This is a genomic window from Paraburkholderia sp. RL17-383-BIF-A (genome assembly GCF_046028015.1).
Lineage (GTDB): Bacteria > Pseudomonadota > Gammaproteobacteria > Burkholderiales > Burkholderiaceae > Paraburkholderia.
In genome coordinates, this window is the sequence record NZ_JARESR010000013.1 from 114,403 (window position 1) to 172,073 (window position 57,671).

49 protein-coding genes (2 of these 49 only partly in view) are annotated in these 57,671 nt (G+C 63.0%); 18 read left to right on the forward strand and 31 right to left on the reverse strand.

Features of this window, described 5'->3' with window-relative positions:
* The 4 genes from P0D71_RS17295 to P0D71_RS17310 form a co-directional block, all read left to right on the forward strand.
* Nucleotides 1-892, forward strand: the 3' portion of a protein-coding gene (locus tag P0D71_RS17295) for an ABC transporter ATP-binding protein (RefSeq protein WP_091808410.1). The gene continues 23 nt to the left of window position 1, outside the view; only the last 892 of its 915 coding nucleotides appear in the window; the start codon falls outside the window, past its left edge; its stop codon occupies nt 890-892.
* Nucleotides 893-1,124: 232 nt separating this feature from the next.
* Nucleotides 1,125-2,375, forward strand: a complete 1,251-nt coding sequence (locus tag P0D71_RS17300) for a GNAT family N-acetyltransferase (protein ID WP_408481199.1) — start codon at nt 1,125-1,127, stop codon at nt 2,373-2,375.
* A gap of 83 nt (nt 2,376-2,458) precedes the next feature.
* On the forward strand, nt 2,459-3,136 hold the full coding sequence (locus P0D71_RS17305) for a heavy metal response regulator transcription factor (RefSeq protein ID WP_095420861.1): 678 nt from the start codon (nt 2,459-2,461) through the stop codon (nt 3,134-3,136).
* Nucleotides 3,136-4,596: a heavy metal sensor histidine kinase gene (locus P0D71_RS17310; RefSeq protein WP_408481201.1), complete on the forward strand. Its 1,461-nt coding sequence runs from the start codon at nt 3,136-3,138 to the stop codon at nt 4,594-4,596. Before P0D71_RS17305 ends, P0D71_RS17310 begins: the two co-directional genes overlap by 1 nt.
* A 15-nt stretch (nt 4,597-4,611) precedes the next feature.
* Here the strand turns inward: P0D71_RS17310 and P0D71_RS17315 are convergent, their stop codons facing one another.
* From P0D71_RS17315 to P0D71_RS17345, 7 genes are all read right to left on the reverse strand, one after another.
* Nucleotides 4,612-6,069, reverse strand: a complete 1,458-nt coding sequence (locus P0D71_RS17315) for an efflux transporter outer membrane subunit (RefSeq protein WP_408481202.1) — start codon at nt 6,067-6,069, stop codon at nt 4,612-4,614.
* 27 nt (nt 6,070-6,096) lie between these two features.
* Nucleotides 6,097-7,425 carry an efflux RND transporter periplasmic adaptor subunit gene (locus P0D71_RS17320; protein ID WP_408481204.1) on the reverse strand — a complete coding sequence of 443 codons (1,329 nt, stop codon included), beginning with the start codon at nt 7,423-7,425 and terminating at the stop codon, nt 6,097-6,099.
* A gap of 19 nt (nt 7,426-7,444) precedes the next feature.
* Nucleotides 7,445-10,708 (reverse strand): efflux RND transporter permease subunit, encoded by a 3,264-nt coding sequence (locus P0D71_RS17325; RefSeq protein WP_408481205.1) that lies wholly within the window; start codon nt 10,706-10,708, stop codon nt 7,445-7,447.
* A 388-nt stretch (nt 10,709-11,096) separates the two neighbouring features.
* Entirely contained in the window at nt 11,097-11,267 is a 171-nt protein-coding gene (locus P0D71_RS17330) for a hypothetical protein (protein WP_177205174.1), read from the reverse strand.
* 130 nt (nt 11,268-11,397) lie between these two features.
* Complete coding sequence (locus P0D71_RS17335) at nt 11,398-12,543, reverse strand: substrate-binding domain-containing protein (RefSeq protein WP_408183884.1); 1,146 nt, start codon at nt 12,541-12,543, stop codon at nt 11,398-11,400.
* A gap of 82 nt (nt 12,544-12,625) precedes the next feature.
* Nucleotides 12,626-13,627: an ABC transporter permease gene (locus P0D71_RS17340; protein ID WP_091808418.1), complete on the reverse strand. Its 1,002-nt coding sequence runs from the start codon at nt 13,625-13,627 to the stop codon at nt 12,626-12,628.
* Entirely contained in the window at nt 13,624-15,243 is a 1,620-nt protein-coding gene (locus tag P0D71_RS17345; protein WP_408481207.1) for a sugar ABC transporter ATP-binding protein, read from the reverse strand. The genes P0D71_RS17340 and P0D71_RS17345 overlap by 4 nt, the downstream gene beginning before the upstream one ends.
* Before the next feature lie 252 nt (nt 15,244-15,495).
* Here P0D71_RS17345 and deoC point away from each other — a divergent pair, with 252 nt between their 5' ends.
* From deoC to P0D71_RS17380, 7 genes are all read left to right on the forward strand, one after another.
* The gene (gene deoC, locus P0D71_RS17350) at nt 15,496-16,506 is read left to right on the forward strand and encodes a deoxyribose-phosphate aldolase (RefSeq protein WP_408481209.1); all 1,011 of its coding nucleotides are present in this window, start codon (nt 15,496-15,498) and stop codon (nt 16,504-16,506) included.
* Between the two features lie 16 nt (nt 16,507-16,522).
* The gene (locus tag P0D71_RS17355) at nt 16,523-18,913 is read left to right on the forward strand and encodes an aldehyde dehydrogenase family protein (protein ID WP_408481210.1); all 2,391 of its coding nucleotides are present in this window, start codon (nt 16,523-16,525) and stop codon (nt 18,911-18,913) included.
* A 168-nt stretch (nt 18,914-19,081) separates the two neighbouring features.
* Entirely contained in the window at nt 19,082-20,062 is a 981-nt protein-coding gene (gene rbsK / locus P0D71_RS17360; RefSeq protein WP_408481211.1) for a ribokinase, read from the forward strand.
* Nucleotides 20,063-20,096: 34 nt separating this feature from the next.
* Nucleotides 20,097-21,146, forward strand: coding sequence for an ABC transporter permease (locus tag P0D71_RS17365; protein ID WP_408481213.1), 1,050 nt, complete (start codon nt 20,097-20,099; stop codon nt 21,144-21,146).
* A 97-nt stretch (nt 21,147-21,243) separates the two neighbouring features.
* The gene (locus P0D71_RS17370) at nt 21,244-22,248 is read left to right on the forward strand and encodes an autoinducer 2 ABC transporter substrate-binding protein (protein ID WP_091808430.1); all 1,005 of its coding nucleotides are present in this window, start codon (nt 21,244-21,246) and stop codon (nt 22,246-22,248) included.
* A gap of 66 nt (nt 22,249-22,314) precedes the next feature.
* Entirely contained in the window at nt 22,315-23,874 is a 1,560-nt protein-coding gene (locus tag P0D71_RS17375; RefSeq protein WP_408481215.1) for a sugar ABC transporter ATP-binding protein, read from the forward strand.
* Nucleotides 23,875-23,889: 15 nt separating this feature from the next.
* Nucleotides 23,890-24,948, forward strand: a complete 1,059-nt coding sequence (locus P0D71_RS17380; protein WP_091808433.1) for an ABC transporter permease — start codon at nt 23,890-23,892, stop codon at nt 24,946-24,948.
* Between the two features lie 63 nt (nt 24,949-25,011).
* On the opposite strand, the gene P0D71_RS17385 is transcribed toward P0D71_RS17380, so the two are convergent.
* The 5 genes from P0D71_RS17385 to P0D71_RS17405 form a co-directional block, all read right to left on the reverse strand.
* Nucleotides 25,012-25,737, reverse strand: coding sequence for a DeoR/GlpR family DNA-binding transcription regulator (locus P0D71_RS17385; RefSeq protein WP_408183878.1), 726 nt, complete (start codon nt 25,735-25,737; stop codon nt 25,012-25,014).
* 146 nt (nt 25,738-25,883) lie between these two features.
* On the reverse strand, nt 25,884-26,213 hold the full coding sequence (locus P0D71_RS17390; RefSeq protein WP_408481217.1) for an antibiotic biosynthesis monooxygenase family protein: 330 nt from the start codon (nt 26,211-26,213) through the stop codon (nt 25,884-25,886).
* Between the two features lie 196 nt (nt 26,214-26,409).
* A complete protein-coding gene (locus P0D71_RS17395; protein ID WP_408481219.1) occupies nt 26,410-27,849 on the reverse strand; it encodes an MFS transporter in 1,440 nt (479 codons plus the stop codon).
* 31 nt (nt 27,850-27,880) lie between these two features.
* The gene (locus tag P0D71_RS17400; RefSeq protein WP_408481262.1) at nt 27,881-29,029 is read right to left on the reverse strand and encodes a CaiB/BaiF CoA transferase family protein; all 1,149 of its coding nucleotides are present in this window, start codon (nt 29,027-29,029) and stop codon (nt 27,881-27,883) included.
* 7 nt (nt 29,030-29,036) lie between these two features.
* Nucleotides 29,037-29,984: a hydroxymethylglutaryl-CoA lyase gene (locus P0D71_RS17405; protein WP_408481221.1), complete on the reverse strand. Its 948-nt coding sequence runs from the start codon at nt 29,982-29,984 to the stop codon at nt 29,037-29,039.
* Between the two features lie 137 nt (nt 29,985-30,121).
* Between P0D71_RS17405 and P0D71_RS17410 the strand changes: the two genes are divergently transcribed.
* Nucleotides 30,122-31,033, forward strand: a complete 912-nt coding sequence (locus tag P0D71_RS17410) for a LysR family transcriptional regulator (RefSeq protein WP_408481222.1) — start codon at nt 30,122-30,124, stop codon at nt 31,031-31,033.
* A gap of 179 nt (nt 31,034-31,212) precedes the next feature.
* Here P0D71_RS17410 and P0D71_RS17415 read toward each other — a convergent pair whose 3' ends face one another.
* The 3 genes from P0D71_RS17415 to P0D71_RS17425 all read right to left on the reverse strand — a co-directional run bounded on the left by P0D71_RS17415 (nt 31,213) and on the right by P0D71_RS17425 (nt 32,955).
* Nucleotides 31,213-31,644, reverse strand: a complete 432-nt coding sequence (locus tag P0D71_RS17415) for a cupin domain-containing protein (protein ID WP_408481224.1) — start codon at nt 31,642-31,644, stop codon at nt 31,213-31,215.
* A gap of 135 nt (nt 31,645-31,779) precedes the next feature.
* The gene (locus P0D71_RS17420) at nt 31,780-32,457 is read right to left on the reverse strand and encodes an FMN-dependent NADH-azoreductase (protein ID WP_408481264.1); all 678 of its coding nucleotides are present in this window, start codon (nt 32,455-32,457) and stop codon (nt 31,780-31,782) included.
* Nucleotides 32,458-32,517: 60 nt separating this feature from the next.
* The gene (locus P0D71_RS17425) at nt 32,518-32,955 is read right to left on the reverse strand and encodes a carboxymuconolactone decarboxylase family protein (RefSeq protein ID WP_091808452.1); all 438 of its coding nucleotides are present in this window, start codon (nt 32,953-32,955) and stop codon (nt 32,518-32,520) included.
* A 415-nt stretch (nt 32,956-33,370) separates the two neighbouring features.
* On the opposite strand from P0D71_RS17425, the gene P0D71_RS17430 reads away from it, so the two are divergent.
* Nucleotides 33,371-33,817: a YeeE/YedE family protein gene (locus P0D71_RS17430; protein ID WP_408481225.1), complete on the forward strand. Its 447-nt coding sequence runs from the start codon at nt 33,371-33,373 to the stop codon at nt 33,815-33,817.
* A gap of 284 nt (nt 33,818-34,101) precedes the next feature.
* Here P0D71_RS17430 and P0D71_RS17435 read toward each other — a convergent pair whose 3' ends face one another.
* The 7 genes from P0D71_RS17435 to P0D71_RS17465 form a co-directional block, all read right to left on the reverse strand.
* Nucleotides 34,102-34,395 carry a hypothetical protein gene (locus P0D71_RS17435; RefSeq protein ID WP_408183872.1) on the reverse strand — a complete coding sequence of 98 codons (294 nt, stop codon included), beginning with the start codon at nt 34,393-34,395 and terminating at the stop codon, nt 34,102-34,104.
* Between the two features lie 123 nt (nt 34,396-34,518).
* Nucleotides 34,519-34,707 (reverse strand): hypothetical protein, encoded by a 189-nt coding sequence (locus P0D71_RS17440; protein ID WP_091808456.1) that lies wholly within the window; start codon nt 34,705-34,707, stop codon nt 34,519-34,521.
* 903 nt (nt 34,708-35,610) lie between these two features.
* The gene (locus tag P0D71_RS17445) at nt 35,611-36,336 is read right to left on the reverse strand and encodes an aspartate/glutamate racemase family protein (protein WP_091808458.1); all 726 of its coding nucleotides are present in this window, start codon (nt 36,334-36,336) and stop codon (nt 35,611-35,613) included.
* Complete coding sequence (locus P0D71_RS17450; protein WP_408481227.1) at nt 36,333-37,550, reverse strand: S-methyl thiohydantoin desulfurase domain-containing protein; 1,218 nt, start codon at nt 37,548-37,550, stop codon at nt 36,333-36,335. Before P0D71_RS17450 ends, P0D71_RS17445 begins: the two co-directional genes overlap by 4 nt.
* On the reverse strand, nt 37,540-39,858 hold the full coding sequence (locus tag P0D71_RS17455) for a sigma 54-interacting transcriptional regulator (RefSeq protein ID WP_091808462.1): 2,319 nt from the start codon (nt 39,856-39,858) through the stop codon (nt 37,540-37,542). Before P0D71_RS17455 ends, P0D71_RS17450 begins: the two co-directional genes overlap by 11 nt.
* Nucleotides 39,859-40,428: 570 nt before the next feature.
* Nucleotides 40,429-40,599 (reverse strand): recombinase family protein, encoded by a 171-nt coding sequence (locus P0D71_RS17460; RefSeq protein WP_408481229.1) that lies wholly within the window; start codon nt 40,597-40,599, stop codon nt 40,429-40,431.
* Nucleotides 40,571-41,446, reverse strand: a complete 876-nt coding sequence (locus P0D71_RS17465; RefSeq protein WP_408481230.1) for an SDR family oxidoreductase — start codon at nt 41,444-41,446, stop codon at nt 40,571-40,573. The genes P0D71_RS17460 and P0D71_RS17465 overlap by 29 nt, the downstream gene beginning before the upstream one ends.
* Nucleotides 41,447-41,528: 82 nt before the next feature.
* Here P0D71_RS17465 and P0D71_RS17470 point away from each other — a divergent pair, with 82 nt between their 5' ends.
* Complete coding sequence (locus tag P0D71_RS17470; protein ID WP_408183859.1) at nt 41,529-42,095, forward strand: TetR family transcriptional regulator; 567 nt, start codon at nt 41,529-41,531, stop codon at nt 42,093-42,095.
* Nucleotides 42,096-42,187: 92 nt separating this feature from the next.
* On the opposite strand, the gene P0D71_RS17475 is transcribed toward P0D71_RS17470, so the two are convergent.
* The 3 genes from P0D71_RS17475 to P0D71_RS17485 all read right to left on the reverse strand — a co-directional run bounded on the left by P0D71_RS17475 (nt 42,188) and on the right by P0D71_RS17485 (nt 44,433).
* Nucleotides 42,188-42,781 (reverse strand): SOS response-associated peptidase family protein, encoded by a 594-nt coding sequence (locus P0D71_RS17475; protein ID WP_408481266.1) that lies wholly within the window; start codon nt 42,779-42,781, stop codon nt 42,188-42,190.
* A gap of 480 nt (nt 42,782-43,261) precedes the next feature.
* Complete coding sequence (locus P0D71_RS17480; RefSeq protein ID WP_408481231.1) at nt 43,262-43,972, reverse strand: YoaK family protein; 711 nt, start codon at nt 43,970-43,972, stop codon at nt 43,262-43,264.
* A 53-nt stretch (nt 43,973-44,025) separates the two neighbouring features.
* The gene (locus tag P0D71_RS17485; RefSeq protein WP_408481232.1) at nt 44,026-44,433 is read right to left on the reverse strand and encodes a DoxX family protein; all 408 of its coding nucleotides are present in this window, start codon (nt 44,431-44,433) and stop codon (nt 44,026-44,028) included.
* A gap of 1,366 nt (nt 44,434-45,799) precedes the next feature.
* Between P0D71_RS17485 and P0D71_RS17490 the strand changes: the two genes are divergently transcribed.
* The 3 genes from P0D71_RS17490 to P0D71_RS17500 all read left to right on the forward strand — a co-directional run bounded on the left by P0D71_RS17490 (nt 45,800) and on the right by P0D71_RS17500 (nt 47,486).
* Nucleotides 45,800-46,084 (forward strand): hypothetical protein, encoded by a 285-nt coding sequence (locus P0D71_RS17490; protein ID WP_408297858.1) that lies wholly within the window; start codon nt 45,800-45,802, stop codon nt 46,082-46,084.
* Between the two features lie 550 nt (nt 46,085-46,634).
* On the forward strand, nt 46,635-46,979 hold the full coding sequence (locus P0D71_RS17495; protein WP_408481233.1) for a hypothetical protein: 345 nt from the start codon (nt 46,635-46,637) through the stop codon (nt 46,977-46,979).
* A 42-nt stretch (nt 46,980-47,021) separates the two neighbouring features.
* A complete protein-coding gene (locus P0D71_RS17500; protein WP_408481235.1) occupies nt 47,022-47,486 on the forward strand; it encodes a transporter in 465 nt (154 codons plus the stop codon).
* A gap of 1,510 nt (nt 47,487-48,996) precedes the next feature.
* On the opposite strand, the gene P0D71_RS17505 is transcribed toward P0D71_RS17500, so the two are convergent.
* From P0D71_RS17505 to P0D71_RS17530, 6 genes are all read right to left on the reverse strand, one after another.
* Nucleotides 48,997-49,857, reverse strand: a complete 861-nt coding sequence (locus P0D71_RS17505; protein ID WP_408183845.1) for a DUF2092 domain-containing protein — start codon at nt 49,855-49,857, stop codon at nt 48,997-48,999.
* Between the two features lie 111 nt (nt 49,858-49,968).
* Complete coding sequence (locus tag P0D71_RS17510) at nt 49,969-51,438, reverse strand: patatin-like phospholipase family protein (RefSeq protein ID WP_408297862.1); 1,470 nt, start codon at nt 51,436-51,438, stop codon at nt 49,969-49,971.
* Between the two features lie 140 nt (nt 51,439-51,578).
* On the reverse strand, nt 51,579-53,528 hold the full coding sequence (locus P0D71_RS17515) for a DUF3604 domain-containing protein (RefSeq protein ID WP_408481237.1): 1,950 nt from the start codon (nt 53,526-53,528) through the stop codon (nt 51,579-51,581).
* A gap of 42 nt (nt 53,529-53,570) precedes the next feature.
* Nucleotides 53,571-54,599, reverse strand: coding sequence for a HupE/UreJ family protein (locus P0D71_RS17520; protein WP_408468616.1), 1,029 nt, complete (start codon nt 54,597-54,599; stop codon nt 53,571-53,573).
* Complete coding sequence (locus P0D71_RS17525) at nt 54,596-55,501, reverse strand: peptidylprolyl isomerase (protein ID WP_408481238.1); 906 nt, start codon at nt 55,499-55,501, stop codon at nt 54,596-54,598. Before P0D71_RS17525 ends, P0D71_RS17520 begins: the two co-directional genes overlap by 4 nt.
* A gap of 542 nt (nt 55,502-56,043) precedes the next feature.
* Nucleotides 56,044-56,559, reverse strand: coding sequence for a hypothetical protein (locus P0D71_RS17530; protein ID WP_408481240.1), 516 nt, complete (start codon nt 56,557-56,559; stop codon nt 56,044-56,046).
* A gap of 732 nt (nt 56,560-57,291) precedes the next feature.
* On the opposite strand from P0D71_RS17530, the gene P0D71_RS17535 reads away from it, so the two are divergent.
* Nucleotides 57,292-57,671: the 5' portion of a PliI family lysozyme inhibitor of I-type lysozyme gene (locus tag P0D71_RS17535; protein ID WP_408297872.1), read on the forward strand. The gene runs 109 nt beyond the window's last position; only the first 380 of its 489 coding nucleotides appear in the window; it begins with the start codon at nt 57,292-57,294; its stop codon lies off the right edge, out of view.

Genomic DNA, 57,671 nt, shown 5'->3' on the forward strand with positions numbered 1-57,671 from the left:
GTCGTACCTGATTCAGTCCGAGGCGGTACGCGAGCGTTTCGACCGTCTGAAATCGCGCGAAGTGATTCTGGAGGTGCGCGACCTCGGCAAGCGCTTCGAGACGCCGCAAGGCGAGTGCACGGCGCTCGACGGCATCAACTTCAAGACGCACCGGCGCGAGTTCGTCTGCGTGATCGGGCCGTCGGGCTGCGGCAAGTCCACGCTGATCCGCATTCTCGCCGGTCTGGAGCGGCAGACCAGCGGCAGCGTGCTGCTCGACGGCAAACCCGTGCAGGGGCCGGGCGCCGACCGCGGCATGGTGTTTCAGGGCTACACGCTGTTTCCGTGGCTGACGGTCAAGAAGAACGTCATGTTCGGCCTGAAGATGAACGGCCGCGGCAACCTGCATGCGGAACGCGAGGCGTTGCAATGGCTCGATCTGGTGGGCCTGACGAAGTTCGCCAATGCGTATCCGCATCAGTTGTCGGGCGGCATGAAACAGCGCGTGGCGATTGCCCGCGCGCTCGCGAACCGGCCGCGCATTCTGCTCATGGACGAGCCTTTCGGCGCGCTGGATGCGCAAACGCGCGCGAAGATGCAAACGCACCTGCTCGACATCTGGCGCAACGTCGACGTGACCGTGCTATTCATCACGCACGATCTGGACGAGGCGATCTTTCTGGCCGACCGTATTCTGGTCCTGAAGGCGAATCCCGGCGAGGTGCAGGAGTTGATCGAAGTGCCGGTGCCGCGGCCGCGCGATTACTCGCAGGTGACGTCGCCCGAGTTTCTGGCAACCAAGGCGCGGCTCGAGGCGCTGATTCATCCGCCATCGGAAAAGAGCGACGACGAGGACGACGTGGTCAAACCGCACATGATTCGTATGACCGATGTGTCGGACAACGTCGAATAGCCCACGCCGCGGGTAGCGCCGGCACGCGCGCGGGCCGACGCTGCAACGTCGGAAGCGCCGTTGCGCCGCACTGCAGCGTGCGGCGTCGCACACACCTGCGGAACGCCTCGGCGCATGCTCATGTCACCCGTTCCAGTCGACGCCGGTGGGGTCCGGCGTCCGCGCCTGTCCGGATGGAGCGGCGCGGGGACAGCGCGGGACAAAAACACGACAAGGCATGGTGTGAGGCGACATGGACGAGACAACCCGGACCACGCGGCGCTACGAAGTTATCAGCGACGAAGCTGAATTTCGTGCGTTGCAGCCCGAATGGGACGCGCTCTGGGCGAGGGCGCAAGGCTACTGCTATCAGTCGTTCGGGTTTTGCTGGCTGGCATGGAAGCACGTGTCGCAGCCGCATGGACGCAAGCTCAAATGCATCGTATGCCGCGAAGACGGCAAGCTCGTGATGGTCTGGCCGCTCGAAGCTGTCAAACGTTCGCTCTGGACGTATCTGGTGCCGCTCGGCCCCGAAGGCGGCGACTTCACGAGCGTGCTCGTCGAAGCCAACGAAACAACCCCGGCGCTCGTAGCCGGCGCGTGGGACATGGCCCGCCGGCGTTGCGGCGCCGACTTCATCCATCTGCCCTACGTGCGCGAGCGGCTCGATCTGTACAGGCTCGTGACGCAGGAGCGCAGGATCCTGTTTACCGAGGCGCACAACGCATCCGCCGCGACATTGCGCGGGCAGGGCAATTGGGACGAGTATTGCCAGACGCTCGGCACGTTGTTTCGCAAGCGGCCGGGCGGCTTCGCGAAGAAGTTAGCAAAGGAAGGCACGGTCGCCGTGCGCATGCTCGATCCGGTGGACGAAAGCGAAACGGCGTCGATCATCAAGTGGATGTTCCAATGCAAGCGCGCCTGGAGCGATCGCGTCGGCAAGCGTAGCGTGTGGCTCGATTCGCCCGAGTTCGAGCGCTTCCTCTGCAAGCTGATCTATTCGGGCGACGTGCCCTCGATGGGGCGCCTGATCGTCGTCACCTTGGACGAAGCGCCGGTTGCCGCGCTCGTCGTGAGCACGGGCAACCCGTGGGCGAGCGCGATCATTTCCGGTTTCGACCCGCACTACGGCAAGTTCTGTCCGGGCCTGATCGCGATCGAACATTGCGTGAAGTGGGCCTTCGACAAGGGCTACGACCTCGATTTCGGCGTGGGCACGGAAGACTTCAAGGCCTACTGGTCGCGCGGCGCGGCGACCACGGCATGGACCGTGCAAACCATCAATTCGAATTGGGGCCTCGCGGCGATCCGCGCGCGGCACATGGCCCGCGAGGTGATCGGCAGGGTGAAGAAGCTGCGGCACGCCGGTGCTGCGGCGCCGTATGCGGGGGAAATTGGACATGCGGGACAAGCGGGACAAGTGGGACAAGTGGGACAAGTGGGGGCGGCCTTGACGCCTGCCATGCAGGCTGCTTCCGGGAACGGCGGCGCGCACCCCGATTAAGCGCACGGAGATTACGGCATCGTCATCACGCGTCCGGGAGCTTGACGGTATGATTTCACCGTCAACGCAAAGCGGAGCAATCGATGCGAATCCTGGTGATCGAGGACGAGCTGAAAACAGCGGCCTATCTGAAGAAAGGCCTGGAAGAGTCCGGCTACGCGGTCGACGTGGCAAACGACGGCCCGCAAGGGCTGATCCTCGCTCTCGAAGAAGAGTACGACGTGATCGTGCTCGACGTGATGTTGCCCGGCATGGACGGCTGGACCATCGTCAAGACCTTGCGCACCACGCGCACCACCCCCGTGCTGTTCCTCACCGCGCGCGACGACGTGGACGACCGCGTGCGCGGCCTCGAACTCGGCGCGGACGACTATCTCGTCAAGCCCTTCGCCTTCGTCGAATTGCTGGCCCGCGTGCGCACGCTGGCCCGCCGTGGCCCGCCGCGCGAGAGTGAACTGATCAAGGTGGGCGACCTGGAAATGGACGTGAACCGCCGGCGCGTGAAGCGCGGCGGCACGCGCATCGACCTCACGCCGCGTGAGTTCTCGCTGCTGCAACTGCTCGCGCGGCGCCAGGGTGAAGTGTTGAGCCGCACGCAGATCGCGTCCTATGTGTGGGATATGAATTTCGACAGCGACACCAACGTGGTCGAAGTGGCGATTCGCCGCTTGCGCACCAAGATCGACGACAACTTTCCCGTCAAGCTGATTCATACCGTGCGCGGCGTGGGCTATGTGCTCGAACTGAAGGACGCCGCCTGATGCGCGGCCGCTCGCTTGCCGCGACGCTAGCATTGGCCTTCGGCGCCACGACACTGACAGTGTTCGTGCTGGTCGGCAGTTTTCTGTATGTGGCGCTCGAAAGGCAGATCAAGGCGCAGGACGATCTCGACATCGTGCTCGCCGCGCGTCACGCACGGCGGCTGGCTGAGGAACTGGATTCGGCGGCGGCCATACGCGAGCACAGCGAGCGGCTGACCAGCATCGTGCTGGGCAATCAGGCCATGTCGATGGAAGTGTTCGATCCCGACGGCAAGCGCGCGATCGAACACAACATCGCCGGCGCGTTCGCGGCACCCGAGGCGGCAAGCGGCGCGGCGACCATTGCCGCGTTGCCGCCGCTCGCGCGCGTGGCGGCAACGGTGCGCATCACGGAAGACGATATTGGCGACTGGACCGGCCGTGACGGCGCGCCGATCCGCGGCATTCTCACCGACGCGCGGCTGCGCGACGGTGACACCGCGAGCCTGCTGGTGGCGCGCAACATGAGCGACCGCTGGCTGCTGCTCGACCGTTACCGCGACAAGCTCGGCATAGCCGGCGTGGCCGGCGTGCTGCTGGCGGTGTTGCTCGGCTATCTGCTGATTCGCGCCGCGCTGCGGCCGTTGCGCAATATTGCAACGAGCGCGAGCCTCGTCACGGTGAATCGACTCAATACGCGGATCGCGGTCGCGCGTGTGCCGAGCGAGCTGGAGACGCTGGTCGCCGCGCTGAACGCGATGCTCGAGCGAGTCGACCACGGTTTTCAGCGTCTGTCCCGTTTCACCGCCGACCTCGCTCACGACATGCGCACGCCGCTTAGCAACATGCGTGGAGCCGCCGAAGTCGCGCTTGCCCGGCCGCGCTCCGTCGATGAATACGAGTCGGTGCTCGCCTCGAATCTGGAAGAGTGCGACCGGCTCTCGAAAATGATCGAGAACGTGCTGTTTCTGGCGCGCGCCGAGCATCCGCAGTTCGTCAAGCACATGCGTGAGTTCGATGCCGGGCAGGAATTGGCCCACATCGCCGACTATTTCGAAGGGATTGCCGAAGATGCGAAGGTGCGCGTGCGTGTCAGCGGCACGGCCAGCCTGACGGCGGATCTCGAACTGTTTCGTCGCGCCGTGAGCAATCTGCTCGCCAATGCCATTCGCTACACGCCGCCCGGCAGCGAGATCGTGCTCGATGCGAGCGCGTCGGCGGAGGCCGTGCGCATCACCGTCGAGAACGAGGGGCAGCCGATTCCCGCCGAGCACATCGAACGGATATTCGACCGCTTCTACCGGGTCGATCCGTCGCGCAGCGCGCTGCCGACGGCGGGGCTGTCGCAAGGGTCGTCCGGGTCCACGGGGCTCGGGCTCGCCATCGTGCGCACGATCATGGAACTGCACGGCGGGTCCGTGCACGCGCAGAGCGACGCGCGGAGTACCTCCTTCGTGCTGACGTTCCCGCGCAGCGTCTGAAAGCGGATAGCGGTCCTACACCGAACCCGCCGCGCTTTTGCTTGCGTTACCCCACGTCCCGCCCAACGCCTTCAACAACAGCACGCTCGACTCCAACTGCCGCGCGGCGATCTGATCGGCCACCCGCTGGTTGGTGAGCGCGATCGTCTGAGCCGTCACCACGTCGAGATAGCTGACCGCGCCCGCGTTGAAACGGTTCGTCGTGAGCCGCAACGACAGATCCGCGGCGGTGGTGGCGCGCTGCTGGCTGGTCGCTTCGTCGGCGAGGGCATGCAGGGCGGAGAGGTTGTCCTCGACCTGCTGAAACGCCACCAGCACCGACTGACGATAGTCCGCGACCGCGCCGTCGTATTGCGCCGTGGCGCCGTGCAGGGCGGCTTTGCGTTTGCCGCCGTCGAACAGCGTGCCGGCCAGTTGCGGCCCGAGCGACCAGAAGAGACTCGGCGCGCTCAGCCACGGCGCGAAAAACGAGCTTTCGAGCCCGACGCTCGCGGACAACACCAGGTCCGGGAAAAACGTTGCATGCGCCTCGCCGATCCGCGCATTCGCCGACGCCACACGCCGTTCGGCGGCGGCGATATCCGGGCGCCGCTCCAGCAGTTGCGACGGCACACCGGGCGGAATCGCCAGCGGCGTCGCAGCCGACCCGTTCGGCGGCAGCGTGAAGGTCGATGCCGGTTCGCCGATCAGCGTGGCGATCGCGTGCTGCATCTGCGAGCGTGACACGTCGATATCGGTATCTTGCGTGCGCGTCGCCTCGAGTTGCGTCGTGGCTTGAGCGACCGCGGAGGCATCGATCGCGCCGTCCTTCAGTTGTTGCTGCAGCAGCTTCAACGCGGCGTCGTAGGCGCTCACGCTGTCGTCGAGCAGCTTCTTCTGCGTGTCGAGCGAGCGCAGCGAGAAATAGTCGACGGCCAGATCCGCGCTCATCGACAGTCGCACGCCTTCGAGGTCCGCTTCGCTCGCCTGGGCGTCGGCCTGCGCGCCGTTCACGCTGTCGCGCACCCGGCCGAACAGATCCGGCTCCCAGCTCGCCGCCACGCCCGCCGAATAGTCCGGCACGGTCTTGCCCGCGAGCGATTTCCCTTCGACGTTCTGCGAGGTCCGATAGCGGTCCTGCGCCACTCCGGCGGTGATCGTCGGAAAGAAACCGGCGCGCTGGTAGTCCACCATCGAGCGCGCTTGCTGAACCTGCGCGACCGCCTTGCGCACGGTCTGGTTCGAAACGTCGATGCGCGCTTCGAGCTGGTTCAGCACCGGATCGTTGAAGATCGTCCACCAGGGGCCGCGCGGCGTGGCGTCGGCCGGAGCGGCTTGCGCCCAGCCGGGCGCGGCGCCCGCATACTGCGCGGGAATCTCGGCGCTCGGGCGCTGATAGGGCGGCAAGGTCGAGCACGCGCTGAGCAGCGCGCCGATCAGCGTGGCCGCCAGCGCGCGGCGCGGCAGCGGTCGTGAATCAGATAGGGAGAACATCGGCGAATCCTTTCCGTGATGAGGCACTCAGCCGTGCATGGCCGGCATGATCTGAACCATCTGGCCGGTGCTCAGCGAATCGCTGGGGTTGTCGATCACGCGGTCGGTGGCGGCGAGGCCCGTGGTGATTTCCACGTGCGTGCCGAAATCGCGGCCGATATGCACGGTCTTCAGCACCGCGCGGCCATGGCTGTCGACCACCGCGACCGTCACGCCGTCCGGCCGGAACAGCAGGGCGCTGACGGGCAGATCGAGTGCCGGCGTGGTCGATTGCAATTGCAGATGCACCTGCGTGTAAGCGCCGGGCATCAGTGCGCCGTCCTTGTTGTCGACGTCTACCTCGACGCGCAGCGTGCGGCTCGACGGATCGATCGAGCCGGTGCTGCGCGCCACCTTGGCGGGAATGCGGCGGCCCGGATACTGCTGGGCGCTCAGATAGACGCCGGTGTCGGGGGTGACGTAAGGCGCGTCGTTCTGCGGCACGTCCACGAACACCCGCAACACGCCGTTCTGCTGGATATGGAACAGCTCGCCCGACATGCCCGCGGTGCCGGGCGTACCGCCCGCCGTCACCAGCGCGCCGACATCGACGTTGCGCGCGGTGATCACGCCGTCGAACGGCGCGGTGATCTTTTCGTACGAGACCAGTTCGGCGAGATGCGCGACATTGGCCTGCGCCGAGGCGAGCATCGCACCGCGCGCCTGCATGTCGCTGACCTTGGTGTCGGCGTCCTGCTGCGCGACCGATTGGGTTTTCAGCATCTCCTGCCAGCGCTGCGCGGTGGTCTTCGCGTAGTCGAAATTGGCTTGCGCGGTGGCTTCGTCGGCGCGGGCCTGGCGCAGTTGCGCGTCGAGATCCGGGGCTTCGATCGTCGCGAGCACCTGGCCGCTTTTCACTTGCGCGCCGATGTCGGTGTTCCAGTGCGCGAGGTAGCCGCTCGTGCGCGCGTAGATCGATGCTTCCGCGAACGGCGTGACGGAGCCGGGCAGCAGCAGTTCGTTCACGCTCGGCGCGGGGCGCGGCTTGACCACCGACACGGTCAGCATGCTTTGCGCCTGCGTCTGCTCGGTCAGGTCGGCGCTGGCATGGAGGCGCGGCACGATGCCGACGATCAGCAGCGCTACCGCGACACCGCCGAGTGCGAACGGCCAGAGAGCGCGGCGCGGTTTCGCGCTGGTTGCGTCGGACCCTTTAGTCGCGCTTGTTGCGTTCGTCGCATTGGTCGCATCGGTCGAATCGCTCGCGTTGGTCGCGCGATCGGTCGCGCAACCTGCGTCAGCGTGAGCGGCATGGCTGCTGTCAACGGCCTTGGCGGCCTGCTCACCAAGCCCCGGCGGAAGTGAGGAATTATTCATGGGATAGGTCTCGTCGAAATCAAAGGGTGCGTTCGGGGACGGCGGGTTCGAGTTTTGCGGTGCGCGCCGCGCGGCGTTTGTCGAGCCACGCATGCACCATTCCGTAGACGACCGGCACGAACAGCAAGGTCGACATCGTGCCGAGCGCGAGGCCGCCGATTACGGCGCGGCCGAGCGGCGCGTTCTGTTCGCCGCCGTCGCCGAGACCGAGCGCCATCGGCAGCATGCCGATCAGCATGGCGAGCGCGGTCATCAGCACCGGACGGAAGCGGCTGAAACCGGCTTCGAGTGCGGCTTCCAGCGGCGGCTTGCCGGCCTGGTGAGTTTCGCGCGCCGTATTGATGACGAGAATGCTGTTGGCCGTGGCGATGCCGATGCACAGAATCGTGCCGGTGAGCGCCGGCACGCTCAGGCGGGTGCCGGTGCTGAACAGCATCCAGGCAATGCCGGCGAGCGAGCCCGGCAAGCCGCTGATGATGATGAACGGGTCGAGCCACGACTGGAAGTTGACGACCATCAGCAGATAGACGAGGCCGATGGCGAACACGAGACCGCTCGCGAGGCCACTGAACGAATCGTGCATGGCCTGCACCTGGCCGCGTACCACGATGGACGCGCCCGGCGGCAGCTGTGGCCGGATCTGATCGACGATCCGGTTCACGTCCGCCGCCACGCCGCCGAGATCACGCCCTTGCACCGAAGCGAAGATATCGAGCACCGGCTGCACGTTGTAGTGCGAGACGACGGCTTGCTGCGTGCCGCGTGTCAGCGTGCTCAACGCGCCGAGCAGGTTCTGCGGCGCCGGGCCCGCGCCGTTCGCCGAGAACGAGGCGGTAGCGGCGGCGGTTGGCGTGCTCGACGTAGTGGCCGCGCCGCCGTTCTGCGCGACCGGAATATTGGCGAGCGCCTGCAGCGAGTTGATGTCGTACTGCGGCATCATCGCCATGAGCGGATAGCTCACGCCGTTGTGCGGATCGAGCCAGAAATTCGGCGAGGTTTGCGAGCTGCCCGAGAGCGCGATCAGCAGGTTTTGCGACACGTCGCGCTGTAACAGGCCGGCCTGAATCGCCCGGGTGCGATCGACGTTGACGTTGATCGCCGGCGCGTCGCCAGGCTGCTGAATACGCGCGTCGACGAGGCCGCGCACGCCGCGCAGTTGCGCGAGCAGACGGTTCGCCACCGTGCGGTTGGCGTCGAGCTTGTTGCCGACAATCTGGATATCGATTGGCGCGGGCAGGCCAAAGTTAAGAATCTGGCTGACGATGTCGGCGGGCAGGAAGGCGAACGTGACGCCGGGGAAATCCTTCGTCAGTGTCGTGCGCAGCGTCGCCACGTATTGCGCCGTCGGCTTGTGTTTCGGCGCGAGCGTGATCATCACGTCGGCATCTTCCGGGCCGATCGGGTCCGACGAGTCGTAGGTCAGGTTGATACCGCTCACCGGCACGCCGATGTTGTCGAGGATCGCCGCAAGCTCCGGCTTCGGAATCACGTCGCGCACCCGGGCTTCGACCTGGTCGGTGATGCTCGCGGTGTCCTCGATCCGCGTGCCGGTCGGCGCGCGCAGATGCAGGCGGATCTCGCCGGTATCCACGGCGGGGAAGAAGTCGCGGCCGGCGAACGGCACCAGCGCGAGCGAGCCGATGCACAGCAGCAGGAAGATCGCGACGAAGCGCCGCGGACTCGCGATCGCCGCGGCGAGCACGTCGCGATAGCGTACGCGCAGCAATTCGAAGCGATGCTCGAAGCCGGCCTGAAAACGGATCAGGCGCGCAACCGGGCCGTTGCCGGTAACGGGCGCGTTGCTGCGCGCGCGCATCAGGTACATCGCCAGGGTCGGCACCAGCGTGCGCGAGAAGAAGTACGACGCGATCATCGCGAACACCACCGCTTCGGCGAGCGGCACGAACAGATAGCGGGCCACGCCTGAAAGCAGGAACATCGGCACGAATACGATGCAGATCGACAGGGTCGAGACGAACGTCGGCACGGCGATTTCGCCGGAACCGTTCAGGATCGCGTCGTACAGCGATTCGCCATTCTCCAGATGATGCGTGATGTTCTCGATCGCGACGGTGGCGTCGTCGACGAGAATCCCCACGGCGAGCGCGAGGCCGCCGAGCGTCATGATGTTGATGGTCTGGCCGAGCGCGGACAACGCGATCAGCGAGGTCAGCACGGCGAGCGGAATGGAAACCGCGATGATCAGCGTGGCGCGCCAGCTGCCGAGAAAGAGCAGGATCATCACGGCGGTGAGGGCGGCGGCGATCACTGCCTCGCGCGCCACGCCCACCACGGCGGACTTCACGAACACGGACTGGTCCGACAGCGCGGTGATATGCAGCGCGCTCGGCAGGCCGGCCGCGATATGCGGCAGCATGGCCTTGACCTGCTGGATGATGGTGAGCGTCGACGTGCTGCCGGATTTTTCGATGGTCAGCAGCGCGGCGCGTTTGCCGTCGCTGCGCACAATGTTGGTTTGCGGCGCGTAGCCGTCGCGCACGTGGGCGACGTCGCGCACATAGACCACGCCGCCCGCCACCGTCTTGATCGGCAGATCGTTGAGCGCCGCCACGGTGTCGGTGCTGCCGTTCATCTGCACGTTGTATTCCTTCGTGCCGATCTTGGCCGTGCCGCCGGGCAGGATCAGGTTCTGCGCGTTCACGGCGTTGACCACGTCGAGCGGCGCAAGTCCTTTGGCCTGCAACGCGCGCGGATCGATGTCCACCATGATCTGCCGCACCTTGCCGCCGAACGGAAGCGGCACGGACGCGCCTTGCACCGTCGCCAGTTGCGTACGGATCTGACTGTTGCCGAGGTCGTAGAGTTGCTGTTCCGAGAGCGTGTTGCTGGACAGGCCGAGTTGCAGGATCGGCACGGTCGACGCGTTATACGTAATGATGTTCGGCGGCAATGTGCCCGGCGGCAGCACGCGCAGAATCGACGCCGAATTGGACGCCGCTTCGGCAATCGCGCGATTGATGTCCGCGCCCGGATGAAAAAAGATCTTCACCACGGAGACGCCGTTCAGAGATTGCGACTCGATGTGCTCGATATCGTCCACGTCCGAGGTCAGCGCGCGCTCGTAGTTGGACGTGATGCGATTGGCCATGTCCTGGGCGGAGAAGCCGTTGTACGTCCAGACAATGCTGACCACCGGGATATTGATGTTCGGAAAAATATCGGTCGGTGTGCGCAGTATCGCGAGCGGGCCGGCGATAAAGATCAGCACGGCGAGGACCACGAAGGTATAAGGGCGGCGCAGCGCGAGCCTGACGATCCACATGACGGGTTCCTGAAAAGAGGCCGATGGCGGTACGCGTCATTGCGGTGCGGCTGAGGCCGTGACGCGGGCTTCATGAGTCAGGAGTGTGGCGGGGCGGCGCTGACGGGCTGCCGTCGGTTAGATTACCGTTCTGTTATCCGCGGGCGGGTTCCCGGTGACGGCGATATGGCGCGGCCTCACGCGGGGTTCTGACGGGCAGCCGTCGACGGCGAACCGCCGACGGCTGCGGAAGTGCAGCGGAATCGGGAAATCCATGCGATTGAGCACGGCACGGATGATGGCGGCGCGATTCGCATGGCGCGCACGGAGCCGACGCGGTTCGGATGGCGGGAACGGGAATGGCGCCGGTGCGGGTCGCCCGGCGCGCACGGCAGGGAAGGCGGCGGTGCTATGAACGGTCGCGACTGCGTGCGCGTGTCGCGCCGGTAATCACCGCGACGCCGAGCAGGATCACGGCGACGATGGCAATCGTATGTTGAGCGACGTGCATGGCCATCAAGCCCCAGGCCACGCCGCCGATCAGAATGATCCAGCCAACCAGATAAATGAGCAGGGTCATCTTTTCTCCTTGTTCGAATCGACTTGGTAGGTCTATCGAGTAGCACGATTCGCGCCCGACGCCGGCCAGCCCCGCCGGCGTTCGGACGCTCAAGGAGAACAGCGCGATGATGCAGGGCGGCTCGCCCCGCTCAGCCGCAAGCCGGCTTGGCCTTCTTGCAGGCGTCGGCAAGCTGGGGCGGCGGGTCTTTCTTGAACACTGTCTTATACGACTCGAGCACGTTCGACTGAACCACCGGCAAGGACTGCACGCCGATCCACGCTGGCGGGGTCTGGCCGATGAGCGCCTTCATCATCGCCAGCGCTTCGGCTACGCCCTGGTCGTACGGACGCTGCGAGCCGGTGGCCTTGAGCGGCCCGCCCTTGGCGATCTCGATCGCGGATTGCAGGCCGAGGTCGACCGTCGTCACGGGAATCGTCACGCCTTGTGCGCGCATCGAGGTGAGCGTGTCCAGTGCCGGTTGGTCCCAGACAGCGAAGAGCCCCTTCACGTCCGGATTGCCGGTCAGGAAGTCGCCCGCGATCTGCCCGACTTTCGACGGGTCCGTGAAAGCGACCTGCTTGATCTTGATGTCCGGGCGATTCTTCTTCAGCCAGTCGTTGACGGCCTTGGTGCGCTCGGTCGTGCTGAAGTAGTCCACGCCGAAATTCACGAGCCCGACCGTCGCGCCTTGCGGCACGCACGAGGCGAGCACTTTCGCCGCGATCTGGCCGTTGCCTTCGCTGTCCGCCGAGATCATCGCGGCGTATTGCTCGGGATGCTTCAGGCCGGTCGGCACGTTGTCCATGAACACGAGTTTGATGCCGGCCGCGGACACCTTCTTGTAGGTGGCGGCCGTTGCCGTGCCGTCTACCGGAATCGAGATGATGCCGTCCGGATGGCGCTGGATCGTGTTCTCGATATCCGCGATCTGCTTGTCGACCTGATACTCAGCGGAGGCCGTACCGATCACTTCCACGCCGTATTTTTTCAGCGTATCGGTAATGCCTTGCACCTGCAGTTGCGACCAGTCGAGATTCATGGTCTGCATGGAAATGCCGACCTTGAATTTGCCGGCTTTGATCCTGGCGATGTCGGCGTCGGTCAGCTTCACGGCATCCACCGACGCGGCTTTTTCGCCGTTCGGCCCTTGCCCCACGATCGTCTTCGGTCCGATCGATCCGGTGGGCAGGCTGGTCACACACTGCGCGTAAGCGCCCGAGGAAGCCAGACATGCGACGGCCGCCGCCGCCATGACACTGGCTAACGCTTTGCTTGAACCACGATGTTGTTTCATGTCTCTCCTCCGTTGGTCTTCACGTCCGAACTACGTCTGCTCGCGAGCGGTCGCCGTGACGGCATTACTGCGCTACCGCTCGCTACTTCCTGGTAAACGCAACCGCCGCGACGATGATCACGCCCTTGATCACCAGTTGCAGCGACGAACTGACGCCGAGCAGCACCAGTCCGTTATTGAGCGTGCCGATGATCAGACTGCCAAGCAGCGTCCCCAGCACGAAGCCGCGGCCGCCGAACAGACTGCACCCGCCGAGCGTGACGGAGGCGATCACATCCAGTTCCATGCCTTGCACCACATCGGGCCGCGCCGCGTGCGAGCGGGCGGAAAGCACGAGCGCGGCGAGCCCGGCCAGCATGCCGGTGAGAATGAAGGCGAGGGTGGTCACGCGCCGCGTGTTGATGCCCGAATAGAGCGCGGCGGTCGGATTGCCGCCCGCCGCATAGATCTGCCGTCCGAACACGCTGTAGTGCAGCAGCAGAATGCCCGCGATCACGGCGAGCAGCGTCCAGATGATCGGCACCGGCACGCCGAAAATGTCGCCTTCGCCGAAGATCGCGATAAACGAGTCGTTGTCGATGATCACGGGCTTGGTGGTCGTGACCATCAGCGCGAGTCCGCGCGCGGCGCTCAATGTGCCGAGCGTGACCAGAAACGAAGGAATGTTGACGCGCGTGGTGACGATCCCATTGATCGCGCCGACAATCGCGCCGGTGCCGATCCCGGCGATCGCGCCGATCACCCAGTTGTTGCCCAGATAGGTCATGGCGAGCGCGGCGGACATGCCCGAGAGCGCCAACGTCGATCCCACCGACAGATCGATCTGCCGCGCAATGATCACGAAGGTCATGCCGATCGCGATGATGGAGACGAGCGCGGTTTGCCGGCCGATATTCAGGAAGTTGTCGATGGACAGGAACCACGGCGACGCGAAGCTGAACACCACCAGCAGAATCGCGAACGCAGCATAGAGCGCATAGGGCCGGTCGCCTTGCAGCAGGGCTCGCGCGATGCGCCGCATACGGCTTTTCTGCGGCGGCGATGCCTGCCGTTCGGACGTCAGCGGCGAGACGGATTCGTTCATGTTGCTTGCGCCTCGATGGAAGAACGGGACAGTTGGATCAGGTGATGCAACGCTTCGGCGTTGGCGAGTTCGGCGCGCTCGACCGTCTTGACGATCGAGCCGTCCGCAACAATCGAGATCCGGTCGCACAGGCGCAAGAGTTCATCCAGGTCGGAGGACACGACGAGCACGCCGGTTCCGGCCCGGGCGGCGTCGTTCACCACGCCGTAGATTTCCTCGCGCGCGCCCACGTCGACGCCGACCGTCGGTTCGTCGAGTAGAAGGACGCGCGGGCGCGGGTGGTTCCACTTCGCGAACACCACTTTCTGCTGATTGCCGCCGGATAGAAACTTGACCGCGGTGGAAGGGCCGGGCGCCTTGACGGACAGCTCCTTCATGGAGCGCTTTGCCTGCTGCACAGCCGCCTGACTGCGCAACCATCCCCAGCGGGAAAAATGCGGCAGGCGCGGCAGTGTCAGATTGCGTTCGATCGAATGATCGAGCACGAGCCCTTCGAGATGACGGTCCTCCGGCACCAGTGCCACGCCGAGTTGAATGGCTTCGGCGGGCGTGATGCGCGAACGCGCGCGACCGTCGATCTCGATGGCGCCGGTGTCGACCGTGCGAAGACCAAAGATGGTTTGCAGAATCTCGCTGCGCCCGCTGCCGATCAGCCCCGCGAGCCCGTGGATTTCGCCGCGGCGAAGCAATAGATCGACGTGACGCAGCCGGTCGTTGCTGACGTTCGATAGCTTGAGCACGGGCGCGGCGGTGGCATCGGCTGCTTCGTCGTGGACAGCCGACGCGCTGGCCGGTTCCGCGGCAATCACGCCATCGCCCACGGCGGTCTTCTGCCGTGCCTGCAACGCGGCATGACCGGAGCCGACGATCGCCGCCACCAGTTGCTTCATATCCGTTTTCGAAGTCTCGAACGTGCCGGCATTGGCGCCGTCACGGAACACCGTCACGCGCTGCGAAATCCGGAACACCTCGTTCAACCGGTGCGTCACATAGATCACACCCACGCCGCGCGCCGTGACCGCGCGAATCGCGTCGAACAGAATCTGCTCTTCGCCGCCGGTCAACGCGGAAGTGGGTTCGTCGAGAATCAGGACCCGCACTTCGCCCATCAAGGCTTTGCAGATCTCGGTCATTTGCCGGTAGGCGAAGGGCAGCGCGCCGACCTGTGTCTTCGGATCGAGCGGGATGCCATGCGAGCGCAGGAATTCGCCGACCGTGGCCATGAGCTGGCGGTTCTTCACGAAGCCAAGGCGTGTGCGGGGCTCGCGGCCCAACATGAGATTGGCGCCGACGGAAAGCGATTCGACGAGACTCAGGTCCTGATAGACCACGGCGACACCCGCATCGCGCGATTGCGCCGGCGAGTCGAACGCCACTTTCTGTCCGGCGATTTCGATCACGCCGTCGTCATACGCATGCACGCCGCTGAGGATCTTGATCAGCGTGGACTTGCCCGCGCCGTTTTCGCCGAGCAGCGCATGGACTTCGCCGGGAAACACTTCGAGGTTGACGCCGCGCAGCGCTTGCACGCCGCCAAATCGCTTGGTGACGCCCGCAACACGGATCAATGGAACCCGAGGCGATGACGCGGCCGCGACCGCAACCGGCTCACTCATCTGGCATGTCTCCTTCGTCCACGCGACGACATTCTTTTCTTTATCTAACGCTAGCCGGCCGACAACCGTGTTGTGATCTTCGCATCATGAATATGGTGCGTCAATAACATTGGCGGGCACCAAGCGCGTTTATCCGCTTGTTGATGTCATGATTGCTCGCAAAGCTTGTTATGATTCTATCAATCGTTGTAGCATAAGTGCGAACAAATTGCCGGCGGCTGTTGTGCGTCGCATCATATTTTCGGATGTCTTATGCCACAAGCTCCATTGCAGTCTTCCTCGGTCGTCGCGCTGCGCGGCACACCGCTCGTCCATCCGGTGCGCAATCCCGGCATGCCGTTCGACGCCTCGTGGCTCGACGGCCTGCGCGTCAATCAGTCGGCCGTGGAACGGCGCACCGCCACACTCGGCACGCGTCGCAGCGTCAAGAAAGATGCACAGGCGGCGTGGCTGCTGAAGGCCATCACCTGCATCGACCTCACCACGCTCAACGGTGACGACACCGAGGGGCGCGTGCGCCGCCTCTGCGCGAAAGCGCGCCAACCGGTGCGCGCCGATCTGCTCGAAGCGCTCGGCATAGCGCCGCAAGGCATCACGACGGGCGCGGTGTGTGTCTATCACCGCTTCGTTGCGGCGGCAGTCGATGCGCTGCACGGCAGCGGCATTCCGGTTGCGGCGGTCTCCACGGGTTTCCCCGCCGGGCTGATTCCGCATCCGCTGAAGCTGAAAGAGATCGAAGCCTCGGTCGCGGACGGCGCGCGGGAAATCGATATCGTCGTGACGCGTGAATATGTGCTGACCGGCAACTGGCAGGCGCTCTACGACGAAGTGCGGGACTTCCGCGCGGCCTGCGGCCCGGCGCATCTGAAGGCGATTCTCGCCACCGGCGACATTCGCACGCTCTCGAATGTGGCGCGCGCCTCGATGGTCTGCATGATGGCCGGCGCCGACTTCATCAAGACCTCCACCGGCAAGGAAGGCGTCAACGCGACGCTCGACGTGTCGCTCGTCATGGTGCGCATGATCCGCGAGTACCAGGAGCGCACCGGCGTGCTGATCGGCTTCAAGCCGGCGGGCGGCGTGTCGACGGCGAAGTCGGTGCTGTCGTATCAGATCCTGATGAAAGAAGAACTCGGCCGTGCGTGGCTCGAACCTGAACTCTTCCGGATCGGTGCATCGAGCCTGCTGGCCGATATCGAACGCCAGCTCGAACATTACGTGAGCGGCCGTTACTCCGCTTTCAACCGTCACCCCGTAGCCTGAACAGAAGACCGATCCCATGAGCGTAGCCGAGTATTTTTCATCGATGGAGTACGGTCCCGCACCCGAGGACGATCAACCCGCGCGCGCCTGGCTGGCGCAGCATGAGGGCCGTTTCGGGCATTTCATCGGCGGTGCGTGGCATGCGCCCGCAACCGATGAGCGCTTCGCCTCGCACGCACCCGCCACGGGCGAGCAGCTTGCCGATATCGCCCAAGGCGATGCGGCCGACATCGACGCCGCGGTGGCCGCCGCGCGCGCCGCGCAGCCTGGCTGGTTCGCGTTGGGCGGCGCGGGACGCGCGCGCCATCTGTATGCGCTCGCGCGCATGGTGCAGCGTCATAGCCGGCTGTTCGCCGTGCTCGAAGCGCTCGATAACGGCAAGCCGATCCGCGAAACGCGCGATATCGACGTGCCGCTCGTCGCGCGCCATTTTCTGCATCACGCGGGTTGGGCCCAGTTGCAGGAGAGCGAGTTCGCCGACCAGGCGCCGCTCGGTGTGATCGGGCAAATCGTGCCGTGGAATTTTCCGCTGCTCATGCTTGCGTGGAAAATCGCGCCGGCCATTGCCATGGGCAACTGCGTGGTCCTGAAGCCAGCCGAATACACGCCGCTCACGGCCTTGCTGTTCGCCGAACTCGCGCATCGTGCGGGTTTGCCGGCTGGCGTGCTGAATGTCGTCACCGGCGACGGGCGCACGGGCGCGGCTTTGGTCGAGCATCCTGACGTGGACAAGATCGCCTTCACCGGTTCGACCGAAGTTGGCCGGCTGATCCGTTCGGCCACGGCTGGTTCGGGCAAATCGCTGACGCTCGAACTCGGCGGCAAGTCGCCCTTCATCGTGTTCGACGACGCGGATCTGGACGGCGCGGTGGAAGGCGTCGTCGACGCGATCTGGTTCAACCAGGGGCAAGTGTGTTGCGCGGGCTCGCGGCTGCTGGTGCAGGAAGGCGTCGAAGCGCGATTCATCGCGAAGCTGAAACGGCGCATGGAGACGCTGCGCGTGGGCTCCTCGCTCGACAAGAGCATCGACCTCGGCGCGATCGTCGATCCAGTGCAGCTCGAGCGCATCCAGTCGCTGGTGGAAACCGGCCGTCGTGAAGGCTGCTCGGTCTGGCAGTCGCCCGAGACGACATTGCCGGCCGGCGGCTGCTTCTATCCGCCGACGCTCGTGACCGGCGTGGCGCCGGCGTCCACGCTGGCGCAGGAAGAGATCTTCGGACCGGTGCTGGTGACGATGAGCTTTCGCACGCCCGACGAAGCGATTGCGCTCGCCAACAACTCGCGCTACGGACTCGCCGCGAGTGTGTGGAGCGAAACCATCGGCCGCGCGCTCGATGTCGCGCCGCGTCTGGCGTGCGGCGTCGTCTGGATCAACGCGACGAATCTGTTCGACGCGGCGGTCGGCTTCGGCGGTTATCGCGAATCGGGGTATGGCCGCGAAGGCGGACGTGAGGGCATCTACGAATACCTGAAACCGCGGGCCTGGCTCAATCTTCCGGAGCGCCGGACAGCGCGCAGCGCGGGCGGCACCACCGCCTCGCTCGACCCGTTGTCCAATGTCACATCGATTGACCGCACCGCGAAGCTCTTTATCGGCGGCAAGCAGGCGCGGCCGGACAGCGGCTATTCGCTGCCGGTTCACGCGCCGGACGGCACGCCCGTCGGCGAAGTGGCCGCGGGCAATCGCAAGGACATCCGCAACGCGGTCGAAGCGGCACGCGCCGCGCAGAAGTGGTCGCAGGCGAGCACGCATAACCGCGCGCAGGTGCTGTTCTATCTGGCGGAGAATTTGGCCGTGCGCGCGGACGAATTCGTGCGCCAGCTCATGGTGCGAAACGATGCGACGGAGGGCGCGGCGCGAGCGGAAGTGGACGCTTCGGTACAGCGTCTCTTCACTTACGCCGCGTGGGCCGACAAGTTCGACGGCGCCGTGCATACGCCGCCGCTGCGTGGTGTTGCGCTGGCCATGCATGAGCCGCTCGGCGTGATCGGCATTGCCTGTCCCGACGAAGCGCCGCTGCTCGGTTTCGTCTCGTTGGCGGCGCCCGCGCTGGCCATGGGCAACCGCGTGGTGGTGGTGCCGAGCGAGGCGTCGCCGCTCACGGTCACGGATTTCTATCAGATCGCCGAAACCTCGGACGTGCCCGGTGGCGTGCTGAACATCGTCACCGGCGAACGCGGCGCGTTGCTGCCGGCGCTCGCGAAGCACGACGATGTGGATGCGTTCTGGTGCTTCGGCAGCGCGGCGGATTCGATGCTTGTGGAGCGCGAATCGATCGGCAATCTGAAGCGGACATTCGTCGATCACGGCCGCCAGTTCGACTGGTTCGACCGTTCGAGCGAAGGCCGGCCGTTCCTGCGCCAGGCCGTGCAGGTGAAGAACATCTGGATACCGTACGGCGACTGACAGGCCGCCGTACCGACACGCTGAACGACATGCACGCCAACCAGAAAATGGAGGAGACAACGTGCTGAAGAATCTGGATCTGCTGTTCAATGCCGAGGTGCCGCGCGCATCTCTGGCGCCGCAAGACATTCCCTTGAACCCGGCTGTTCAGGAGCGAGGGGAACGCGCATGAATACGTCTTCGCAACAAAACGGACGCGTCGTCATTCTCGGCATCTACGTCACCGATCTGACGTTTCGCGCCGGCCGTATGCCGCAGATCGGCGAGACCATCGCGGGCTCGGCGTTCGCGATGGGGCCAGGCGGCAAGGGCTCGAATCAGGCGGTGGCCGCCGCGCGCGCGGGCGCCGACGTGGTGTTCTGCACCCGCATCGGCGACGACGCGTTCGGCGCGATTGCGCGCGCCACGTGGACCGCGGAAGGCATTACGGCGCGCGCCTCGGTGATCGAGGGCGTCTCGACGGGCGCGGCGCATATCTTCGTCGACGACAACACCGGCATGAACGCGATCATCGTCGCATCCGGCGCGGCCGGCACGATGGAGCCCGCCGATGTCGACGCAATCGAAGCCGATATCGCTTCCGCCCGGGTTTTCGTCACGCAGCTCGAACAGCCGCTCGAGGCCGCGCGGCGCGGGCTCGAAGTGGCGCGCCGGCATGGCGTCATCACCGTGTTCAATCCGGCGCCCGCGTTGCCGCTCGACGACGGCATCTTCCCGCTGTGCGATTACATCACCCCGAATGAAACCGAAGCGACCGCGCTCACCGGCGTGCCGATCGCGAATGCCGACGACGCCCGGCGCGCCGCCGACGTGCTGCTCGCCAAGGGCGTCGGCACCGTCATCGTTACGCTGGGCGAGGGCGGCGCGCTGCTGCATTCGGCGACGCAATCGATTCTCGTGCCCGCGTACTACTGCGGTCGCGTGGTGGAAACCGCCGGCGCGGGGGATGGCTTCACAGGCGGCTTCGCGGCCGCGCTCGCGCGCGGCGACGACGCGGTTACCGCATTGCGTTTTGGTTGCGCGCTCGCCGGCATTTCCGTGACGCGTCCGGGCACAGCGCCTTCCATGCCGACGCTCGACGAAGTGAACCAGGTATTGAAGCAGCCGACGCAGCCGAACCAGCCGGCCGGCATGTCCCAGGCATCCTGATCGATTGCGAAGGTTGAAGGAGCGTATCGTCACCATGAAGTCAACGTTCACCGCTGGAAAACTGTTCGGCGACCGGCAACTGAATTTTCTGCTGATCGTCAACGTGCTCGTCGTGCTGGTCGCGACGTGGCTTTCGCACGGCCAGTTCGTCGATATCGACAATCTGCAGTCGATGGGCGGGCAGTTGCCCGAACTCGGCCTGCTGGCGCTCGGCATCATGCTCTCCATGGTGTCGGGCAACGGCGGCATCGACCTGTCCGGCGTCGGACTCGCCAATCTGTCCGGCATGGTCGCCGCACTGATCGTGCCGCGCTTCGTCAGCGGCGACGACTCGCCTGCGCTCTACACGTCGCTCTTCTGCGTGATCGTGGTGACGATGGGCCTGCTCGGCGGGCTGCTGAACGGCGTGGTGATCGCACGGCTCAGACTCACGCCGATTCTCTGCACGCTCGGCACGCAGTTGCTGTTTACCGGCTTCGCGGTGGTGCTCAGCAATGGCGCTTCCGTACATGTGGATTACGTGGACCCGTTGTCGAATATCGGTAACGGTACGGTGTTTCAGGTGCCGATCGCGTTCTGCATCTTTATCGCGGCCGTGGTCGTGCTGGGCTGGCTGCTCAAACGCAGCCCGTTCGGCCTGCGTCTTTATCTGATGGGCACCAATCCCAAAGCGGCGTTCTATGCCGGCATTCCGCGCGCGCGGATGCTGATCATGACCTATGCCATGTGCGGCGTGCTGGCGTCGCTGGCCGGGCTGATCAGCGCGACGCATACGTCCAGCGCGAAATGGGACTACGGCAACTCTTATCTGCTGATCGCGATCCTGATTGCCGTGATGGGCGGAGTGAATCCCGCCGGCGGGCACGGCCGCATCATCTGCGTGTTTTTCGCCGCGACGGTGCTGCAGTTTCTCTCCAGCCTGTTCAATCTGATGGGCGTATCGCAGTTCTTCGGCGATTGCGCGTGGGGGTTTCTGTTGCTGCTGTCGCTCGCGTTTGCGGGCGGCGAACGGGTGCGCGCGATTTTCGGCTTCGGCGGCGGCGCGGGCGCAGGTGCCTCGGCGAATGCGGCGCCCAAGCGTTAACGGGCGCCGGACAAAGGTTTCAGTACACGGCGGACAACGAGCCCTGGCTGTCCGCGACGGTGAAATGGGCGACATCGAACCAAAAAGGAGACATCGCATGAAATTGACTCGACTGGGTGCCGCGCTCGCAGCAGGCGCATTGACGATTGGCGTCATCGCCGCAGCGCAGGCTGCCACCAACGAGACCATCGTCACGGTCGTCAAGGTGACCGGCATCAACTGGTTCAACCGCATGGACGACGGCGTGAAGCAGTTCGCCAAGGACAACCCCGGTGTCAACGCGTATCAGACCGGCCCCGGCCGGGCGGATGCGGCCCAGCAACTGAAAATCATCGAAGACCTGATCGCCAAGAAGGTGACGGCGATCGCCGTGGTGCCCTACGATCCGCCGACGCTCGAACCGGCGCTCAAGAAGGCGATGGATCGCGGCATCAAGGTGGTCACGCATGAAGCCGACAACGCCAAGAACACGATGGTGGACATCGAAGCGTTCGACAACACCGCCTACGGTGCCGGCCTGAACGAACGGCTCGCCTCGTGCATGCACGACGACGGCAAATGGGCCGTGCTGGTCGGCTCGCTCGGCAGCCGCTCGCAGGTGCAGTGGGCGGACGGCGGCATCGGCAACGCCAAGGCGAAGTATCCGAAGATGAACCTGGTCGAGCCGAAGCTCGAAACCAACAACGACGGCGAACGCGCCTATGAAGTCGCGAAGGAAGTGCTGCGCAAGCATCCAGACCTGAAGGGCTTCCAGGGCTCGTCGTCGCTCGACGTGATCGGCATTGGCCGGGCGGTGGAAGAGGCGGGTATGCAGGGCAAGATCTGCGTGTACGGCACGGGCCTGCCGACTGAAGCCGGCAAGTTCCTCGAAAGCGGCGCCATTAATGGCATCGCATTCTGGGATCCGAAGCTCGCGGGCATCGCCATGAACAAGGTCGCGCAGATGCTGATCGACGGCAAGACGGTCGAGAACGGCGCCGACCTTGGCATTCCGGGCTACACGAAGGTGACGGTCGCGAAAGGACCGGGCAAGGGCATCATCGTGCGCGGTCAGGGCTGGGTGAACGTCGACAAGACGAACTACAAGCAGTATCCGTTCTGATCGGGCTTTGGCTTCATGTGTCACGGCGTCCCCCAAAGGGGACGCCACAACTTGCGACTCGTCACCATGAATCAAGACGCAACCTCACCGAAGTCACCGCAGTCCGACACGCCGCAACCGTTTCTCCAGGTGGTCGGCGTGCACAAGCGCTTCACCGGCGTGTATGCGCTGCGCGGCGTGAGCCTGTCGTTCGAGCGCGGTCAGATCTATCACCTGCTGGGTGAAAACGGCTGCGGCAAGAGCACGCTCATCAAGATCATCTCCGGCGCGCAACCGCCTGATGAAGGCGAACTCGTGATCGAAGGCGTGCGGCACGCGCGGCTCTCCGCGCTCGAATCGCTCGCTGCCGGTATCGAAACCGTGTATCAGGATCTTTCGCTGCTGCCCAATATGAACGTGGCTGAAAACGTCGCGCTCACCTCGGAGCTGGCCACGCACGCGGGCAAGCTCGCCCGCACCTTCGACCGGCGCGAACTGGCGCGCACGGCGGCACGCGCGCTCGAAGCGGTCGGGCTGCCCGGCAGCGCGGAATTTCAGGCAACGCTCATCGAGCAATTGCCGCTCGCCACCCGGCAACTCGTGGCGATTGCCCGCGCGATTGCCAGCGAGGCCAAGTTCGTCATCATGGACGAGCCCACCACCTCGCTCACGCAGAAGGAGGTCGACAATCTGATTGCCGTGCTCGCCAATCTGCGCGCGCAGGGCGTCACCGTCCTGTTCGTGAGCCACAAACTCGACGAGTGCTACGCGATCGGCGGCGAGGTGATCGTGCTGCGCGACGGGCAGAAAATGGCGCAAGGGCCGATCGCGCAATTCACCAAGGCGCAGATCAGCGAGCTGATGACAGGCAGACATCTGTCGAGCGAGCGTTATCGCGAAGGTGCATGCGAGCGCAACGTCGTGCTCGACGTGCGAGGTTATACGCGCGCCGGCCAGTTCAGCGATGTGTCGTTCTCACTGCACGGCGGCGAGATTCTCGGCATTACCGGCCTGCTCGATTCGGGGCGCAACGAACTCGCGCGTGCGCTGGCGGGCGTCGCGCCGGCTCAATCCGGGCAGGTCACGCTCGACGGCAAGGCCATTTCACTGCGCACGCCCTCGGACGCGAAAGCGCATCGCATCGGCTATGTACCGGAAGACCGCCTGAATGAAGGGCTTTTTCTCGACAAGTCGATTCGCGACAATGTGATCACCGCGATGATCTCCAGCCTGCGTGACCGCTTCGGCCAGATCGACCGCACGCGCTCACAGGCGCTCGCGGAACAGACCGTGAAGGATTTGCAGATCGCCACGCCGGGTGTCGACAAACCCGTGCAATCGCTGTCGGGCGGCAACCAGCAGCGCGTGCTGATCGGCCGCTGGCTCGCCATCGACCCGCGCGTGCTGATCCTGCATGGACCGACGGTCGGCGTCGACGTCGGCTCGAAGGACATTATTTACCGCATCATGCAGCGCCTGTCGCAACGCGGCATCGGCATCATTCTGATCAGCGACGATTTGCCCGAACTGCTGCAGAACTGCGACCGCATTCTGATGATGAAGAAAGGGCGCGTGGCAAGCGAATACCAGGCCGACACGCTGAGCGAAGCCGATCTGTATCACGCGTTGCTTTCCGAAGCCGCATAAAGGACGTTTCCACTCATGAACTCGCGCATCGATTCGCGCCTGAACCAGACCATGACCACCCCGACCGTTGTCGAAGTCGCTCCCGAGGTCAAGCCGCCGAGCTTGCGGACCAGGCTCGCGCGCAATCCCGAATGGTTCACCGTCGCGTTGATCGCGGTGACGTGCCTGGTTGTCGGCGCGATCAATCCGCGCTTCTTCCAGTTGGCCACGCTGTTCGATCTGTTGCACTCCGCCACCACGATGTCGCTGTTCGCGCTGGGGACGCTCGTGGTGCTCGCCTCCGGCGGGATCGACGTCTCGTTCACCGCGATTGCCGCGCTGACCATGTACGGCATCACCAAAGCCGTGTTCGCGTGGTGGCCGGATGCGCCGTTCGCGCTGATTCTGATCACGGGCGCGCTCGGCGGCATCGTACTCGGCGTGGTCAACGGGCTGCTGGTGCATCGGCTGAAAGCGCCTTCGCTGATCGTCACGATCGGCACGCAATATCTGTATCGCGGGCTGCTGCTGACGTTTATCGGCACGACGTTCTTCATGAACATCCCGCACAGCATGGATCATTTCGGCCGCATTCCGCTGTTTTTCTATCACACCGCCGACGGCTTACGCGCCGTGTTGCCGGTATCGGTAGTGGCGCTGGTAGCGGCCGCGGTGCTCACCTGGTGGCTGTTGAACCGCACGATGATGGGACGCGGCGTTTATGCAATGGGCGGCAGCCTCGCGATTGCCGAACGGCTCGGCTACAACCTGCGCGCGATCCATCTGTTCGTATTCGGCTATACCGGCATGCTCGCCGGCATTGCAGGGATTCTGCATGTGTCGAACAACCGGCTCGCGAATCCGTTCGATCTGGTGGGCTCGGAACTCGACGTGATCGCCGCGGTGATTCTGGGCGGCGCGCGTATTACGGGCGGCACCGGCACGGTCGCCGGCACGTTGCTCGGCGTGGTGCTCGTCACGCTGATCAACAGTGTGCTGATTCTGGTGGGTGTGCCGAGCACCTGGCAGAAGGTGATTATCGGCGCGTTTATTCTGATCGCCGGTACGCTCTTCGCCTTGCAGCGCAAGAATTGAGGACCGGGCTGCGACCTGTGCGTTGCGCGGTCGCGGCCCGCGCTGCACGGGCCGCAAGTGCGCTTATCGGCGCTTGCGATGCTCCTGGCCTTTCTCGGTGATGATGGAATCGAAGTCGTCGACTTGCGAGAAGCGCACCGCCTTGACTACGCCTAACTTGCTCTGATCCACCACCAGATGCCGTTCGACCGCGCTTGCCATGGCTGCCTGCTTGAGCGCGACCTCATGGAAATTCCAGCAGGTGACGCCGCGCGCAGTGTCCACGCCGCCGGCGGAAATGAACGCCTTGTTGATCCCCATGCGGCGCAGCATCTCCAGACTTTCTTCACCCGCGAACGAATCTGACGAGGGCACGTAGACGCCGCCCAGCAGAATCATTCGTACATTCGGTTTGCGCCGCAGAATCTCCGCGACATTCAGCGAATAGCACACCACCGTGACGTGCCGCTCGACCGGAATCAGCCGGGCCAGCGTGGTGAGTGTCGTGCCGCAATCGATGAACAGCGTTTCGTTATCGCCGATAAGTCCCGCCGCGACCGCCGACGCTTCGGCCTTTGCCTGCGCGAAGTGATCTTTTTCTTCTTCGAGTGAGTAGCCGGCGTTATTGGGTACGTCGGTCGCGCTGACGATATAGCCGCCAAGATACGTGAATCGTTCTGGACTGCCTGCGATGTCGCGACGGACAGTCATTTCCGAAACGCCCAGCAAGCCGGCGGCGTCGCGCAGGCGCATCACGTTTTGCCTTGCCAACGCATCGGCAAGGGCGCGGAGGCGGTCGGGTTTCAGCATGGGGATCCTGTCGCGCGATGTGTGGGTGGGCGTTATGTTTTGTTCGATTTGATGAAAGAATTATAACAAGAGGAGGTGCGCGCGGCGAGCGCGATGTGAGATCGGTGAGAGCGGGAATTTACGTCCGCGGCACGTGCGTGGTCGCGTTATTTCTTTGCTGACGACCAGAGAAGATGTTCGAGAGCGCCGTCTCCATAGGTCCGAATCACTTCGGAAATAATCACCTGGTATCCGTTCAGCCAGTTCGACTGAGCGGCTTTCGCCTCCCGATGCGTCGGATGCTGAATCAGAATTTGAAGCGCATCGAGCGATTGCCAGTAGTACACGTTAGACGTCAAACCGGTGGCGCTGTTTTCCCACGTTTCTTCACCCAGGTAGCCCGGTATCGTCCTCGCGACTTTCGCGATTTCCTGATCAAGACGATGAAACGTGTCGTCGAATTGCTTCGTGGCAAAAATGAACGTGGATGAATACATGCTGCTGATCCGACGGAAAAGGTTGTGACGCTACGTCTCGGGGTTCGTGCCGAACAGCTCGAAGCGGGCGGGCAACCTCCCGTCTCAGCGCACCTTGCATTGTAAGCGGGGTCACCTCTCCGGCGGTGTGACTAAACAGGGTGCCGTGGCGATTGACGACGACCACCGCAATGCCATGAATCGCGCCTTTCAATGCTCAATGGTTGATTTCTTCGAGCCGCAGTCCGTTGGTCCTGGGGCCGAACGCACCGATCGAAATCATCACAGCCGCCATGCACACGGTGATGCCGGTAAACACGCCTGCCACGCCAAAGTCACGCAACAGGAAGGCGATGATGAAACCCGACATCATGGCGCCAATACGGCTGGCCGAATACACAATGCCATTCGCCCGGCAGCGCACCGCGGTCGGGAACAACTCGGACTGGTAAGCGTGATAGCACACCGAGATCGTCTGCCCGGCGAGGCTGATCAACACACCCAGCACAATCAGAGGTCCGACCGATTTCATCTGGCCGAACATCAATCCGAACACGATAACCGCGAGCGCTCCGCCGACAATCAGCCATTTGCGCTGCACCTTGTCCGCGTACAGCATGGCGAGCATGGGACCGACAGGCAGGGCAATCGCGATCACGAACGAATACAGCAGGCTTTTGGTCACGGTGATGCCTTGCCCGATAAGCAGCGTCGGTACCCAGTTGGCAAAGCCGTAGTAGCCGATCGCCTGGCAGAAGTTGAAGACGATCAGCATGATCAGACGCGAACGGTAAGGCGGTTGAAGCAGCTCGGCAAGCGAAGCACGGCGATGCGCGGGCTGTTCAACGGCAGATGCGGGAGGCGGCAACGCACGACCCAACTGCTTCACGGCCTTCGCCTCCATCGTCGCGACAATGCGTTCGGCTTGCTCCTCACGAGCATGTGACGCGAGCCAGCGCGGGCTTTCCGGCACGATGCGGCGAATGAACCACACGAATATTGCGCCGATCGACCCGACGAGCACGACACAACGCCAGCCGTCGATGCCGAACACGGTGGTCGGCACGAGCCAGTAGGAGAGGATCGCGGCCACCGGCGCGGCGGCGAACATGACCATCTGGTTGAAGGCCATCGCGCGGCCACGCATATGCTGGGGGACGAGTTCGGTGACGTAACTGTCGATCGTCACGATCTCGATTCCCACGCCGATGCCGGTGATGAAACGCCACAGAATGACGCCTTCGGGCGTGGTCTGGAATGCCATGATCGCCGAGCCCACGGAGTACCACAGCAGCGAGAACGTGAACACGGCGCGGCGGCCGTAACGGTCGGGGAGCCAGCCAAATCCGAACGTACCGACGAAGAGGCCCGCGAACGTGGCCGCGATAAAGCCCGCAATCCCCTGAAAACCGAAGAACGCAGCCGTGGTGGTTTTCAACAGGCCGCTCTTCGCCATACCCGGCGCGATATAACCCGTGAAGATCAGGTCATACACTTCGAAAAACCCGCCGAGCGAGATGAGGAACACCATCAGCCAGATATAGCGGGTGGCGGGCAAGCGGTCCATCCGCGCGGAAAGTACTGCGGCGGTACGTGATTGCGCTGGGGTATCGGTTGATACGATGGGCGGAATATCCGTAGTGATGACGCGTTGCATGACTGTCTCCTTGATATGTCCCGCGGTTGTCTCAAGCCGCTGCCCGGCCGGTCAGGCGGGCGAGGATTTCCTGCGTATGCTCGCCGACACGGGCCAGCGCCTGACGCACGCCCGGGCGGCGTCCACCCATCAGCAGGGGCAGGAGCACGACCTCCGTCATGCCGTCCTCGGTTTCCATCGGCACCAGACCGCCGCTTGCCTTCAGATGCGGATCGTCGAGCAACTGGTCGGGCCGCATGATCGGCGCGTAAGGAATGCCGGCGGCTTCGAGCTTCAGCGAGAGTTCGTCGGCGCGGTGATGCTTGAGGATTTCGCCAAGGCGAATCAGCAGTTCAGGTCGCACCGCGACACGTAGCGCGTTGTTGGCGAACTGCGGTTCGGCAGCGAGATCGGGCCGTTCCAGTACGTCACACAACGTGACGAACTGCTTGTCGCTCACGGCGCCGATAAAGAGCTGTTCGTTCTCGGCAAGTGTGAAAACGTCGTAGACGCTCCATGCCGAAACGCGCGAAGGCATGGGCGGCGGCGGCTCCTTCGTCATCGCGTACTGCTGCATGTGCTGACCGCTCAGGAACACGCAGTTCTCGAACAGCGCACTCTGGATTTCCTGACCGCGTCCCGTCGTATCGCGCTCGCGCAGCGCGGCCAGTACACCGATCGCGCCGAACATGCCGCCCATGATGTCGTTGACGGACGTGCCCGCGCGCAGCGGTCGGCCCACAGGTCCTGTCATATAAGAGAGGCCGCCCATCATCTGCACGACTTCGTCGAGCGCGAGGCGCTTTTCGTACGGCCCTGGCAGAAAGCCTTTGTGCGAGACGTAGATCAGCTTTGGATAGATCTTCGAGAGCGTTTCGTAGTCGAGTCCGAGTTTCGCCATCAGGCCCGGCCGGAAGTTTTCCAGCATCACATCGCACTGGCCGATCAGTTCAACCGCGGCGGCGTGCCCATCAGGCGTATTGATGTCGAGCACCACGCTCTTCTTGTTGCGGTTGAACGAGCGGAAGAAGCCGATGCCGAGTCCCGGCAGCTTGCGCGTCTTGTCGCCGCCTGGCGGCTCGATCTTGATGACTTCCGCGCCGAGGTCGGCGAGGATCATGCCGCAGGTCGGGCCCATGACCATGTGCGTGAACTCGATGACACGCACGCCGGCGAGAGGAAGAGGATTCGGAGTATTCATCATGACCTCAGGCGTTGAGTGTTGCGCTCGCAGCGTGCGCGAAAGTTTTCGGCAAACCCGAAAGCCACAGGGCGCCGTGCAGTGTTTCGCCGGACAGCCATTGCGCGACCTTTTCCCGCAGAGCAAGCAGGCGGGGAATATCGATGCCGGTGGAGATGCCCATATCGGCAAGCATGAACGCGAGGTCTTCGCTGGCGGCGTTGCCGCTTGCACCCGGCGCATGCGGGCAGCCGCCGATACCGGCGAGCGTGGCGTCGAAGCGGGCCACGCCGGTTTCGAGCGCGGCAAAGACATTGGCGAGAGCAAGACCGCGCGTGTCGTGGAAATGGCCGCACCAGAATTTGTCGCCGGCAATGGCGCGAGCCTTGCCGAACAGTTCGCGCACGGCAGCGGGGCCACCGTAGCCGACCGTATCGGCAATGCTCACGCGATCCGCGCCGGCGTCGAGAAGCCCTTGCATGCAGCGCAGCACTTCGGCCTGATCGACCGCACCCTGGATCGTGCAGCCGAATGCAGTACCGATGCCGCCTTCGATCAACGTCTTCGAGCCGGCGGCGTCACGTGCCGCACGAATGCGGGCGACTTCGGCGATCACTTCGTCGGGTGTTTTGCGGAGGTTGGCGAGGCTATGAGCGTGACTGGCGGACAGCGGCACCAGCATCAGATCGGCTTGCGATTCGATCGCGCGTTCGGCGCCCTTGAAGTTCGGCACGAGCACCGAGACGAGCAGGCCGGGTAGGGTTTTCGCGTACGCCACCAGTTCGGCGGTGTCCGCGAGTTGCGGCATGAGTTTGGCGGGAACGTACGAGCCGACTTCGATTTCGCGCTGACCGGCGGCATAAGCACCGGCGATCCATTCGATCTTGCGCTCGGTGGAAAGAATGGTCTGAATGCTCTGAAGGCCGTCCCGCAAGGCAACTTCGCGAATGACGACGCTCGAGGGGAACGAGGACATCGGTGTCTCCTGAATACCTGCCAGTCATGGGTGCTGGCGATGTCGTCACTCTAGACTTTCCACGTTTGCCATAAAGAGGTATTTTGGAACGGGTGAGATTCCCATATGGAAAGTAAAGGGCAGGTGAGGAGACAGGCATGCGAGACATCGATCTCAAGACGCTGCGGCTATTCGTGGCCGTCTGCGAGCACCGCAACATGGGCCGCGCGGCGGAGGAAGAGCATATCGAGCCGTCCGCGATCAGCAAGCGGATCGCACAACTGGAGACCTACCTCGGCGTGCCGCTGCTCACGCGCTCGCGCCGCGGGGTCCAGCCGACGCCGGCAGGGTTGTCGCTGCTGGAACACGCGCGCAATGTTCTGTTCACCATGGACCGGATCGCCAGCGACGTCGCGGCGTTCGGCAGTGGCCTCAGGGGGAGCGTCAGTGTGTGCGCGACGGCCTCCGCGATCGCCGAGGTACTGCTGGACGACATCGCGTCCTTCATGCGCGAGCCGGATAACCAGAACATCCGTGTCGACGTGGAGGAGCATCTGTCCATCGATCTTGTTCGCCAACTCCGGGAAGGCGCGGCGGCCGTCGGCGTCTGCTGGGACAACGCGGACCTCGAAGGCTTGCACCATCTGCCGTATCGGCAGGACCGGCTGGCGCTTGCCGTCTATCCCGGCCATCCGCTGGCCGGGCTCAAGTCGGTGCGTTTTGAGCAGACGCTCGAGCATGATCACGTCGGCATGCCGCCCTCGACCGCGGTGCATACGATGTTGCAACGCGCGGCCGCGAAAGCGGGGCACACGGTGTCGTATCGCGTGATCGTGTCCAACTTCGACGCCGCGTTCCGGGTGGTCGCCGCGCGACTCGGCATCAGCGTCGTACCGCTCGAAGTGGGGGAAGCCTATAAGCGGATCTTCGACATCGAGACGATTCCGCTGACGAACTCGTGGGCGCTGCGCCAGTTCGTGGTGTGCTTTCGGGAGCTGGGTGCACTGCAGCCCGCCGCGCGGCGCATGGTCGAGCATCTTTCGAATCGGGCGACGTCCGTGGTTTCCTGAAGCAGGTCAGGCGAGCGTCAGGTTCCGACTTTGCATCGCTTCGAACCGGTGGTGCCGATGGCAGACGTCCCAGCGTGGTCCCAGAGGGCTTCGCACTGACGTCCCGTCTGAAGTGAGAGGGGGCGCGAGCGATCCACGCGTCTATACGTATCGATCGCCGGCGCGCCGGGTCGCTCCGGTCACTTCCGGTCGAACGTGACGAGGTCTTTGTCTTTCGAATCGGCGACGAAGATGGCCAGCAATCTGGCCGGTTCCGAAGCACTGGCGTTTTCACTCTCGGTGTGATGAACGCCGGGTTTTTCGGTCCAATGTTCACCCGCGTGGTAGACCTTTTCCTCGCCGTTGTTCACCTGGCTGCGAATGGCGCCGGACAGCACATAACCGACCACGAAAGCCTGACCGTGCCGATGCGCGAGCGATTTGCCGCCCGGCGCATAGTCGACGATCAAGGCTGTCATCTTCTTGCCGGGGACGTTGGCGATTGCTTCGGCGAAAGCGGGTGTAATCGTTTCGCGCGGCGCAGCCGGTTCCCCGGCGAACAGGTCGTGCGATACGGCCGTGAGGGAAAGGCCGGCGAATGCGACGGCCGCGATAAGTGTCCTGGTGTGCATTTCAATACTCTCGAATTCGATAAAACATTAGTATCCCGAATCGATGTCGGCATTCATCTGCGTTCTGATCGGGTGGGCATCAACGCATCAACGCATCAACGCATCAACGCATCAACGCATCAACGCATTAAGGCATTAAGGCGTCATGGCTTCCGTGGCCGTTTCCGTTGTGCGAGACGTTGCCGATTTCGCCCACGTCGCAGCCACTGCCGACAACTCGGAACGTGCCCGCTCGAGTGCCTCGGCTCGCGCCTCCTGGTTGGAGAACTGCAGCGGCTGCGCATCGACGAAGGTGGGGTCCGCGACGCCAAGGAAGCCGAAGGCCGCTTTTAGCGCGGGCGTCAGCGCGTCCATCGAGGAATAGGGCGAGCCCGGACGCAAATCCGCGCCGCGGCTCGTGATGAACAGAACCTTTTGGCGCCCGAGCTGGCCTTCGATGCGGCCGTCGGCGGTATTCACATAGGTCACGTTGGTGCGCGTCACGCTATCGACAAACGCCTTGAAGGCGGAGGGCATCGACCAGTTGTACATGGGCATGGCGAAGACGAGCGCGTCGGCGTCGAGCAGGCGTCGGCACAATGCATCGGAGCCGGCCAGCGTCGCGCGCATGGCAGCGGTGCGTTCGTGCTCCGGCGTGTAGGTGGCGATGGCGAAAGCTTCGCTCACATGGGGCGGCGTATCCACGGTCACATCCAGATAATCGATGTCGAGCTCCACGCCTCCCTCGCGCAGACACTCGATAAAGAACCGGCTCAATGCGCGGGAGTTGGATCGCTCACGCTTGGCGCTCGCATCCACGTGCATTACTTTCATCATTGCTCTCCTTGACTGGATCACTCAAAAACGGTTGCGGCGTGCGCTGACTGGATGTGCTTACGCCGGCAGCTTGCGGAACGCGATCGCGAAGCGGTTCCATGCGTTGATCGCCGAAATCAGCAGGGTCAGGTCGACCAGCTCCGCGTCGCTGAAGTGGGGGCGCACGGCGGTCCACACGGCGTCGGGCACATGGTCGAGCGAAACCAGGGTCAGCGCCTCAGTCCATTCGAGCGCCGCACGTTCGCGGTCGGTAAAGAAGGGCGTTTCGCGCCACACCACCACGGTGGCCAGACGCCGTTCGGTTTCGCCGCCATTGCGAGCGTCGGTCGTATGCATATCGACGCAGTACGCGCAGCCGTTGATCTGCGAGGCACGCAGGCGGACCAGTTCGGTCAGGGATTTTTCGAGCGCCGACTTGCCGATGCGCTCTTCGACGCCGATTAGCGCCTTGATCGCGGCGGGGTTGGCTTTGTAGAAATCGAGACGTTGTTCCATGATTCGCTCCTGAGTGGGATGAGGCGCATCCGGTGATGCGATGGGGGAAGATTAGTCCGCGAATTGGACTCATGGAATAACCAATTTTTAACAAATTTAGGTAACCACTTCTGGCTGTGAGCGTTGATGGGCCTTCCGGTTGTGCTGGCGAATGAAACAGACTATTTCACCCGCTTGAGCCGTACGAACTCTGTGGAAATCTGCGGGGCTCGTAGCCGACGAAACGAACTCGCGCACCTTCGCGCCGAAATATCCGTTTTAAAGAGGGCGCGGCGAGGATCCGCCTCGGCGAGCAGTGCCAGTGCTTCCAGTCATGAGGCAGGAGACCATTCCCGTACATTCGGCGGCGTGTTAGTCCGGCTGCATCGCCATCCGAGTATGAGAGGCTCTTTTGTGACTTTGAAAAAAGTCTTCAATGGAATCCTTCACACCCTACAGCGCGTTGGCCGGTGGCCTCCTGATCGGGCTCTCCGTTTCGTTGCGGCTCCCGTTCAATGGCCGGATTGCCGACGTCCGCGGCATTGCGCTAGAGCTGATGTCCGGGGACCGAAGTGAATTCCTGTGGCGTGCGTTGTTTCTGTTGGGGATCGTCGGCGGGGCATGGCTTTATTACTGGCTGGCCGCGCGCGCCGGATATAGCCCATCCGTCCCGCACGCGAGACCTGCTTTCCTACATGAATTGCTGATCGCCGGAGGCCTCGCGGTAGGCTTCGGGACGGCTCTCGGGCGCGGATGTACCAGGGGGCACGGTGTGTGTGGCATGGCGCGTTTGTCCCCGCGTTCGATCGTCGCGACGGTGACTTTCCTTGCGGCCGGGACTGCGACGACCCATGTGTCGCGCCGCGTGCTGGGGATCCAATGAAGCAATGTTTGGCGCGGGATGGGAGGTGTCCAGTTACTGCCCAGATCCGGCGATAGCGCTGCTCGCAGCGCCTGACATTGAGGCGCTTATTTCTTGCAGGCTACGGTGGCAGGCTGGTGGCTATACGAGCTAGCTGTGCGCAGGAATGAGCGCGGCAACAGCGACAACAGCGTGGACAGTTGAGCGCCCGTTTTGCCCTTCGGCTGAGTGACAGGTGCCATGCTTGCGCGGTGGTCGCTCGTGTCCGCACGAGCGCCGTTGTTCAGATACGCCGAGCGATCCGGTCATGGACTGCGGTTCAGCAAGACCGACGCAACATGGTGCAACGCGCCGTTAGCATAGGACGTGACCACGGAAAGGAGTGATCCGTCGATCGCACCGGAAATTTCCCTGTGAATACACGCCAGAATGGCCGCGACCAGCAGCACGGAGCCGACCCGTTTAAGGGACTTCCGATGCTGGCCCGATGGCGCAGTGGCGTCTTCCGTCGCTTCATCGGAGATACGATGAGCAAGATATCCGAATCCCTTCATGATGGTCGGCAGATCGGTTGCAACACACCAAGTGTCTGCAATCATGCGCGCGCGTCGAACCAATTTTTTCGCATATCGATAGCAACGCGCAGTCCTGTCGATTCGGACTGTCGCACGGCGCGGCGCCGGATCGGCCGCGACGCGCCCCTCGGATAGCGACAGGCTCGCTCAACCGCTCAGTTGCGCGACGCGTTCGGACAGGCGTGCAATCCGGTAGTGATAGAGCGGCGCGTGCGGACAGTTCTTTAGATGCTCGACGCGATCGCGCCAGTAGGTAGGTGAGAAGGGCTCTTTCGGCGCGCAAGCGACTACGCGTTCCAGATGAACGAGCTCTCGTTCGAACAGGTGGTGGTGCATGCGATGAATCCCCGTGGAATGGCCAAGGTATTCCGCTCGCAACGTCGCTAACAATCTGACGCCGCGTAGGGCTGCTAATACTGGAATGACTGGAATGCGAATGCCGCAGTGGGACCGTCTCGCTGCGTGAAAAATGGGCCGATCTTCCGCGCATGCCGCAGGTCGATCGAAAGGACGAGCCGCCGTTGCTTATCTCCCGAAGAGGGCAACGACGGCCGAACCCCGCAGCGGTTCGTCCGATGCATGGCCAGACGAATCCGTTATTTCGGTGTCACGCATTGCGACGCTCTTCTCTGCGGAAGTGTTCGGTCGCCCTACATGGACACACGACAGCCACTACTACAACAACAGCACAACCCTCTCTCAATTTGCATCCAGCGATTCGTGTCGCTGGCGTTGATCGTCGCGTCAGCAATCGGGTTCGATGTCTCGAACACGTTGCCGCGCGCGATCTTTTTGGTCTCTCAGGCTCTCCCCGGCTACTCGGACGTTTGATTTCGCGTTCCCAGGATGCGGGTGGAACGTGGTCATGGTTGCGTCGCACTGCTACCGCCTGTCCGGGGTTGATCTCCAGGCGATGGCTGAATCGGAACTACTAAAGCAATGACCGTGCCAGGGTGAAACCCGCATAGGGGCAAGGACCTGCGACCGTTGGACGCGCGACATTGGACATTCCCGTCCATAGACTTGGGCAAAATTGGACGATTTCGTCCAATCAGGGATTCGCAACGAATAAACGGGCGAATTCGTCCGCACGGAACGAAATCGGCCGGCATCGAGGAGAAATGGGGGAGGCGGGCAGGAGCGCTCAAGGCGAGCGTGGCGTGCGCGGCAATCGCATAAAGCGGTCTATGGGCCGATTACGCAATTGCCGCGCCCGAGGGGCGCGGGCAGACGCGCCGCTTACGACTGAAGGCTGACCTTGCTGTAGGTCAAGCGGCTGGGGCGCACTTTCATCCGCACCAGCGACACGAGGAAGCTGAAACCCGCCTGATTCGGATCGATCACCGGCACGTAGACGCCCAAGGCCTCGCTAAGCAGCGTGGATACGCGGCTCGCCACGTCCACGAAACCCGTGCAGCCGAGCAGAATCGCCTGCGCGCCGTCTTCCTTGATCGCGGCCATGGCCGCTTCGAAGGTGCGCACCACCACCACGTCGATGTTTTCCAGTTGCGCGACAGGGCAGTCGATCGCCCGGATCGAGGCGAACGTGTCCTGAATCCCGTAAGTCTGCGGATGAGCGCGCTGCATCGCGACCGTGCTTTGCAGAATCGTGACGATGGAGAACCGCTGACTGAGCGCGAGCGCCGTGAAGGCCGACGCCGGAAATCCGCCGATGATCGGAATGTCGATCACCTCGCGTGCCGCTTCGACACCGCACATGTCGAAGTCGGTCAGCCAGATGCCGTCAAAGCCGTCATTCGCTATCGACTGTGCGAGTTCGACCACCGGCATGCCGTTTTGCAACCAGTTGGTCCGATTCTCGATATCGGGATGTCCCTGCGTAATGTTGCGAATCTCGACCTGCACGTCCGGCGGCAGGACCGGCGCGACGGCTTTCATGATGCGGTCGTTGTATTGCGACGTGGCGACGGGCACGAGCACGCAGATGCGAAGTGGGGCGCTCACGATGCTTCCCCCTTGCGTGCGGACTGGAGCGATTCGAGCGGCACGTACGGCCCGAGATAGCCAAGCTTGTTGAGCTGTTCCATGAAGCTGTCGAGAATCAGGCCGGGTTTGCGCAATTCCGCTTCCGCACGCCAGGCGATCAGCGTCACGGGGCGCTTGCCGATTGCCGGGTTCAGCGAACCGTCGTCGTTCACGAGGTCGCCATTGCTGAAGATCGACTGACCTTCGCCGCCGACGAAATACGCGACGCTGTCCGGCGCCAGCACGATCGGCTGCGGACATGCGCTGTCCCACGCGAGCAGCGACTCGTTCTGGTAGATCACCGTGTAGGTACGCTGCCCGGCCTGAATGCGAATCTTGCCGACATCGAAGCCGCCGCTCGTATCCACTTCGGCCGATACCAGTTCGCCGGGTGTGGAGATCGCCCTCGCGGCAAGGTCACAACGCTCGGTGAGATAGTCGATCATCTGCTGGGCGCTGCCGATCTGCCCGGCCCGCACCGTGCGGCCAAGCTCGAGCGCACGCTTGAGCGTGCCGCGAATCGGCGTTGCGCGGCCGATGTCGCCCGCATTCATGACCCACATGGCGAGGCCGCCGAACTGACCGAATTCGGGATCGGCCACGACCGGACGCATCATCTGTTCGACGATCGCCGACACGTCGCGTTGATGGGTCGGTCCGCCGTTGCTGTCGTTGCGCGGCGTCACGTCGAGCTCCACGCACAGGCCGCCCTGGCTCACGAGAAACGCCGGGCGCGGATCGATCTCCGCGGCCGCGAAAGTGAGCATTGGCAACGACGGCACGGCGCGGCCGGCGCCGTCGGCGTCGATGACCGCCAGCCCGAGTTTCGCCGCCACGAGCGCCGCGACCGTAAAGCCCAGCGCGCCGCTTTCCGGCGGCATGACATAGGCGAGCTTCACGGATTGCGATGCAAGCCGCTTCTGGAAGTTCTGCACGGCCGTCACCGGTCCGATCGGATAGGTGGCTGAATTGATGGCTTCAGGCGCGCCGAGATAGGCGACCATGACCGCCGCGCCTTCGGTGGCCTCGTCCACCGAGACGACCTTGACCGTATCCGTCGGGTAATAGTCGCCCTTTACGAAATGCTCGGCCAGGTGTCGCGCCGATACGATCGTGCCGCCACCGCCGGAGCCAAAGAACGCCGCGCCCAGAAGCAGCGGCTCCAGATCTTCCCGTCGTAATTCATAGGCCATTCAAGATTCCTTTATTGTCGATGTTGAAAGACGCTTCCTGCTGAAGTTTGGCGAGCAGATCCATGGCGCTGATGACGCGCGCGGTCGGGTCCCCCGTCAACGAGCGCAAGCCGCGCTCGAGGGTGTCGATGGCTTCGGCGTTGCGGCCGGTGGAGCGCAGCAGATCGGCGAGATAGCGCGCGGCGTCCACGCGTGCGGGCACCGAGCCGAAGGCGAGGGCGGTGGACATGGCGGTGCGCAGACCCAGTTCCGCGGCGTTGACGTCGCCGAGCGCCCATTGCGCGCGGGCTCGGGTGACGAGGAGTTCGCCCAGATAAACCCGTTCCTGGCGGGCGAGCGTTTCGTCGATCGCAGTGGCGAGAAGCGCCTCGCACTCCTTCGCGCGGCCGGCGCGCAGCAGCAGTTCGCCGTGCTGCCACGTCTTGAACGAATAGAACAGCGCGCCGCCGTTGCAGAGCATGTGGTTGTCGAAGCCGTCGATCATGACGGTTTCCGCTTCGTCGGGGTGGCCGAGCGAACTGAGGTGGCAGCCGCGAAGCACCTGGCCGACGCCTCGATAGAACGCAAAACCGTTCGCGATCGAAACCGATTCGAGTTCGCTCGCGAGATCGCCGAGCCGGCTTTCGTCGTCGAACAGGCAGGCGAGCCAGGCCGCGCCCTGCAGGTTGACGGCATGAGCCAACGCGTGCGCGCCGGGCTCGGAGGCGCGCAGGATCAGCATGTCCATGGCGCGCCGCGCTTGCCCGAATGCGCCGATCTGATAAGCGGCGAGGCCTTCGAAAGTCAGTGCGAGACTGGCGAGGTCGATTCCCTGCGAACCGGTACGGGCGTCTTCTCGCCCCACGCCGAGCAGATTGCCGCGCGCGAGACAGGCCAGCGCTTCCTCACTGTCGCCTAGCCAGAAGAGGGTGTTGGTCATCGCGACGTGGGCTTCGTCGAGCGAGACCCGGTCGCCGCCGTTCTGGGCGCGCTCCAGCATGTTCTGCGCGGTGGCGCGCGCCTGCTTGAGCTGAAGCGTCGTCAGTTGCGTGGTCCAGATGCCGAACTGGATCGCCGCGAGTTCGGCGGGCGCACAGACGCCTTCGCCGATGGTCAGTGCGGCGGCGTAGCAGGCGGTGGCTTCCGCGTACAACCAGCCGTGCACGCTACGCAAGCTCATGCCGAGCAGCCGGTAGGCGTCAAACTGAAGACGGCGCACGGACTCCTGTTCCTGGGGCGTTTGCAGCACGTCGAGGCAACGGCGCAACAGCGGGATGGCTTCGGCGAACTTCGATTCTTCGATCAGCGCGCTGGCGTGCTCGAGACACTTGCGCGCTTCCCGATGATGTTCCTCGCGTGACTTCAGACGCCGCTCAATGGTCTTCCGGCCCACGCCCAGCAAGGTGGCGGCCGCGCTTTTGTTGCCGCTGGTGCGTTCGAGCGCGCGGTCGATCAGGAGGTCTTCAGCGACTGCGAGCTTGTCGCGGCCTTCGAGTTGCAGCAGCATGTCAGCGAGGCTTGCGCGCGACACCGGCCCGGTCGTTTCATTGGCAAGAAACGGCTCGAGCGAATCGACGTCGATGAGCGTGTTCTCGGCGAGCACGCTCAACTGGCTGATCAGGTTGCGCAACTGCCGGATGTGGCCCGGCCATGCGTGCTGGGACAGCCGGCGGATGGCCGCCGGCGAAAATTCGAGGCGACGCGTGTGCTGCGCCGCGAAGTGGGTGACGAGAGCCGGGATGTCCTCGATGCGCTGTTCGAGGCCGGGAACGGCGAGCACGAAAACCGCCAGCCGGTAAAACAGGTCTTCGCGGAACAGACCTTCGCGCGCGAGTTCGCGCAGGTCGCGGTGAGTCGCGGCAACCACGCGGCCCGCGAAATGCAGATTGGTCGATGAACCAATCGGGCGGAAGGTTCGCGTTTCGAGTACCCGCAGCAGTTTCGGCTGCAGTGCGAGTGGCAGCTCGCCGATTTCGTCGAGCAGAAGCGTGCCCTTGCCGACCTGCTGGAAAAGTCCCTGACGGGTTTCGCCCGCACCGGTGAACGCGCCTTTGACGTGCCCGAACAATTCGGCTTCAACGAGATTTTCTGGAATCGCGCCGCAGTTGACGTCGACGAACGGCTGATCCTGGCGCTGGCTGTGCGCATGGACGCGGCGAGCGACCAACTCCTTGCCTGAGCCGGTCGGCCCGAAAACAAGCAGCGGATGATCGGTTGGTGCGACCCGATCGATCATCCTGACCAGTTGGCGAAAAGCTGGCGCGGCGCCCACGAAGGCGCCGGAATCAGCCTTTTCGTGAACGAATGGGACGACAGGGGGTGGACTCATTACAAAATACGCTCCACATAAACCGCGCGTGGCGCTACGCGGAAATTGCCGTCGAAAAGACGGGACGGACGGTCAAACTTCGCTCGGGAGTCTTCCGAATGCGTTGTCGGAACCGTCTGCCGCAAAAAAGACAGAGTATGACGGCTTGTCGCCGATCGTGCCCCTTGGAAATAAACCGGTGCGCCAGTGCGTCTGCGGATCAGATGCGTGTTTGCCGCGACGCGAAAATACGCCCGGCAAGATGACGATTACGTCACCCGGATAACGGCTATGCAGCGTGGGTACTTTAGTGGAGCTGCGGTTGCTGGGCTGGTGGATGGGAGGATGTTGGATTGGGGGAGATTGTTGAAAGAAGAGGATCAACGCAAACTTGATATGAAATTGCTCGTCGCAGAAGCCTTGTGCCACCGCGATCGAGACCGAATTGCATGCAAGCTTTAGGTGGAGATTGGCGCGGCGTTCGAGTGCCCCCCAAGGGCAATCCACCTAAAGTTAGATGTAATCGCCTTGAAGGAAATTTCTCCACCTAATGAGGTCTGAATTGGCCTCATACGTATGTTGCATGTCAGTTCAGAGCGTCGGAGCTAGACTGCCTTGAAATCGGCCCCATCGCGAGATGTCGAGCACAAGCACAGTGTCGAAATCACGGTCCGAATTGCGCACGTCAATAAGCAGGCGCACCAGTGCTGGTCGTTCACGGAGCGTGAGGCCGCTAAGCCCTGCATCCTCGTAGGTACGCACGACCTGGATGCTCCCAACCGAGCAGCGAGCGCGTGTGGGCGCTCGATGCGGGGATGTCGGCGCCGAAGAACATGCTGAGCCACTCGAATCGCGACTGCGCCTGATCGGCGGGAATCGACTCGACCGGCACGTCCAGGAATCGGCCGAGCGCGCCGGCGATCTCGCGGGTGGTAACGCCTTCTTCGGCGACCGCGTGCAGCGCGGAGCCGGCCGGCGCCTTGTCGATCGCGAGGCGCACCAGCTTGCCGGCGTCGAGCCGATTCACTGCGGGCCAGCGATTCTGCCCATCGCCGATATAAGCCGACGCGCCGCGTTGGCGCGCGATTCTCGCGAGTACCGCAACGAATCCGTGATCCCCACCGGCGCCATGCACCGTGGGTGCAAAGCGCACCACCATCGAACGGATGCCGCGCTCCCGCAACCCGAGCACATACGCTGCATTGGCGAGACGCGGGTGGTCGTCTGGGCGCGGCGTGTCGCTTTCGATACCGACGCGCCCCGTCGCGAGGCCGAGGGTGCCGGACGCGATCAGCAGCGGTCCGCCCGTGCCGCTGAGCACATCCGCGAATGTTTCGATGGCCGCGCGATCGGTCTGGGCCGCCGCAGCCATTTGCGAAAAGTCGTGGTTGTAGCCGAGATGCACGATGCCTTCGGCCATCGTGGCCGCGGCGCGCAGGCCGTCGAGATCGTCGAGGCCGCCGCGCACCACTTGCGCGCCGAGCGCGGCGATCTTCGCGGCAGCCTCATCGCTACGAGCGAGGCCGAGCACATGATGACCGGCGTCGATGAGTTCCGTGACGCTCGCGGATCCAATCCAACCCGACGCACCAGTGACGAGAATTCGCATGGCATGCTCCGTTGATGTCATTAAGTGACATCAGTATAGCGCTATGATGTCACACAGTGTCAACACGTTTCTGGAAGGGATCATGGGTCGCTGGGAACCCAACGCAGAGCAGCGCTTTCTTGTCGCCGCGATTGAGCTGTTCAAGGAAGTCGGTTTCGAGGGCACGACGGTGGCCGCCATCGCACAGCGTGCCGGCCTGACGCCGCGTACGTTTTTTCGCTATTTCACCGACAAACGAGAGGTCCTTTTCAAAGGCTCCGAGCAGTTGCAGCAGACGATGGTCGAAGCGCTCGCGCAAGCACCGGCTGACGCATCGGCTATCGACGCGGTCGCCGCGGCTCTCGCAACCGCCGGCGAATTTTTCACCGCCGAGCGCCGGCCTTACGCGCGCGTGCGCCATGCGGTGATTGCCGCCAATCCAGAGTTGCACGAGCGGGAGTTGATCAAACTGGCGACGCTGTCAGGCGCACTCGCCGACGCCCTGCGTTTGCGCGGTGTGCAGGAGGCAGACGCGAGCCTCGTCGCCGAGGCGGGCATTGCGGTTTTCCGGGTCGCGTTCGGCCAGTGGATTGCCGACGCTGACGAGCGTGAATATGGCGAGATCGTGAGCGAATCGCTTGTGCGATTGCGGAGGCTGACTTCACTCTGACGTCACCTCGAAGTCGCGGTCTTGCTCCACGGCCACTGAGATGCGCACCGCCGCGCCGACCCCGCCACCACCGATGTTCGCCGGGTTAATAACTACGCCGCAAGTCGATGCTCGTAGTCCGGCCGGTCCCTGTCATCGAGTATCGCGTACATTGCCTCCAAATTCGACGCGTCCGGATTGAGCCAGTTATCCAGGTTTTCCGGCTTGATAGGAATAATGCACCGGTCGTGACCGGCCGCAGCGACTTCAGGCGGCGGCTCGTCAGTGATGGCCGCAAATGAGAGCAAATCTGGCTCAGCGGGGGCGCTCCATCGAGACCACAAACAGGCGGCATGCATCAGCTCGCCGTTGCTCGGGCGAAACTCCAGAACAACGTTCGCGTCTCGCTCATGAGATTCGGATAGCGTTCCTTCCATCCTGGCCTTGCTGACATTTTCATAAAACAGGTCCTGTTCAAGTTTGGTTGTCTGGTCAGCGTTGAACTGGTCGATAAGGACCTTGATTTCACGTTCGGCCTCAGTGTGCGGAGACCTGAAAGCGTCTTCCATCGCCTTAGGTACCTTGGCTCTGCTAACACCTTCCGCACGCTCGAAGAACAGCCGAGTGAATTCTGCAATATCCATCAACGCGCCGAAGGTGCGCACAAACCTTTGATAATCCGCCTTGATTTGAGCCGAGTAAAACACCTTGGACCTCCAGTTGATTTGTTCGCGCAAAGCGCGTCGTCCGTGCCCCGCCGCCTAAGGGTCTACTGGACGGAACCCTGGTTGCGGGCGTGCGTGACGAACAATACGGCTTGACTTAGCAAATTGCGCCTCTATCAATAAGGTTTGCTGTGAGGGTTACGCGCGATGACAACCGTCGAAAGCGCTTCAGCCATCTGCTCGATGCCAACCCGCGCGCACGCCGCGGCGCAGTACATACGCATGTCAACCGACCAGCAGCAATTCTCCCCGGATGCGCAAAAGCAGGCGATTTCCGAGTATGCGAAAGTGCACGGCCAGTTCATCCGACGTTACTCGAGGACATCGCGGCGGGACACTATCCGGGGCAGTGATCGGGACTTTGGCCGGTGCCACGCGCGCGCCAATCAAAATATCGAGCGCACGACGAATTGCACTGGCGCGAGCCTGTTCGTTGCGCGCATGCGGCTCCGAAGACGCGAGTCAGCGGCCGCGCGCGTGCCACGCGCACGAAGCGAGCACGCACAGCGCCAAGAGCGGCAAGAGCAGCGCCCAGAAAGAGGCGATCAGAAAGCCCGCAGCACCGGCGCTGGCGCCGATCGCGAACCCCGCTACGGGCGGCAGGGTTCGCATGAGCCGAGTGCGCGCAGTCTGACGGCTCTTGGTGTCGTGCCGAGAAGTGAGCAAGTCGAAGGCGTCAATTACGGCTTGAGTCACGTTGCCCGTCATCACCGTGTTCGCGACAACCGAGCGCGCAGTCAGGCGTCCGTGGGCGTTCTGCACGCCCATCGCGGCAGCGCCGAGCAGGCCGCAAGCAATTGAAATCGGCGTATCCGGACTGGTGATGGGCGCTGCGACGACGCCAGCCGCCATGAACCCGGCGAGCAGCACGGCCTGCATCACATACAGCGCAAACGCGCGTGTGCCGTGACTGCGCGGCGACAGCAGGTTGTACAGCACGCGCGCCGCGATGATTCCGCAGACAAACGCGGGAAACGCCAGCCATTTGATCAGCAGGCCCTGACCGGCACCCGCCAGCCCCGAGCCAATGAGGATGAAGTTGCCCGTAACGTGCGCCGTGAAAAGGCCGAATAGAGCGATAAAGCCGAGCGTATCGACGTATCCCGCGATCGACGCGAGCCAGGTGTCCTCACCCGGCAGATGGTCGAGTGCTGGAGCGGGTGCGTCGCGCATGAGTGTCGTCTGGGGCATGGCGTGGTAGGGGCTGGGAAATGATGCGACGCGCGTCAGGCTTGTCCGCGCGCGGGTGCGCGCGGACGCATGATGACCCGATAACGTCCCGCCCCGCCGATGGCGACGGTTCCGAACATGATCAGAAGCATCCATGCGAACTGGGCTTCGAAGAGCGTCCATTCGCGATGCACGAAGCCGAGTGCAATCAACGTGATAGCCAGAAGCGGCAATGCGGCGAGGCGCGTCGCGATGCCGGCGATCATCAGAAGCGGGCACGCCACTTCGGCGAAAAGCGCGAACCAGAAGGTCAGCGTCTTACCCATGTGAAGCGGATCGTCGATCGCGTTTAACTCCTGCGAGTAGTGCAAGGCTTTCGGCAAGCCATGCACCAGCAACACGAGGACGCTGGCGCTCACGCGTAGGAACAGCAGCGCGGCATCGGTCGGCGAAAAGCGCGTCACGGGTGAGTGCACAATGTGGTTGAGGTGGCCGAAGTGGCACGTCGACCACGAGCGGACCGGCGGGGCAGGTTCATGTCGACTCCTTGATCGTTGGGGGGCGTGCGGCGGTTATGTGTCTCAAGCCGACAGGCTACAGAACGCGACCCGGAAAGTCCTGATGCGCGCGTTAACCGTTCTTAATTTTGCTTTATCGCGCGCTGGCGGGGCGTCACCATGCCGCCGCCAAGGCCATCGCATCAGAACACGTCGATGAGACCGCGTTTCGGCGTGCAGAAGTCGGGCACTCATAATGCTCGGGTTGCATGGGCGAAAGCGCAAGCGGAGAAACCGTGCCCGCCCGGCATTCAGACTCCTCGATCAGGTATGCCGTGGCAGGACTGCTGTACCGAATGAAAGGGTCATCAAAAGGAGAAGCGGATGCTTCGAGTCGCCATTGAGTTGTTGCCCGATGGACTGGAAAGCGGAAAGGGCATCATCGCGACGGTGGACATCGCACGGGTGAGTGGGGGCGCTCGCGGATTACTGGGTCATCCTGAAGATGCGGTTCTCGGTGAGGTAGGGGACGCGCTGTTGTGCGCAGTTATCCGAGATGGGCGAGCGGTGTGTGGGACCTCGTTGCGCGCTGTCTCCCCGCTGCACTAAACGAAAGTCGCGAAGAGTTGCCACCAAGACCTGAGAAACCGGAGGTGACTGTTCGAATGAGCGATGCAGGCTACCGTACGTACGTCTGGATGAGATTCCCGACCCTGCATGACATTCTTCGACCAGACGCTGGCCGGTTCGGGCATTCCTAATCACGGCTGCGCTTAGGCGCACGGCTGGTTCGATTTTCTCAACGGCCAACGCTGATGCCAGAGCTACTAACCGGCCACCAAGGGACATTCGGATCTATCGTCGCCCTCGACGCTCGAGCGTCGCCTGCACACCCGCAAACAGCCGTTACTCTTAAAGCTGACCAGCTGACCAGCTGACCAGCTGACCAGCTGACCAGCCGACCGAGGCCTCGCAAAACGCACGCGGCGATCGCTGACTCAAATTTTGAGTCAGCGAGACCTTCGCTCCCGGGAGAGACACATCTTCCACCAGACCAGCATCGGTCATCGTGATCGCATTGACGGGTGAGGTCGCCGTTGTGGTAAGGAGCGAACCGTTTGCGCCGACTGTCACCACCGCGACTGACCCTTGTCGGCGGAGCACGCGTTGTGAGGATTGCTATCGCGAAGAGTGCGAGCCGATGGTGCTCGCAGTCGCGGCGCTACCGTCGTCCCTCCCTTTCAGTTGCCCGGACAACGCTAGCGATGCACTACCATTCAATCACGCACACACCAAAACAACGGTCTTGTGCCGACCATGTCCGGAGACGACTATGAAAATCTTGGTGATACTGGCATGTGTAGTACTTTCTTCTAGTGCATTCGCCGAGTGCAGAACAAGCGCCACCGGGCGCACAGTCTGCGACAACGGGCAGAAAGCCGGCGGCTATAACAGCAATACGGGCACCGCCTGGAAGTCTGAGAAGGATTCGGGCGGCGTAACCACCACCCAGTCGAGCAAGGGCGGAGAAGCCAAGACCAAAAATGGCAAGGGCGTATACAAGAGCCCAAGCGGCAAGACGTGCGTCAAGACTGCGAATAATAAGGGATGTAATTAAATGATATTGCTACTCTTCGACCACCGCTGTCAGCGGTAGCTTTGGCATTCTGATTGGTCTATGGCGGAAAACAGCTCCGCTTGATAAGGCAGAAACCTGGGCAGGTTCAGGTGACGGTTGAGCACGTTCGTGTATCGGAAGAGCGCGAGCAGACGGTGGCCAGGAAGAAGCAGAACATGGCCTGGAACAAGGGTGGGCTTATCTATCGGAGCGAAGTGGAAAACGGTGCTTGAGGACTATAGCGAGTGGCGTTCGATACTATCCGACCGTTCACCGCCAAGGTACAACTGACATGACAATGATAGCGTCACGGGAACTTCGCGTGGGCGCTATTAAGCTGCCGGTACCGCTGTTGCTGCCCCGCCGGGGTGTGGGGTCGGCCGGGATTCCGCCCCCGACGTCAAAACGCGCGCATCTGGCTTGCGCATCGAGCCAAAAATGGTCGCGCCGTACGTCGCGCGCATTCTGCAAGCGGGCGCGAGGAACTCATGACAATGCCGGGAGCGTCGATTGGCTCACATTGCGCAGTCCATGCCGGACACCCTGCGGATTGCGGTTTGACAAAAAGAAAAGAAAGATTTGGCGCTTTCAGTCTTGGTGGGCGGGCATAGCGCTTGTGTGGTCCATAGTTGCGTCCGCGCAGGAAATGGAGCCGCGCAGCTATTCGGCCGTCCCGGTTGGAACGAACTTCGCGGTGGCGGGCTATGCTCGATCGACCGGCGACGTATCGCTGGACCCTTCGCTGCCGATCACCGATCTTCAAGCCCGAATCAATACGTATTCACTAGGCTATTCTCACAGCTTTGGCGTCGCGGGACATCTCGCCAGCATTGCGGTGTTGCTGCCGTATGCCAATGCAAACCTGACGGGGAATGTGGCAGGCGTGCCTGGCTAGGCTTGGCGTTCGGGGCTAGGCGATGTACGGTTCCGGATTGCCGTGAATCTGTTGGGTGGTCCCGCGCTCACGCCAGAGGAATTTGCCCAACGTAGCCCGAACACCATACTGGGTGCCAGCCTGAGCGTGGTGGCGCCGACCGGCCAATATCAGTCCGCCCGTATCATCAACGTGGGTTCGAACCGATGGGCGTTCAAACCTGAGCTCGGATTGTCCCAGCCAGTCGGCAACTGGTTTGTAGAAGGCGCCGCTGGGGTGTGGGTGTTCACCGACAATACGGACTTTTTTGGTGGCAAGCGACGAAGCCAGTCTCCGCTGGCCGTGCTCCAATGGCATGGAGGCTACACGTGGCGGCCCGGACTGTGGATTGCCGCAGACGTTACGTATCTCACGGGCGGCCGGACCAGCATCAATGCAGTCCAGAACCAGGATCTGCAAAGCAGTACTCGCTATGGGATCACCTTGTCGGTTCGTCTTGCTGCGCAATGGTCAACCAAACTCGCATGATCGCGTGGGCTAACGACTCGCATCGGCAGAAATTTCCAGACCGTCGCGGTCGCGCTCCAATACCGTTGGTTCAATCGCTGACTGAGCGTGGAAATTCGTGTCGCCGCTATTTCCCGCCACGGCGGACGACTTCCCGGCTTGTGGGTGATAGATCCACCTCGAGCTTTCCTCTGATACCGAACAGGCGCTGGTACGAGGGGACGCATGATGATCCGTCCCGGGACGGGGACAACCGGGCAACCACCGTGTGCTGCAGAAAAAGATTGTGTGGATTTATTTAGATATTCAGATTGGCTTCACGTCCTTCTCCGCCGACTGCGCGAACGACACATCTATCGCACAAATCGCAGCCTCGGGCGTGCGCGATGCACTCACGGTTTTGGCAGAGGAAACCTTGCCAGATTAGCAGTTCTAGCGATGCCCTGTATGCCTTTCCTGTTAGCGGATTCGCCGATCAAGTGTCCACAACGGCGGCGGTAATGACCGTTGACACTCGCTTCACTCCCGTTGAGGTGGTCCGGGGCCGATAACCGGAGAGGTCCGGTAAGGCCGACCGCCGAGGACAGCATCCCCGCCCAGGAGGGCACGTTGGTCCGTGCTTTCATGCTGACATTCGAGCGTCGGCCTCGTCCCGGCCTGCGGTCAGCGCCGGCCGTGCCGCGAGGCGACCGCGATCAGTATCCGGGCGGCGGCGGAACTGGCGTGTACACCACGCCGCTGCTCCCATATCCCGCCGCGTACCAGGTCGTGCCACACTTATAGTACGTCGCCTCCTTAACGGCGACGGGGGCTACGTTGCAAGGCGGCGCGACAGGTGCGGGTGTGGGCGCAGGCGAAGCGACGACGACGGTGGTAGTGGGCGCGGGTGGCGGTGTGGTTGCGGCAGCGGCTGCACCGACCACCATTGCCCCAGCCACAAATCCGGCCGCCGCGGAGCCGCTGTCCCAGTCGGAGTCGGAGCAGTTGTTGCAATTACCATTGTAGTTGTTCTGCACATTGGTCACGTTCGTAGCACGCGTGTTCTGCATCTCCTTGGCGGTGGACTGTCGCGCGCTCTGGTTTTGGCTGCTAGTTTGTGCCGCCGCGGTCTGTCGCGCGCTCTGGTTCTGGCTCGACGTAGCCTGGCGCTGGGCCTGGTTCCCGCTCGTGCTCTGCTGTCGGTTCGCCTGATTCTGGCTGGAGGTTGCCTGCATCGAACTCGCCGAACTCTGGCGCGCACTCTGATTCGCACTTGAAGTTGAAGTCGCTGTAGCCTGGCGCGAGGCCTGCCCCTGTTGGGCTGTCGCCCGCTGGTTGCCGCCAGATCGCGAAGCGCCTTGCGCTGCGGTTGTGCCGCCGGAGGACAAAGCTCCAGCCGATGCCGCCCCGCCGCGGGAAAAGCCTCCATCGCCGCCACCACCACGAGCACTGCCGCCTCTTTCGCCTCGTGCGTCTGCTTGATTCATCGAGCCCACCGCGAGTACTGCGGCGACCAGTGCCGTGACGGCACCATCCCATGATCCTGTTTTCATCACTTGACTCCCTTCTTCGCAGACGACTGGCGAGCCGTTGGCGACGCACGCGGAAGCTGCGCTGCGAACGCGACCTTTTGCAGGCCATCGGGAATCTGAGCCGAGAACGTCGCATCGTTCAGCCCGGGCGCGAGATCCCAGCCGACAAATTCCGCCCAGAACTGAGGCTGGCCCACCGCCTTTTTGTAAGTCAGTACGATTCGCTGCAGCAGAGGCTTGTCGCCATCTGATATCCACACCTGAAAATCCACCGTGTCGGTACGCGCGGCCAGATGATAGGACGCAGTGCCGTAGATACTCGTCTTCTCCACATAGTCCACCGATCGTACCCGGGCTTGCAATTCTTCGGGCAGCCGGTTCAACAGCAGCGCCGCGAGCGGCAGGCGCATGCCGAGATCCCTGACGAAATACACGATGCTCTCGTCCAGCGTGCCTGGTTGCGGCGTCGTTGCATAGACTTTGCTCGCGAGGTCGACGAGAACGATCTCTTTCCCGGTGAGCACAACGAGCGTTTTTGCGCCATCGCTGCGCTCGCTTTCCACGCGCATGCGATCGGGCCGGCTCAACGTAACGGTGCGGTATTCGCCGAATTCGATCTTCTGCCCGGACGGCTGCACGGCATCGTACCCGCTGCGCACACCGACGCGAAAGCTAGGCGTCCCGCCAAGGAACTCCGCCATTTTCATCAGAATCGCACGTGCCTGGGTTTGCGCAGCGGTCTCGGGCTCGGCTACCGCGGCACGCGCCGCTGGTTCTTTCTGCGCGGGGGCGGAGTAGGCGGCAGGCGCGGCGGTCAGTACCGTCGCCGCGATGCATAAGCCCCTGGCTGCACAGCGCCACGCTTCAATGGTTAATCGCATGAACTGACTCCTTCTAACAAATGCATTCCGGTCCGACCGGCGAGGACCCAGAAGCCGCAGCCCGGTCGAGGGGAGCGGCTACAACAAGCGCACGGGGCGTTCCAGCGAGCGCTACTTCGCGGCGGGTACCGTTGCTGCCGCCCCGGTGCGCGTCGGGTCACTCACGATTTTGCCCCCAACGTCCTGCAGCAGCCGCTGGAATTCGGGCGACGCCATGATGATCTTCCCCGCAGCGGCGCGCAGGCGGTCGACGGCCTCGGCCGACAGGGAGAACGACGTGGGCTGCTCATTCAGGTAATCCAGTTCTGTCTGGTCCGTCAACTGGGCGAACGACACGTCGATGGCATAGATCGTCGTGTCCGGGGTACGCAATGCCTTTGCTATGGCCATATCCTTGTTGGTGGCATAGACAGGCGCCTCGCGGATCCGGCGCATGGATTGCCACTGTGCCTGCTTGTCCCTCAACAGTTCAGTCGCCTCGTAGGAATAGTGGTCGATCGGAACGCCCGCCGCTTTCACCAGTATCTGCAGCGTGCCCGGCGGGGATTCAGACGTGTCCCATACGGTCTTGGGCGTAGATACCGAGTTGACGACAAAAACGATGATCCTGCGGATATGATCGAGTGGCGTGGACTGACCGACTGACTGCAGCGCTTCCATGATCTCCAGCGAATCCAGCACGCTCCGCATGCCGACGTTGTCCGAAACGCCGCCGTCCACGACATGGATGTATGGCCGGTTGACGCCATCCCCGAACTCCGCCTCCTCCTTCAAATGGCGGGTCGCGCGTGCCGCTGGCCGCGGCGGGTCGACGGAGTCGACAAACGGCTTGATCCAGGCGGGTGGCGCGTAGCCGCACGTGCCGCCGTAATTGTTCAGCGTAATGGGCGAGAGCACCACCGGTACTGCCGACGATGCGGCCGCGGCACGGGAAAGGCGTATCGCACTCAGATCCGAGCAGAGCACGTCGAAGGTGGCCTGGGTAAAAGGCAGACGGGCCCCGGTGGAAATGTCAGTGGCCGATGCGATGATGAACGGGCCTTTCCCGCGATCAAGATCGCCAAACGTCGCGCCGTTGAACAGGATCTCGTCGTATAGATCGGCCGCCAGTTCCGAACGACCCCAGCCGCTTGACCACAGTGACGGCCAGTAGGTCGGGTTTAAAGTGCGTGAAGTGATCGCCCCCTGCACGTCGCGTTTGAGAAAGCGCTGTTCGTAGTCGTCGAAGAGCTTGTCACCGTAGAGCCCGTAGGCGAGCGCGGTAAAGCTGCCGCCCGACACGCCAGTGATTACGCCGACATGATCAAGCAGGCGTGACTTGCCTTTAGGTCCGACGACCTGGGTATTCCGTAGAAACTCGAGGACGCCGTACGAGAACGCGGCAGCGCGTGTGCCGCCGCCCGAAAAGGCAAGCACCACCAGGTTTTCGTCGGCCGTCGAATACTGCGGGCGCGTGACGAATCGGTAGCCGGTATTCGGATCGGCGTGGGTAATCGGCGGGTTGATCGGACGGCTAGCGCAGCCGCCGAGCAGGAGCAACAACGCAAGTACCAGCCATGGTGGCGTCGGTAATCGAATCACGTGTCCTCCGGATCGCTTCATACAGCATTCACTTCTATCGGTTCCCCGGCGCTCGGATCTTATGTGCGTCGGCTTCGGGTTTGCTTCCGCCGCTATCACGCCGAGGGCGAGCCACTCCTGAAAGTAAGCGAGCCAGCTCTTCAGGACCGCGGCGTGTACCAGATCGGCGATGTGTAGGCGCGCTCCTGGATAGTCATTGGTACTTCGGGCGGCATCCTGACCTTGAAGTACTTCGCGTCATAGGCGGTCCAGCGCGGTGTCGGGATTTCGATCACGCGGGCATAGTAGAAGGCTCGCAAGCCGGCGTCGAAATCCGGATCACGCCAAACCGTGATGAGTTCTGGATCGCCGATGGAGTTGCTGTAGGTAGCGTTGGGCACGTCGACGGTGTTGCCCACGGCCGGCAGCTTGCCGTCGGCACCAGGGGTTCGCTTGTCCGACCACACGACGTCGTAGACCTTCTCCTGCAATTCGCCCTGCCGGTCCAGCCAACCCTTCACAATCTGGATGCGGTCGAGATTGGCGCCAATCGGATCCTTCAGCGCCGCTACCATGAAGGTCGGCGCCTTGCCCTTCGGCGCGTCGCGCAGGTCGCCGCCCATCGGCACGCCCTTGTGGTAGCCGATCGCGGCCGGCATGCGGGTCCTCGCGTCCAGGGCATCGAAATCGAAGCCTCCGAAAAAGCGCACCACCATGCGAGGACCCGTGGTCGCGTAAACCTCCTTGCGCTGCATGGCGTCGAAGATCGATTCGCGGGTGTTCTCGTTGGCCCACACCGCCGCATAGCCCGACGAACTCTGCTCCCAGCCCATGATGACAGCCTTGTCGGTCTTCATGAAAGGGTGCATCGCGCGGTCCTTGCCTGGTTCGGAGCTCGAGGTCTTGCCGAAGAAGTTGTCTTCCTCCACGGCCGTAAGTCCGGTATGGGCATCGGTCGAGCCGACCATGCCGAACTTGTACGGATTCACACCCAGCTTTTGTTCGAGCTTCAGGCCGGTCTTTAAGGCCGAACGTGCGTATTCGTACTGCAGCATCTCCGGCTTCTTGAGTTCGCTGGAATCGAGGTTGCCCTTGTCCCAGCGTTCGAAATTGGCAAACTCGTCGTTGGGAGACAGGAAAGGATGGGTTTCACCATCGCCCTTGATCTGAGTCGCTTCATAAAGCCGCTCCCAGCGCGCCCGCGTCTCCGCGTAAGCGCGATCGATCGGCTTGCCGCCGAACGACTCGATGACGGGGAACATGCGTCCATTACTCAGGTTGCCGTTGTGAGCAATGGCCAGCACATTACCGCCGGTCTTCTGCTCGTAGGCCGCCATCCATTTCCACAGATCGCGCGGGTTGTCGCTACCGAGCGGAGGAAGGACAGTGAAAGGTTCAACCATGCTGGCGCGCCGGCCATCATCGCGAAATATCACGTTGCGGTGCAGGTTGTTGCCGCCCGTGTTGGAGGTCCATTCGTAGCCAATGAATGCGGTGAAGCGGCCCGGGTCATTCGCCTCTTCCGCCGCCTTGATCGTCTCGCGCCAAGCCGAGCGGTAGGGTGTGCTGCCAGGGCTGTACAGCAGCGCTGGCGGAAACTTTCCCTGCGAGAAAGCGACGATGATCTCCATTGCAGCGTCGCCGCCCTTTCCCTCCTGCACCATGTCGTACCACCGGCGTCCGGTCGGATCGGCCAGCATTTCCGGCTTGCCGGCGAGCAAGTCGGGGAAGAAGCCCATGTTGTCGGAGTGATCGGTTACGACGAGGAAGTCGAGCGGACGCGATAGCTTCGCGCGCTGCCCGCTGGAAGCGGTGACCTCTTCGCCCTTCGCAAAGCGGTAGGCCTCTTTCGGCCCGAGACGAGCGCCGAAAGCGCCGGCGTCCATCGAATACGATGTATGCAAATGGGTATCGCCGAAGAATGGACGCGTCGGAAAGCTGCGGCCCGCGTAGGGCGAGTACGGGGCATTGGGAAAGGCTTTCTCTGCGGCTTCATGATCGAGGGTGCCGACGTCAGTAGCCGACGGGTCAGCGGCTGCCGCGCTCCACCCTGGCGACAGAGTGGCGAAGGCGACCATCGCGGCAGTTGCGCCAAGCTTACGCATGCTCATGGTGCTCTCCAGCTATCGTGTTGCTCGTCATGCATGCATGCGTCAGAACATTGCCACCCGCTGGATGACCCAGAACATGGCCAGCGTGCCGATGGCATAGGACGGCAGCGGGGCCAACCAATGCAGCGCTGTCCAGCGCATCCGGCGGGTAAGCGCCATTACGGCGAGCACGGCTGCGATAAAGCTCAACTGCCCAGCCTCCACACCAACGTTGAAGGTCAGCAGCGCAAGTGGGATGTCAACCTGCGGTAGCCCAACCTCGGCCAGTGCGCCAGCAAAGCCTAGACCATGCAGCAAACCGAAGACGAACGCCACCAGCCAGGGCCGCCGGGCGGTGAAACCGGGGCTTGAGGCGACGGCTGCACCCCGCCGGTGGCGCTGCGCGATTTCGTTGGCTACGAATACGATCGACAGCGCGATGACGGCCTCCACCGGTGCCTGGGGCACGTGCACGATGCCGAGCGTGGCGAGCGCGAGTGTGATCGAATGGGCGACCGTGAATGCAGTTACCGTCTTCACCAGCCTCACGCCGCCCTTGACGATGAGCACCAGTCCCAACACGAACAGCAGGTGATCGACACCTGTCAGAATGTGCTCGACGCCAAGCGCGAAATAGCTGGCCGCCACGTCCCAGGCTGACGTGCGGTCAGCCACGACCAGAGCCGGCCGGGTCGGTTTAAGCAATTCGGTCTGCACCCGGCCGTCGAGAAACTGGATGCGCACCAGCACGTCGGTCATCGTAGTAGCCAGACCATCAATTTCGATACGTTGACCGGCAAGGCCGCCTCGACAATCCACTAGCCGGCGGTCGATCGCGAAATGGCCCAGTAGCTCACGGCTGGGCGTCGAAGCATCGATGCAGCGATCCGGCCAGACCGGAGCAAGCCCGAGCACCTGCTCGCCCACCTGTGGGAGCTTGAGGAGTACCGCAAAGCGTGAAGGTGTCGACTCCGTGATCTCGAGATAGGCCGGACGCACTTCGTGCGCCAAAATCGGCATCGCGTGCGCACACACAGCCGCCGCGAGTAACAATCGGATTGCCCACGACGACAGCAGGCCGTCCGGCTTCATGGCTTCGGTGTGTCGTTCACGACGACACTGTAGCGGGCGCGCAACCGGGCCATGGCTTGCGCATTGAGCTCACGCTGCTGTTCTTCGGCCCAGTCGGTTCGCAAGCGGCGGTCGAGGTCGGCGGCGTCTTCGCCCGGCGGCTCGCTGCAAGCTTCCAGTCGCACCAGATGCCAACCGTAGCTCGATCGAAACGGACCGGCCCAAGTCCCTACCGATAGCGCCGACGCGGTGGTGACAGCGCTCGCGAACTCCGGACCGAAAAGATCGCGCAACTGCGTCTGGCTCCGTGCGGTCTGGCGCAGGTCGAGTAGCGAGGGATCGCCGAGGTTTTTCGCTCGGATGTCGCCTGGAGCATCGCGCAGCCGCGACAAGGCCTCCCTGGCGTCCAGTTCGGCGCGCTCATGACGGCCTGCTGTGCTGAAGTAGACGTGCTCGAAGGTCCAGCGGGGACCTTGCGAATAGCGATGAGCATTCTGGCTTCGATATCTCGCCAGGTCCTCGGCGGTCGGTTCGCGCAGTGCGGCGACATCTTGCAACAGGAACTGGGTTTTCTGCGCAAGGCGGCGCCGTATGACTGTATCGTCCCGGTCCAATCCGAGCGCGAGGCCTTCACGGTAAAGGACCTCTTCATTGATGCGGTCGTTGAGCAGCGCCTGCATCTCAGCCGCGCTCGGGGACCGGCGCCATTGCGCTGTAAAACCCAGCCGCAGGTGATCGATGTCGCCCCGCATAAGAATTACTTGGCGCGAATCATCCGACGCCACGCGCTTTGACTGCAGCAGCGCGAAGACGCCGAACAGCACGGCGCCCAATATCAGGAAGTGGACAAAGGGCTCCCTCAGCGGCCGCACGGTGAGCATCCGAACATATGCCCTTGTCATTGCTTCCTCTGCCTTTTCCAAGGGTTAGTCTTTCGCAAGGCAAACCGTACTAGGTGCTGGCTGCCAATTTAGTTCGGCCTTGCGTTTCGCGCCTGCCGCTCTCGACCGCCAGCTCGGTGGGCATCAACCGGAGTTAACCGATGCACAAGGCCGCCGGGCTGCTTTTGCGCCGCGAGTCGTCCCATGCACGAGTTGTCTCAGAGAAAGCAATTACTTTCGCACTCTAGATGCAATACTGCGTTCTCGCCATTGGACTTTGGTCCTACGTCCGTCGGATCTTGACGGACCCCGAAGAACTCGTGCAGGCTAGCCAGCCGTATGCAGACGATTAAAGTCCGACGATGACGAACCCGGACGGCTGTGTGTAAGGCGTTAAAGCGAAGGACTCGAAACTGTGCTTTGCGCTAGAACCGGAACGTCGCACTCAGCGCCGGGCCATTCAGTCGCAGCGTCTGCACGAGCTGGTCACCCGAGCCGTAGAGCGCGAGATAGCGATACGACAGAGTTATGTCGCCCCACTTCATTGCGTAACCAACGCCCGCTATCGCTTGCCAGGTGACGTCCTAGGTGCCGGTGCCCACGTCGAGGTAGAACGGCAGGTACCAGCGGCCGTCGCCAGTCAGCGACACGCGAGCGCGCACGCCGACAAAGCCGTCATAGATATCCTGCCGTTGCGACATATGGAATGTGGGATTGAAACCCGCTCCAGATCCCCCGAGACTTGCATTGACCGAAGCGTCGAGCGAACTGCTCACACCAAGATAACGCACGCCCGCAATCGCATCGAAGGTCGCTCGCGGAAGTACCGCGATCGTGCGGCCGCCGCCCAACTGGATCAGTGTGCCCTTGAAACTCGTTTCGCCGCTACCTTCTGATTCGCGTTCCAGATTTCCGCTACCCCTCGTCTGTACAGTAGTGGAGTGGCGTCCAAAATTCAGGTAGATCGCGTCGACGAAAATACTCCAGTCGCCCTTGCGCGCTTCGCCTTGCAGCATCGCGGCGAATCGCAGGTGCTGCAGGTAGTTGTACGGACCGGTCGACGCATCGGCCTCCCCGCCATCCGGCAACGAGAATCGCAACGACCCGCTCGCATTGGCTAGCCAGAGGTAAGGGGTCAGGGCGAATTGCCAGTGATTGTCAGCGTCCGCATGCGGGGGGGGCTTGCGCCCGCAACGCTGGGCTCATGAGCACGGCGCAGGTAAGCGCACCATGAAAAAAACGACGGCACATTACAGACCCCAGCTGATTGAACTTTCTAGATCCAAGTCTAGTAGCAACCCTGAGAGGGGAACATCGGACCTTGGCCCTATGGCGAGTTAGCGGCCGAAGCCGCTGGTTCCCGCCAGTCATCGACAGATGACCCAATATGGCAAATTCAGACGAAAAGCTTAAAACCCTTCGGGCGCGGCGCCGTCGTCAATACGATATCGCCTGGGCCGGATTCGTTCCCGCCCTCTCGATAGCAGCGCCCGGATGACGCGCGAATTCTTGTTGGCAGCGGAACGCAGGTAGTTGCGCGCGCGTCGTGCGATCAACTGCTGCAGCCCGACGCTCTGTGCGTCAGTTTTACCTTTGATCCAGCTGAGCACCGCTCACGCACCATGAATCGACCGTCAGCAGGAGTGTTGTGGTTGTGCAGTTGCAACTGTATTCATCCATATCGCCGCTACTGTATCGTGTCGTGAGGGCTCGTCGTGCGGCATGGGTTCCGCTCTGACCAATACAACGAGACATTGAGGGTACTCTGTCAGGTCGCCATCTGCCAAAAGAGGCACCCCCTTATCAGGTGGTAGCAAAGGTCGACTCCGTCCATGAAACGTTCCGCCAGCGTTGCTCTGTTCTGTGCCTCGCTCTCCGCCGCCCCGGCCTTCGCCTCCGGCGACTGCAAATTCCTGAAAAAGGTCGCTTTGCCCGAGAAACAAACCGCCGTGGTAGCCACTGGCGATCTGGAAGCCTGCTCACTCGGCAGTTATACCGTGCGTATCTACTCATCAGGAAATGTCCAACCCGGCGATGACACGACCTTTTACAGGTTCGGCCTCCTGCACGAGCGCGATGGGACAGTTGAAGACGCGTTTCTGGCCAACCTGGGGCCAAGTGCGCCAACATCCTTGATCGTCAAGATGCGATCAGTGGGCAGCGGCGGCTATGTGAGCGCGCGCGCCTACGTGGTTGACAAGAACGGCATTCA

Coding starts and splice junctions, on each gene's coding strand:
- P0D71_RS17300 (WP_408481199.1), top strand. CDS start 1,125: ATGGACGAGACAACCCGGACCACGCGGCGCTACGAAGTTATCAGCGAC.
- P0D71_RS17305 (WP_095420861.1), top strand. CDS start 2,459: ATGCGAATCCTGGTGATCGAGGACGAGCTGAAAACAGCGGCCTATCTG.
- P0D71_RS17310 (WP_408481201.1), top strand. CDS start 3,136: ATGCGCGGCCGCTCGCTTGCCGCGACGCTAGCATTGGCCTTCGGCGCC.
- P0D71_RS17315 (WP_408481202.1), bottom strand. CDS start 6,069: ATGTTCTCCCTATCTGATTCACGACCGCTGCCGCGCCGCGCGCTGGCG.
- P0D71_RS17320 (WP_408481204.1), bottom strand. CDS start 7,425: ATGAATAATTCCTCACTTCCGCCGGGGCTTGGTGAGCAGGCCGCCAAG.
- P0D71_RS17325 (WP_408481205.1), bottom strand. CDS start 10,708: ATGTGGATCGTCAGGCTCGCGCTGCGCCGCCCTTATACCTTCGTGGTC.
- P0D71_RS17330 (WP_177205174.1), bottom strand. CDS start 11,267: ATGACCCTGCTCATTTATCTGGTTGGCTGGATCATTCTGATCGGCGGC.
- P0D71_RS17335 (WP_408183884.1), bottom strand. CDS start 12,543: ATGAAACAACATCGTGGTTCAAGCAAAGCGTTAGCCAGTGTCATGGCG.
- P0D71_RS17340 (WP_091808418.1), bottom strand. CDS start 13,627: ATGAACGAATCCGTCTCGCCGCTGACGTCCGAACGGCAGGCATCGCCG.
- P0D71_RS17345 (WP_408481207.1), bottom strand. CDS start 15,243: ATGAGTGAGCCGGTTGCGGTCGCGGCCGCGTCATCGCCTCGGGTTCCA.
- deoC (WP_408481209.1), top strand. CDS start 15,496: ATGCCACAAGCTCCATTGCAGTCTTCCTCGGTCGTCGCGCTGCGCGGC.
- P0D71_RS17355 (WP_408481210.1), top strand. CDS start 16,523: ATGAGCGTAGCCGAGTATTTTTCATCGATGGAGTACGGTCCCGCACCC.
- rbsK (WP_408481211.1), top strand. CDS start 19,082: ATGAATACGTCTTCGCAACAAAACGGACGCGTCGTCATTCTCGGCATC.
- P0D71_RS17365 (WP_408481213.1), top strand. CDS start 20,097: ATGAAGTCAACGTTCACCGCTGGAAAACTGTTCGGCGACCGGCAACTG.
- P0D71_RS17370 (WP_091808430.1), top strand. CDS start 21,244: ATGAAATTGACTCGACTGGGTGCCGCGCTCGCAGCAGGCGCATTGACG.
- P0D71_RS17375 (WP_408481215.1), top strand. CDS start 22,315: ATGAATCAAGACGCAACCTCACCGAAGTCACCGCAGTCCGACACGCCG.
- P0D71_RS17380 (WP_091808433.1), top strand. CDS start 23,890: ATGAACTCGCGCATCGATTCGCGCCTGAACCAGACCATGACCACCCCG.
- P0D71_RS17385 (WP_408183878.1), bottom strand. CDS start 25,737: ATGCTGAAACCCGACCGCCTCCGCGCCCTTGCCGATGCGTTGGCAAGG.
- P0D71_RS17390 (WP_408481217.1), bottom strand. CDS start 26,213: ATGTATTCATCCACGTTCATTTTTGCCACGAAGCAATTCGACGACACG.
- P0D71_RS17395 (WP_408481219.1), bottom strand. CDS start 27,849: ATGCAACGCGTCATCACTACGGATATTCCGCCCATCGTATCAACCGAT.
- P0D71_RS17400 (WP_408481262.1), bottom strand. CDS start 29,029: ATGAATACTCCGAATCCTCTTCCTCTCGCCGGCGTGCGTGTCATCGAG.
- P0D71_RS17405 (WP_408481221.1), bottom strand. CDS start 29,984: ATGTCCTCGTTCCCCTCGAGCGTCGTCATTCGCGAAGTTGCCTTGCGG.
- P0D71_RS17410 (WP_408481222.1), top strand. CDS start 30,122: ATGCGAGACATCGATCTCAAGACGCTGCGGCTATTCGTGGCCGTCTGC.
- P0D71_RS17415 (WP_408481224.1), bottom strand. CDS start 31,644: ATGCACACCAGGACACTTATCGCGGCCGTCGCATTCGCCGGCCTTTCC.
- P0D71_RS17420 (WP_408481264.1), bottom strand. CDS start 32,457: ATGAAAGTAATGCACGTGGATGCGAGCGCCAAGCGTGAGCGATCCAAC.
- P0D71_RS17425 (WP_091808452.1), bottom strand. CDS start 32,955: ATGGAACAACGTCTCGATTTCTACAAAGCCAACCCCGCCGCGATCAAG.
- P0D71_RS17430 (WP_408481225.1), top strand. CDS start 33,371: ATGGAATCCTTCACACCCTACAGCGCGTTGGCCGGTGGCCTCCTGATC.
- P0D71_RS17435 (WP_408183872.1), bottom strand. CDS start 34,395: ATGATTGCAGACACTTGGTGTGTTGCAACCGATCTGCCGACCATCATG.
- P0D71_RS17440 (WP_091808456.1), bottom strand. CDS start 34,707: ATGCACCACCACCTGTTCGAACGAGAGCTCGTTCATCTGGAACGCGTA.
- P0D71_RS17450 (WP_408481227.1), bottom strand. CDS start 37,550: ATGGCCTATGAATTACGACGGGAAGATCTGGAGCCGCTGCTTCTGGGC.
- P0D71_RS17455 (WP_091808462.1), bottom strand. CDS start 39,858: ATGAGTCCACCCCCTGTCGTCCCATTCGTTCACGAAAAGGCTGATTCC.
- P0D71_RS17465 (WP_408481230.1), bottom strand. CDS start 41,446: ATGCGAATTCTCGTCACTGGTGCGTCGGGTTGGATTGGATCCGCGAGC.
- P0D71_RS17470 (WP_408183859.1), top strand. CDS start 41,529: ATGGGTCGCTGGGAACCCAACGCAGAGCAGCGCTTTCTTGTCGCCGCG.
- P0D71_RS17480 (WP_408481231.1), bottom strand. CDS start 43,972: ATGCGCGACGCACCCGCTCCAGCACTCGACCATCTGCCGGGTGAGGAC.
- P0D71_RS17490 (WP_408297858.1), top strand. CDS start 45,800: ATGAAAATCTTGGTGATACTGGCATGTGTAGTACTTTCTTCTAGTGCA.
- P0D71_RS17505 (WP_408183845.1), bottom strand. CDS start 49,857: ATGCGATTAACCATTGAAGCGTGGCGCTGTGCAGCCAGGGGCTTATGC.
- P0D71_RS17515 (WP_408481237.1), bottom strand. CDS start 53,528: ATGAGCATGCGTAAGCTTGGCGCAACTGCCGCGATGGTCGCCTTCGCC.
- P0D71_RS17520 (WP_408468616.1), bottom strand. CDS start 54,599: ATGAAGCCGGACGGCCTGCTGTCGTCGTGGGCAATCCGATTGTTACTC.